Raw genomic sequence first — 57,671 nt, 5'->3', positions numbered from 1 at the left:
GCGACGGGAGCGTCACCGGACCGGGAAGGTCCGACAGAGAACGAGGCGTCTGCCCTGAGGCCCGGCAGAAGTGCCGGGGACCAGGAACGGTAACAGCCGACCCCTGAGGGGCTGCCATCCCGGCGCGAGCCCGATGGCGTCGCTGACCTCCGCCGCCCCCTCGAGACCCCGCTGCGCGGACGCCCGCTCAGGCACACGTCGCGGTGCTCAGGACGGTGAAACCGGCGACGACGACGTCCTCGAAGTCCTCGAAGTCGTCGAAGTCGTCCATGCCCTCGTCCACGCCGCCGCGTCCGCTCGCACCGCTGGGCGTCCACCACACGTGGAGCAGGAGCATGAAGGCGGACACAGTGGTGTAGACGAGGTGCAGGAGCCAGATCGGGCCGGCCGGCAGGCTCAGGACGTAGACGGTGTAGACCGCGTTGCCGATGTTCGTCATGACCAGGTACCCGCGGCTGTACGACGACACGTCGCGGGTACGGACCGCCTGCACCACCATGGGCAGGTTGCTCCCCAGGAACATCAACGTGGAGATGACCCCGGCGAAGGTCACGGCGTTCATCGGTCAGGCCTCCGTCACGGAGCTCTGTGCGGTGACGTCCAGTCCGACGGTGTAGGCAGCCATCGAGACCGAGCCGGCCTGGTGGCCGTCGACGAGCAGCGACATGGGCTCCTCGCCGGCCATCCCGGCCACGTACAGCAGTGGCAGGTAGTGGTCGGGGGTCGGGTGGGCGTCGCCGAAGTCCGGGTGCGCGTCGAGCGCGGCCACCTCGGTGGGCGTCGTGCTCGTCAGCACCGAACGGGCGGCGTCGTCGAACCGCGACGCCCACGTGAAGGCGTCGTCGGGCCGGCTCTTGTCGACGGCTGCCAGGTTGTGCACGACGTTGCCGCTGCCGATGACCAGCACCCCGGAGTCGCGCAGCTCGTTGAGGCGGCGGCCCAGCTCGAGGTGGTAGTCGAACCCCTTGAACGCGTTGAGTGACAGCTGGACGACGGGGATCGTCGCGTCCGGGAAGGCGTGCACGAGGACCGACCACGTGCCGTGGTCGATGCCCCACGAGTCGATGTCGCACCCGACCCAGGTCGGGCTGGCCACGTCGGCGACGTGCTCGGCGAGCTCCGGGAGGCCGGGCGCCGGGTAGCTCACGTCGTAGAGCTCCTGGGGGAACCCGTAGAAGTCGTGGATGGTGCGCGGCCGCGGCATCGCGGTGACCGCGGTGGCGTTGGTGTACCAGTGCGCGGAGATCACCAGGATCGCGTGCGGACGGGGCACCGACCGACCGAACTCACGCCAGGCTTCGGTGTACCTGTTGGGCCGGATCGCGTGCATCGGGTTGCCGTGCCCGATGAAGGCCGCCGGCATCCGCCCCTCGGTCGTGGTGTCCACGGGAACGTCAGGAGCCGGCGAAGGCGATCAGCTGGAGCTGGACGTCGTCGGGGTCGCGGAAGTTCAGCGACCAGCCCCACCCGTGCTCGGTGACCGGGCTGTAGGTGACGCCCCGCGACTCGAGCTTGGCGACCCACTCGTCCAGCGTCTCGCGGTCGGCCACGGTGAAGCCGACGTGGTCGAGCCCGGTGCGGACGGGGTCGAACGCCTCGCCGGCGTTGGTCGGGTGTTCGTTCATGACGACGAACATCGACCAGTCCTCGGGGCCCAGGACGACGGCGTGGCCACCGTTGCCGCCGTGGTGCTCCTCGCGGGCGAGCTCCTTGAACCCGAACAGGTCGCTGTACCAGGAGACGCTCTCCTCGATGTCCGTGACGGTCAGCGCGACGTGGTGAAGGGTGGCGGTCATCTGGGATCTCCTGGTGCCTCGGTGGAGCCCTGGTGGCTCCGCGACACACCGACAGTGCCGTCCGACACGGCCCCGCCACATGGGGGAGGGCCGACATCTTCCTCGCGGGGGCGGCGTTCGATGTCGGTCTGCCCGGCATCGCGACGTACGCCGTGTGGTGACCGAGGTCAGTCGGCGGCAGTGTCGCGCGCGGCGAGCGCGACCAGCTCCGAGCGCGACCGGGTGCCGAGCCTGGCGCCGACGTTGGCCAGGTGTCGCTCGACCGTGCGCGACGACAGGAACACCCGGTCGGCGATCTCCTGGTTGGTCAGTCCCTCGCCGAGCAGGGCCAGCACCTCCGCCTCGCGGGCGGTCACTCCCGCGGTGGCCCACCGTGCCGGCAGGCCGGGCGTGGCCTGGCCCCGACGCGGCACCGGGATGGCCGCTCCCCGCATCAGGGCTCGCACGGCGTCGGCCCCCCGGGTGAGCCCGCGGCTCTCGAAGCCACCCAGGGCCTCGAGCAACCACCGACCCGGGTCACCCCAACCGTCGTCGACGGCGGCCGGGCCGGCGAGCCGGAACCCGTGGTGCAGCCACCCGTCGGCCATCTCGCGCAGCAGCGCCTCACCCTCGGTGAACTCCGCTTCCGCCTCTGCGGTGCGGCCGGCACGGCCCAGTGCCACCGCCCGGGCGAACCTCAGGTACCCGCGAGCCAGCTTGGTCATCGCGGCGTCGGCGGTGTCGGCGGCAGCGACGAGCGCGGCAGCCTCTCCGGCGCTGGTCGAGTCGTGCACCGAGAGCAGCACGCTGAGCCCGCGGGTGGGGTCCTGGGGCGTGGTGGGCAGGCGGGCGAACTCGTCGTTCGCGCGGGCGAAGAAGTCGCGCGTCGCGTCGAGGTCCTCCTCCACGAGCGCGGCCATGCCGAGGCCCGCCAGCACCATGACGTTCACCCCGGGGTCGTCGCCGACCGCAGCCCGGGCGGCCTCCGCGGACCGCTCGACCCCGTCGGCATGACCCAGCACCGCGTGCACCAGGAGCTCCGAGGCATGAGCGATCGCCAGCAGGACGGGCATGCCGAGGCGCTCGGACAGCTCGTCGCAGCGCCGCAGCCGCTCGAGGCTCTCGTCCATGCGGAACCGCAGGAGGTACCACTGCCCGTAGGCGAGCTCGAGGTGCGCGACGATGCCCCACGCCCCGCAGGCCAGCGCCTGGTCGTGGGCGCTGCGCAGCCGCTCGTCGCCGCCACCGGTCAGGGTGTCGAGCCAGGCGAGCTCGCTCGTGGCCCGAGTACGCCAGAGCGCGAGGCCGTGGGTCTCTGCGATCACGCGCGCCCGGTCGAACGCCTGCTCGCTCGCGGCGGCGTCGCTGAGGCGCCAGCACCGGCCGATCACCTCGAGCGCCTCACAGGCGAGCTCGTGGAGGCCCAGCTCCTCGGCCGTCGCGAGCGCGCGTTCGACCAGCGGCAGGGCCGTCCCCGGCCGTCCTTGCCCGAGCGCGGCGTGGGCGGCCACGGTGTCGACGCGTGCGCTCAGACCGTCGTCCGCCGCGGCGGTCGCGGACTCGCGCGCCCGGGCGAGGTGATCCTCGGCGACCTCCCAGACACACGCCGTGACGGCGGCGCGGGCGACGCCGAGGTGGGCGTTGGCGCGCCGTGTCGCCGGGCCGTCGATGATGCGGAGCTGGTCGGCGACCCGGGAGCCGACGACGATCGCCTGGTCGGTCTTCCCGGCCAGCGCGAGCGCCTCGGCCGCCACCTCGTCGATGTCGGCCACGAGGGCGGCGTCGGACGTCGCCGCGCGGGCGCGGTCGAGGATCTGCTCCGCGGAGCCGAGCGCCCCAGTGGCGAGCGACCGGCGTCCGAGCTCCAGCAGCAGGCCGGCGGCGCGCTCGCGCTGGCCGGATCCCTCGGCCAGCCGGGCCGCGACCTCGCACCACTGACCGGGCAGCCCCGGGTGGGACGCCTCCACGACGTCGAGGACCGCAGCGCAGACGAGTGCGCGCTCGGCCGGCAGCAGGTCGTCGAGCACCGCGTCCCGCGTCAAGGCGTGCCGGAAGCGGAACTGGGCACCGGGTTCGGCCACGAGCAGCTGGGCGTCCACCCCGGCCCTCAGCGCGGTCATCACCTCGAGGTCCGGGACCTGCGCGGCGGCAGGGAGCAGCGTCCAGTCGAAACGCCGTCCCAGGACCGCGGCCACTCGCAGCACGCGAGCCGGTTCGGGACCGAGCCCGCGCAGCCGGCCGCGCACGTTCTCGACGAAGCTCACCGGCAGCAGGGGTCCGGCGTCGGTGTCGAACGACCACCCGTGCCCGTCCCACGCCAAGACACCGGCCCCGACCGCGCCGGCGAGGACCTCCTCCACCATGAACGGCAGTCCGTCGGACCAGGTGCGCACGTACTCCAGCAACCCGTCCGGCACCCCGTCCGGCACGCTGACCGAGTCCAGGCACGCGGCGGTCATCCGGCCGAGGTCGTCGGCTGCCAGCGCGTCGAGCTCCAGGACCGTCGCCGTACGGGCCGCCTTCAGTCCTTGCGTCAGCCGGAGCGCGGGGCTCGCCTCCTCCGACCTGACGGTGGCGACGCACAGCACCGGCTGGGTGCGGAGCACGTCGGCGAAGTACTCCAGCACCTCGAGCGTCTCCTGGTCCGCCCAGTGCATGTCCTCGAGCACCAGGAGGGCCCCGGCCTCGCCGGCCGCGGCGGTGAGCAGCCGGACCATGCCCTCGGCGAGCACCACGAGCGGCTCGTGCGTCGCCTCGCCCGCAGTCCGCCACTCGGGCAGCAGCCGGCCGAGCGCCGGCCGGAACGGCGCGAGCTCCGGGAGGCTGGGCAGGCCCTGCCGCCGGAAGTGGCTCAGGAACGCCTCCGAGAACGGCCGGAAGGGGATCGGTACGTCGGCCTGGACGGCCCGGCCGAAGAGCACCTGCATGCCCGACTCGCGGGCACCGGCGACCAGCTCGCTCACCAGCCGGGACTTGCCGACTCCTGCCTCCCCGCTGACGAGGAGCACGCCTCCCGAGCCGCGCCGGGCGTCGGCCAGCGCCGCGCGTGCAATGTCGAGCGGCTGATCGCGCCCGATCAGCTCGCGGCACAGCAGCGCCCGCACCGCTGCAGTATCACCCGCGCCGCGAGACCTTGGGTAGCGTCGCGTCCCGGGGTCGACCTCAGTAGACGTGCAGCCTGGCCAGGAGCCTGTCGGTGTCGTCGACCACCTGGAGCAGGTCCTTGTTGTGCTTGATCATCTGGCTGCGCATGTAGACGCGCAGCCACTGCTGGTACATGAAGGTCTCGTACCGCTCGTTGACGAGCGACATCGGCAGCGCCCTGTTGGCCAGGTGGCCGGCCAGGAAGAAGGCGCACTCGAAGCCGAGCGAGATCGACTGGAAGTACGGCGACCCGATGGCCGAGTCGCCCAGGAGGAACACCGGCGTACGGGCGAGCGGGTGGTCGAGCCCCGACTCGCTCCATCGGCGGGTCGTGTTGTGCCAGGCGTGGTAGACGTCGAGCGGGATCCGGGTGATGTCGAGATCGCCGATCAGCTCCCCGTTGGTCTCGCGCTTCACCTGGTCGATGAAGTTGTCCATGGAGGCCGCGACGCCGGGGAAGTGCTCGCGCAGCCAGGCGCCGTCGAACCGCGACGGCATCGCCTCGAACTCCTCCTTGCTGATGCTCACGATGCCGGTGACGTGCGTGACGCCGTTGTCGTAGCAGGTGCGGTGCACGGCCGGGATGAACTTGTAGCCCGTGCTGTCGACGTTCTTGTAGTACTTGCAGTACTCGTTGCACTCGTAGTGCTCGCCGTACAGGAAGGTGATCACCAGCGAGTACTCGAGGTGGAACTGCTGGGTGTTGCGACCGGGCGCGTCGAGGTCGGCGCCCGGGAGCAGCAGGTCGCGCATCAACGACCGGGTGCCGGTGCAGTCGACGAGGATGTCGTCGGGCTCCAGCATCTCCAGCGCCTCGTCGGGGGTCACCGTGTGTGACTTGCGGTCGACGGTCCCGGTGTCGCGGGACTCGATCAGCTCGGTCAGCCGGCTCTCGACGTCGTTGAGGCGGACGAACCCGCGCGACCACTCCTCCAGGAGGGCGCGCAGGTCGGGCGCGACCGTACGCCGGTAGGCCAGCCGGGCCTCGAGCTCCACCGGGTCGTAGAGCGCCTCGACGTCCTGCCCGTCGACCGGGTCCTCCCGGTAGCTCTCGATCGAGTCGGCGACGAGGTACTTGGCCAGCGAGACCATCCGGGTCCGGGTGTACTCCGACCGCCGTTCGTAGAGGCGGATCTCCTGACCCTCCGCCTCCTGCAGGAGTGCGGCCAGGAAGAGTCCGACCGGCCCGGCACCGACGATGTGGATCCGACCTTGGGGTCGCAACTCGGTAACGGCTGGCATGGTCGAGGTGAGCGTCATTGCGTGATCCTCAGCTTCGGGAATGTGCCGGTGTCGACCCGACAACGATCCGTCGGGAGGGACGGCACCACATGGGGGAGGACCGACAGGTTCGCCACACAGCACCGACGAGGAAGGTGTCGGTCCTGCCCCATGTGGTCGGGCTGCGTCGCGCGGCAGCGTCGTCGCACGACAGCCACCCGAGACAGGAGACGACCATGTGGGACACCGTCGACACGACCAGGGGTACCGCCCACACGGACCTGGACTGAGGCCTCTTGGCAGAGATGGTCGGGGCCAATGGCCCTAGGCGACGCTGCGGACGGTTGAGGAGCCTGGTCTGGAACCGTGAACGGCCGGCTCCGCGCCGCTTGGGAGGACTGATGCGACCACGTCAGCTCGCGCTGTGGCCGTTGCTTCTCGCCGTGCTGACGGTCCCGCAGGCGTCGCCGTCGAGCTCGGCGGCGACCGTCGAGTCGTGTTTCGGCCAGGTGCCGACGGTCGTGGGGACGCCCGGGAAACCGCTGATCGGCACCGAGCTGCCGGACGTCGTGGTCACGAACGGATCCGACGGTGTCGACACCCGTGGCGGGGACGATCTCGTCTGCGTCTCGGGCCTGGTGCGCGGTCAGTACCTCACCGGTAGCGGGGACGACCGGATCGACTCCACGCTGGCGCAGTTCGACGCTGCCTCCCTGTGGATCGAGCCGGGCCCAGGCATGGACGAGGTGTCGGGGACAACTGCCGGCCACATGTACGTGATCAGTGCCGACACCGACGCGGACGTGATCGCCACCGGTAGCGCGTCGGACGACGTCTACGCCGACAGGCAGGACACGGTCAGCCTCGGCGCCGGGTTCGACTTCCTGAATGTCGATCTCGACGGGGAGGTCGTCGGCGGCAGCTACGACGGCGGCACCGGGGCGGACGAGCTGACCGTGAAGCTGCAGCTCCCGGACGGGCATCCAGCCTGGACCATCGACAACGTCTCGCAGCGAATCCTGCGTGACGACACGGTGATCGCCGGCGTCCGCAGCTTCTCGTTGTTCAGAGCCACGGCCTCGGGACCCCTCACGTTCGTCGGCTCGGACGGCGCCGAGAGGTTGAGCACGTTCGGGGTCAACGAGAATCGTGTCCCGAAGTGGCCCCTCCACGTGTCCATGAACGGGGGCCAGGACACCGTGGTCTTCAACGGTGGCGCTCCAGGAGCCGTGTTCGACGGAGGTGAAGGGACCGACTGGTTCGTCTACCGCAGGTCGTACAGGGAGAGCTACCCCTACCGCCTCACCTTCGATCTCGCGAGCGGACTCCTGCGCGACAGGCAGGGCACCTCCGAGGTGACGCGGCAAGCGGTCGGGTTCGAGAACGTCCGCTCCGAGGAGATCGGGAAGGTGACGATCAAGGGAACCAGTGGCCCCAACGTTCTCCAGTCCCGATGGGGGTGGAAGGCGACGGATCGCTCCGTCTTCGCGGGCCGGGCGGGGGACGACGTCCTGGTCGGTAGCGACGGGTACGACGAGCTGATCGGAGGGTCTGGTCAGGACGTCGTGAGAGGTGGAGCAGGTGTCGACCGGTGCGAGGGCGAGACGCGCATCGGCTGCGAGCGCTGAGAAGTGGCGCAGGTCAGCGTTCCGACCCGAGGCGCCCCGGTCGTGCGAGCAGCTGCCTCGCGAGTGCGTCGGTGAGCCACCGCACGTACTTCTCGTCGCTCCATCCGTAGCGCTGCAGGGTCAGGTAGGTCCCGGACGAGGTCAGCATCAGGAGCAGGTCGGTGGCATCGTCGCCGGCCATGCCGGCGCGCAGCCCGAACCGCTCGTCGAGCAGGCCCACGACCTGAGCCAGACCCTCGCGGCGCAGGCGCTCGCCGTGTGCGACGACGGCGGCCGCGTCGGGCTCGTGCGGCGCTGACTCCGCGACCTCCTTGATGGCTGCGGAGCGTCCGAGGATCGCGGTGTTGCCACGGACGAAGGCGTCGAGAGCCTTGCGGCCGGAGCGTGCGGCGAGGAAGTCGGCGAAGAAAGGCTGCTGCATGGGCGGGAGCTGTTCCGGCCCGAGCACGGCGAAGTCGAAGCAGGCCTGGAGCAGCTCGGCCTTGGTGTGGAAGGTGAAGTACACCGTCTGGACGGCTACATCGGCGCGCTCGGCGATGTCGCTCATCCGTGCACCGACGTACCCGGCTTCAGTGAACACCTCGATCGCAGCGCGGATCATCCGCTCCCTGGTCGCCGCCGCCCGCTCTCGTCGGGTCCGCTTCGGGGGCTTGACAGTCCTCGCCACGGCCCTCAAATTAGCAGGAGTCGATCACTAGTGAGGCTCACTAGTGAATCAGTACGGAGTCACCATGACCGCTCACATCTCTGCTGCCCAAGTGTCCGACCCGTGGGAGATGGCTCTGATCCACAGCCTCATCCGGCGCGGGTTCGAACAGGCCGAGGCTGCGGTGCTGAGACCGGGTGCGGCGACGCGCACGGACGCGGTGTCGGAGTACGTCGGCTTCCACCTCGACGGACTTCACGCCCACCATGCGACCGAGGACGAGTTCATCTGGCCGGCGCTGCACGCACGGGCCACCATGTCGGGAGCCCTCATCCGCCGCATGGAAGAGCAGCACTCCGGCCTCCACGACGCGCTCGACGAGACCCAGCGACAGCTGACGGCGTGGGCGGCCGCACCCACCACCGACACGTCGACAGCACTCGCGAGCGCCCTCAGCACCGTGACCGAGCGGCTGATGGAGCACCTCACCGAGGAGGAACGTGACGTCGTGCCGCTGATCGCCGCCCACATCACCCAGGCCGAGTGGGACCACGCCGGGAAGGCCGCCTTCAGCAAGTTCACGCCCACGCAACGCTTCATCGCCATGGGCGAGATGCTCGCCACCGCGGACCCCACGCAGTCCGCCCTGATGCTCGCCGGGATACCCGGACCGATCAAGGTCGTCTGGCGGCTGGTCGGCCGACGCCGCTACGAGCGCCTCATGTCCGCCCTCTGGGGCGAGTCACCGCAGACGAGCAGCATCCACCAGGAGAGCACCTCGACGCCCCGATCCCGGACAGCAGCGTGGGTGACCTGGGCGTACGGCGCCATGTTCGGCGTCCCGGCTGTGCCGGTCGCCGTCTTCCTCGCCGAGAACGGCAGACTTCCCTCGCTCTGGGGGCTGTTCGACATGTACGGCGGTCCCTGGTCCTCCAGCTTCCCTGACGACCGTGTGGTCACCCTCCTCGTGGCGTACGCCGGCCTGGTGCTGGCTGCGGTCTACTCGGGGTGGCTGCTGTGGCAGAGCCGCAAGGCCGGCGCGGTCCTGAACCTGGCTCTCCTGCCGCTCGAGGCGGTCTTCTGGATCGGTTTCGCACTCCCCGTCCCCTGGCTGTTCGCGGTCGCACGAGTCGCACTGGTAGCCCGGGCCTGGCCGGAGCTCTCCGGATCGAACCGTCAGCAGGCTGTCGCCGCGCCGGGTGGGAACCGCCCGTCGACGTGAGCCGTGAGGTGTCGGGGTCACGGCGCCAGGTCGTCGAGGGGCACGCGGGAGACATGTGGTGCCGGGAGCGGGCTTTCGTACCACAGGTAGTCGCCGGCGACGACCGTGCTGATGACCGCGGTGCCATCGGGAAGCCCGAGAACCCGATCGGGTCTCCAGTCGTGGTGGGCGTCGAGGTGCACGACGTACTGGTCGAACGCGACCCAGATCTCGCCGTCCACCTCCACCGGATCCGAGACCATGGCGACCTGGTCGCCCACGAGGTCGGCCGGCTCGCGGAGGGGGACTCGCGTGATCATCGTGCCTCGGTCGGGATCGACGAGCACCAGCGAGTCGTAGCCGGGGTCGTCGGTGCGGTTGCCGACCCACGACCAGAGGCCGGCTGAGGTGGCCTTCAGGCCGGCAGCGTCCTCAGCGCCCAGTGACACCTCGCGCAGCACGTTCCCGGTATGTCCGTCGACCGCGTAGACGGTCGGATCGCCGATCGAGATCATCCACAGGGTGTCGCCCACCCAGGCCAGCTCGCCCGCTCCGATCACGTCATCGACGCCGGCGTGCCCCAGCTGGATCCTCTGGGTCACGCGCAGGTCGTCAGGGTCCAGCCTCAGCAGTGTGCTCGTCCTGTGGTTGGTCAGCCACAGCACGTCGCGGGTGGCGGCCACCCCGAGCGGCCAGCGCGCCGCGCCTCGGCTCACTTCTCGCGGTTGGCCGGACAGGTCGTACTTGGCGATCGACTGAGCTTGGAAACCGGCGCGGTACATGGTGTCGTCGCCGACGAACGCGAGGTAGGCGCCGGGCAGCCGGTCCACGACGTGCGCATCTGCGTCATTCACGTCGAGCCACGCGAGGCCCTCGGGGGCTCCCAGCCAGACCCGGTCGGCGCTGGGGCCGACGGCGAGTAGCCCTGGGAACGGCAGGTCGAGATCCTCGACATCGTCCAGGGGCTCGACCGGCAGGCCCAGGTACTGCTCGGCGACCATCGGCGTGTCCGTCGACGGCGAGAAGTGCCCACCCTGGGAGTCGCACGCGGCGAGCGCGAGGGCGACCGTCCAGGCAGCAACCAGGGCCAGCGCGTTGCGGTGTGTCGTGCTCATGTTCGCCAGACGCCGCGCCGGCGCTCCAGGCTTCGCTGGTTCGCCGGCCTCTTGTCCGGCCGAGCTACTCCGTGCTACCGGGCGCACGCTGCCACGCCGCGCCACCTTCAGCTCCTGAGACAGTGCCGACCACGTCGCCGGTGGTCGCGTCCACGAGCGAGATGGTCCCGTCGGCTCCGTTTCCGTTGCCCTGGTAGAGCTCGACGGTGGATCCGTCCGGAGACCACACGGGCGGCGCCAGACCGCCGGCCACGTGCGGGAAACGGTGCAGCATCCGGGGGCGCTGCCCCGGGGCCGCGACCCACAGCTCGCTGCGCACCGTCGGGTACGTGTGGCCGATCGACGCGACGTAGACGAACCTGTCGCCGCTCGGCGACCAACGGACGAACAGGCCGGCCACGTGGCGGGGCTGTACCTGTGCTGGCGGCGACATCGAGAAGTCGACGACCGAGAAGAACGTGTCGTCCGTGGTCACGACGGCATAGCGGCCGTCGGGGGACCAGGCGGCGTCGGTCGCACCCGTGTACCGCGCCAGGGTCGAAGCGTTCCCTGACGACAGGTCCACCGCCTCGATGGCGCCGTGGTCGACGTACGTGAGCCGTCCGTCCGGCAGGAATGCGAGGCCGAACGCCCCACACGTGCACACCAGGTCTCCAGGGCCGCCGTCGCGCGGAACGACGTACAGCTCGCGCGTCGTCGAGAACGCGATCGACCGCGAGTCGCGTGACCAAGCCAAGCGGTACGGAAGCCCGTCGGAGCACCCGGTTCCGTCAGGACACTGGAAGACCCGTCGGGCGTCCGCACCGCCCGCGGACATCACCAGCACGCTCACCTGCGTGCTCTCGAGGCAGCACGCGGGACCCGTGAGGACCGCCAAGGTGCGGCCGTCGGGCGACCATGCGAGCTCGGCGGGGAAGCACGGCACGCCGCACAGGTCCCTGAGGCGTGGGCCGTCCACCCACACGGTCGTCGACCCGTTCGTGTCGCGTCCCCGGATCGAACCGTCGGTGCCGACGTACGCCATCGACGGCGCGGACCTCGGCTCGGGCGGCAGCACCGGCTCGATGGGGCGCGGAGTCACCAGCTTGACGCCCAGGACGACCGCCAGGACGGCGGCGACCGTCGCCGCGGTGAACAGCGCGGAGTTCAGCGCGCGACGACGGCGTACCGCCCCGAGCAACCGGACGCTCGCGGGAGCCGCGTCCGGGGCCTCGGCGGCGCGCCTGTGCAGGCTCTCGCGGAGGGCGTTCTCGAGATCACTCATGGAACGCCTCCTGGGCTCGCAGGGCGACCAGACCCCGGTTCACCAACGACTTCACGGTGCGCAGCGAGCAGCCCATCGCGGCCGCCGTCTGCTTCTCGGACAGGTCCTCGTAGTAGCGCAGCACCAGCGCCACCCGCTGTCGCGGCGGGAGCTGTTCGAGTCGGGACCACAGCTCGTCGTCGCGGTCGAGGTCGGGTCCGGACGTCAGGGCCGAGGCGCCGCTGTAGCGGCGCTCGCGGGAGAGGTACTGCCGCTCGACACGGCGCCGGCGGAAGGTGCCGTAGGACAGGTTCACGATGGTCTTCCGCAGGTACGTCGCGAACGCCTCCTCGCGACGGAGGTCGCCGAAGCGACCCATCACCTTGATGAACGCGTCCTGAACCAGGTCCTCCGCCAGCTCGCGCTCCCCGGTGAGCAGGAAGGCGAAGCGGAGCGCGCGCGGCGCATGCTCGGCGTACAGCGCGCTGTAGCGGTCGCCGCGATCGGCGCCCACCTCGTCCGTTGCGCCCACAGCAAACCCCTCTGGTCCGGCTGTCATGCTCTGGAGACGCGTACGTCCAGTATCAGGCTCCGCACTCGCCGCGGCGGAAACGCCGGCACCCTGGCGTCGCGATCGCCAGTGGTGGCTGCGGACACGTGCCGGTGCGCCGGACCTGCACACCGAGCGCCATGGTGACCATCAGCCCTTACTAGTCGAACGCCTCCACCGGCGGCGAGCAGCGGTTGCTGAACTGCTCCACGTCGGGAGCGGTGGACAGCCGGCGCCATGGCTCTGCCCGGAAGTTGAGAGGGGAGATCTCGCCGTCGACCGCGGTGAGGGTGAGCGTGTCGCGGTAGGCGCTGACGTCGAACACGAAGTACTCACCCGGCCGGTTCGTGGCGCCGTTGGGAGCGATGCCACCACCGTCCAGGAACGTCATCGCCATACGTCTGCCGTTGACCGCGAACGTGCCGTAGCCCCAGGTGCAGGACGTCTCGTTCTCCTGGGTGATCCCGAACTTCCCCCGGTCGAACACGAAGACCCAGTGGCCCCAGTTCTCGTCGAAGTACTCAGGGATCGCGGCGCTCCGGTCGGTGTCCATGGTCCACGCGCCGTCGATGACGGTCGGCTCTCCCGTGCTCGTGGCGCCGAACGCCGGTGTGCATGCGGCGACCTCGGCGGCGGGTTCGCCCAGATCGGCTTTGACCTCCTCGACCGCTTCGACCACCTCTCGGGTCGCCGCGTCGCGCGCCAGGTCGTCGTACACCGGCTGGACCGCGCGACGTAGCGCGCGCAGCTGGCCGGGGCTGGCCGTGTCGAAGACCGTGTTCCCCTTCCGGCACAGGTTGGCGGCGGCCTCCGCCTCGAACCCGCGCTCGGCCTCGGCCTTCCCGGGCACGGCGTTGGTCGCGGCAGTGCGCAGCAGCTCGCGCTCGTGGACGGTCAATCCGTCGTAGGCCTCGTCGTCGGCGAGGAGGACGATCGAGCGCGGCCACAGGTCGACGTTGGTCATCAGGTGGGAGCCGTCGGCGTCGAGCCGGCCGCTCTCGACGGCAGTCACCTGGTACTCGATCCCGTCGAGCCCGTCCAACGCGCCTGGGGCCGACATGTCGAGACGCATCCGACGCGGCGTCGCACCGAGAGCCCGCAGCGTGGCGTCGGCCACGTCCGACTGCTGGGTGCCCAGGGTGAGCCCCCGGAAGTCGTCGGGAGTGGCGAGGCTGTGGGTCAGTCCGAGTGGGTGACGCATCGGGCCGGGCAGGATGCCGAGCCCGACCAGACCCGCCGGCCGCACGCCTTCGAGGATCGTGTCGACCAGCGGCCCGCTGAGGACGCGTTCCTGGAGCGGGTAGCTGTCCAACAGGAAGGGGGCGCCCAGCGCGGCCAGGCCGGGCGCACCGAAGTCGTTGCCCGCTCTCGTGCCCACGACGGCAAGGTCGGCCTCACCGTCCTGCAGGCGCTTGACGACATCGGCCTCGTAGTCGGTGCTGTCGCTCGCGACGGGTACCAGACGGATGACGAGCTCGCCCTGGGACAGCCGCGACACCTCGTCGGTGAACTGGGTGACCTCACCGCGGCCGAAGGCGCTGAGCATCGTCAGCTCGTGGGCATGCGGCGCCGGAGCCCCGCCCACCCGCTCGCCGCCACCGATCGAGCAGCCGGACAGGCCGGTCAGCCCCACCAGGCCCGTCAGGGCGCCCGCGAGGAGCAGTGCCGGCGACCGTCTCATGCGGCGAACGTACGCCGGGTGGGCTGGCGCGAGCATCGGTCAACCACCCCGGTCGTGCGGGAGGACCCGGGGGTTGTCCCGGGGGTGGAGGGGTGCTGGCCTGCTTACGCCACGACATCGGCCGGCGGTTGGCTGCTGGGCAGTGACCACCGACCCGAAGGAGCCTTCGATGATCCACCTGAACAAGCTGACCCCGGCCCTGGCCGCCGCTGCGACGGTCGGCGTCCTGACGATCTCGCCCAGCCCCGTGGCTGCGCCGCCCTCGCCGCAGGACCTCAACCCGGCGCCTCCGGACCTCTACACCTGCAAGCCGCTGGGCGCGGGGACCATCTGCACCGGATCCATCCACGAGGTGAAGGTCGCCGAGCCGCAGACGGAGCTGGTGTGCGGCACCGGGGCCGACGCGTTCGTGATCCACGACAACGGTGTGGAGGACGCCGACTTCACGCGGTGGTACGACGCCGACGGCAACCTCGTGCGGCGGGTGAAGCACGAGGTGTGGACACACGCCTACTGGAGCAACCCGCTGACCGGGAAGGCGGTGGAGTACACCCAGCGCCAGAAGACCACCACCGAGCTGACGCTGCCGGGCGACCTCGACTCGGCCGTCGAGACCGTGGTCGGCGAGAACGTGTACACCGACCCGGCCACCCACAAGAAGGTCATGCACAGCGTCGGCCGCACCGTGTTCGGGCCGGACGGCCTGGTGTCCGAGTCGGGACAGCAGCCGTTCATCGACGCCTTCGAGAACGGCGACATGTCGGTGTTCGACCCCATCTGCGCCGCGCTGTCGTAGTCCGGCGGACTCCTCACCGTGGAACGATGCTGACGTGGCCTGGACCGTGCTCATCGTCGATGACCACGCAGGTTTCCGAGCGAGCGCACGGGCGCTGCTCGAGGCCGACGGGTTCCACGTCGTCGGGGAGGCCGACGACGGACCCTCGGCGCTCGAGCAGGCCCGGCGCCTGCACCCGCAGGTCGTGCTGCTCGACGTCCAGCTGCCGGGCATGGACGGCTTCGCGGTGGCCGACGAGCTCGCCGCGCAGTCGTCGGCTCCCACCGTCGTGCTCATCTCGAGCCGGGGGCGTGGCACTTTCCGCGGGAGGCTGGCCACGACGTCCGCCCGCGGCTTCATCACCAAGGCGGAGTTCTCGGGGGAGTGCCTGAGCCAGGTGCTGTCGTGACCCTCGCGGAGGGCGTGGGCGACGTCGCCACAGGGGTGGCGCTGGTCACCGCCGGGGTGCTCACGTGGACGAGGGCGCGGCACAGCAGGACAGGGCCGCTGCTGGTGCTGACCGGTGTCACGTGGCTGGCCGGGGATGTCGTCGGCCTGCTCGCCCTGGCCCACCGTGGCCCGCTCGTCCACGTCCTGCTCACCTACCCGACCGGGCGCACCAAGTCGCGGCTCGTCGGGCTCATCGTGATAGCGGCGTACGCCGACGGGCTGGCGCCCGCGGTGGCCCGCGAGCCGTGGACCACCATCGCCCTGATGGCCGCGGTGGCCGGGGTGGCCACCGCGCGGCGGAGGAGCGCCCAGGGAGTCCGGCGCCGCACCCTGCTCGTGCCCGTGGTGGGAGCGATCCTGGTCGGAGTGCCTCTCGCCCTCGCGGCGGCCGGCCGCCTTGTGGGGACTGACACCGGCGCCCTCGCCACGTGGACCTACGAGGCAGCGCTCGTGGTCACGACCGCCGCGCTCGCCGCCGACCTGGTGTCGGGCCGCGCGATCCGTGCGGCGGCGACGGGTCTCGTCGTCGACCTCGCCGCCTGGCAGGAACCCCGTGCGCTGCGGGATGCCCTGTCGCTGACCGTGGGGGATCCCCGCCTCGCGATCGCCTACCGCGTGGACGAGGGCTGGGTCGACGAGGCCGGCCAGCCGGTCCTGCTCCCGGTGGCCGGCGAAGGCCGGACGGTCACCGTCGTGGAGGACGGCGGCGCACCCGTGGCGGCGCTGGTGCACGACCCGGCCGCGTTGCGCGACGGCATGCTGGCGCAGTCGGTCGGCGCAGCGGTGCGGCTGGTGCTCGCCAACGTGCGGCTCCAGGCCGAGGACGCCGCCAGCGCCCGCGAGGTCGCGGCATCGCGACGGCGCCTCGTCGAGGCCGGCGACGAGCAGCGCCGGCGTCTGCGTGACCAGCTCCGCGTCGGGGCCGAGCGGCGGCTCGCCGAGGTGTCGAGCGAGCTGGCCGCGGTGGCCGCCGTCCGTGACGGCAGCGTTCGGGAGGGCATCACTGAGCTCGCCGGCTCCCTCGACGCCGCGTGCGCCGACCTCACTCGGTTCGCCCAGGGCGTCCATCCGAGGACGCTCACCGAGCACGGTCTGGCGGCGGCTCTCGGCGAGCTGGCCGGCCAGGCCGGCTTCCCGGTCCGCGTGGCTGCCCCGCCCGGCCGCTTCCCGGTGCCGCACGAGGCGGCGGCGTACTTCATCTGCTCCGAGGCCCTCGCCAACGTGGGCAAGTACGCCGACGCGTCGGGTGTCTCGATCGAGGTGGTGCACGCGGATCAGCACCTCGTCGTGCGGGTGCGCGACGACGGTCGCGGCGGGGCCGAACCCGCCCGCGGCTCCGGCCTCCGGGGACTGATGGACCGGGTGGAGGCGCTCGGCGGCCGCCTCTCGGTCGCGAGCCCGGCCGCAGCCGGCACGCTCCTCGTGGCCGAGATGCCCCTGGCGCCGGAGCCGACGTGAAGCCGATACACGTCCGGCGCAGTCCTTGGACGGCGGTGACCGCCCTCGCCGTCGTGGGCGTGGCCACCGTGGCGATCGTCGGACGAGAGCCAGGGCTGTCGTTGGCCGGTCCGAGCCGCGCGGTCCTCGCGGTCGAGGTGCTCGCCGCCGTGCTGCTGACGGCGGCCGCCGTCGCGACCTGGCGCGCGGGCGAGGCCTTCCCCGTGCTGCTCGCCGCGACGGCGCTGGCCTGGCTCGTCAGCGAGTGGAACTCTCCGGCCGCGGGAGCCGGCTTCACCCCGGGCCTCCTGCTGTACGCCGCGTGGCCGGCGCTCCTGGCCGCGACGGCCCTGCGTGGCCTCCACGAGCAGCGGTTCGACCGGCCGGCTTCCGGCCTGCTGGCCGTCGCCTTCCTGAGCAGCGTGGGTGTCCTCGGCGTCGCGTCGGCGCTGGTGTTCGACCCCGCCGGCCAGGGTTGTGCAGCCTGTCCGGCCAACCTCGTGCTCGTCGCCGACGCCCCGGATCTCTGGGTCTCGCTGGGCCGGGCCGGACTCGTCCTGACCGCGGGGTGGACGGTGGCGTTCGCGCTGCTCGCCCTTGCTCGGACCGTGCTCGCCTCGCCCGCGCGGCGTCGCTGGTCCGCGCCCGTGCTGCTGCCGGCCGTGGCCGCCGTCTTGCTGTGGGGTGCCGGCGCCGTGCACGGGATCAGGCGCGGCTTCGTCTCCAACGACCCCACCGACCGAGATCTCCGACTCGCCGAGGCCGTTGCACTCGCGCTGGTCGCCGTCGGGGTGGCGCTCGCCCGGCTGCGCGCCCGTCGTACGCGTGCCGCCCTCGCGCAGCTCGTGCTCGACATCGGGGCCGCGCCCGCACCGGGGGAGGTACGTGCATGGCTGGCGACGGCTCTGGGCGACCCCACGATCGCCTTGCTCTACCGGCTCGAGGGTGGCGAGTGGGTCGACGCCGACGGCCGCGAGACCACTCCCACGGCACCTCCTGACCGCGAGGCGACGCGGGTGCGCGTCGCGGCGCAGGACGTGTTCGCGGTCGTCCACCGCCGCGGGCTGCTCGACGACCCCACGCTGCTCTCCGAGCTGGTGACGACCGCGAGCCTGGCGCTCGAGCACGACCGGCTGCACGCGGCGTGCCAGGCCCGGCTGCACCAGCTGCGCGCCTCGCGGGCCCGTATCGTCGCCGAGGCCGACTCGCGCCGCCGCGAGCTCGAGCGCGACCTCCACGACGGAGCCCAGCAGCGGCTGGTCGCGGTCGCCCTGGCGATCCGACTCGCTCGGCGCACGATCGCCCCGGGCGACGCCGAGCTGGAGGCCCGTCTGGCCGACGCGGAGGAGGGTGTGCGGTCCGCGGTCGTGGCGCTCCGTGACGTCGCCCACGGACTCTTCCCGGCCGTGCTCGCCGAGGAGGGCCTGGCGGCCGCGCTTGAAGAGCTCTCCGAGCAGGAGCCGCGGCTGGTGCCGCGTGCGCTGCCCGCGGGTCGGTTTCCCAGCGAGGTCGAGTCGGCGGCGTACTTCGCCACCCTCGAGTCGCTGCTGGAGGCCGGCCATGACGTCACGGTCGACGCGGTCGCCGGGCAAGGCCTGCTGACGCTGACGATCGGGGCGGGCGAGCAGAGCGCGAGCACCATGGTGCAGATCCAGGACCGGGTGGGAGCCGTCGGTGGCACCGCTACGTTGTGCGCTGGCCTGCTGAGAGTGGAGATGCCGTGCGCCTCGTGATCGCCGACGACGAAGCCCTGTTGCGCGAGGGGCTCGCGCGCGTGCTGGAGGACGCGGGCTTCGACGTGGTCGGACGGTGCGGAGACGCCGACGCCCTCGTGCGCATGGTCGACGCGCACCGGCCGGACGTGGCGATCGTGGACATCCGGATGCCACCCGGCAACGAGGACGACGGCCTCGTCGCCGCTCAGGAGATCCGGCGCCGCTACCCGGACGTCGGCGTGCTCGTGCTCTCGCACTACCTCGACTCGCGATACGCGGCCCGGCTGCTCGAGGAGGTGCCGGCCGGGGCTGGGTACCTCTTGAAGGACAGGGTCTCGGAGGTCGCCGTCGTGTCCGACGCCCTGCGGCGGATCGCCGACGGCGACTGCGTGATCGACCCCACGATCGTCTCCCGGCTGGTGGCCCGCAAGCGTGCCCGCGGTCCGCTCGACGTGCTGACCGAGCGCGAGCGCGAGGTGCTCGCACTGGTCGCCGAGGGCCGCTCCAACGGGGCGATCGGCGAGCAGCTGTTCTTGTCGCGCAAGACCGTCGACGCCCACGTCTCGCAGATCTTCACCAAGCTCGGCCTGATCGAGTCGCCCGAGGCCAACCGGCGGGTACTGGCCGTGCTCACCTTCCTCCGTTCGGGCTGACGGGGTGTCGTTTCCGCGGTAGGAGCGTTGGGGTCCACGGGTCCCTGATCCGTAGGACGAACTGCCCTACGAGGAGCGTCGTCGTCTCCCTAGCGTGGGGTCACACAGGGGCGGTGCCGAAGGGACACCCCGGTTCCCTGAACGTGGCTGCCTCGTCCTTGCGGGCAGTGGTACGGCCCCGAACGAGAAGGCCACTTCACCTATCTCGACTTCGGGAGCGGGTGTGAGCACCGGAAGGGGAGTGTCATGAGAGACCGCGCTGTCACGAGGATGGCCGCCTTGGGTGCGGTCGTCGGGTTCGCAGGTCTGGCCGTCTTCCAGCTGCTCCTGGCGGCGGGAGCACCGCTCGGCAAGGCGGCCTGGGGCGGAGCCAACGAGGGTCGACTTCCCCCGGGACTCCGCGTCGGCAGCGCCGTCTCGATCGTCGTGTACGCCGTCGCGGCCGCCGTCATCATCCGACGCGCTGGCTTCAGGCTGAACTGGCCCTCGCGCACCACTGCACGAATCGGAACGTGGGTGCTGGTCGTGCTGATGACAGCTGGCACGTCGGCGAACGTGTTGTCCCAGAGTCCATGGGAACGGTTCCTGCTCGGACCGGTCACCTTGGTGCTGGCGGGTCTCTGCCTGGTGGTTGCCCTCAGCGACACCGAAGGCGAGCTGCGCGCTGGGTCCCGTGGCGGCGAGCAACTGAGCAGAACGTCCTCTGCGGGAGTGCCGTCTGTCTCTGGGCACCGATGGCATGGCGGAGCAGAGTGATGGTGACGGAGGAGATCCGTTGCTGTTCCTCTGGATCGCTGTACCCGCGTTCTTTGCGCAGAACCTGGGGCAGGTGAAGCGGTCGTGTCCTGAGGATCGGAGACCGGTGGTGTTGCAGTTCGACGGTGTGCACAAACGCTTCGGCTCGCTCAGCGCGCTGGACGGGTGCACGTTCGAGGCTCGGCCCGGGAGACTGACGGGCTTCCTTGGCCCCAACGGCGCCGGCAAGACAACCGCGATGCGCGCGGTGTTCGGACTGCTGCAGCTCGACGAGGGGTTGGTCACCTGGCGCGGCTCACCCATCGTCGAGGCCGACCGTGCCCGCTTCGGGTACATGCCTGAAGAACGGGGTCTGTACCCCCGGATGCGGGTACGGGAACAACTGGTCTACCTGGGGGAGCTCTGCGGGCGCACCAGCTCGGAGGTCAGCCGGGTGACCGACCTGTGGCTCGAGCGGCTGGGGATAGCGGAACGGGCGGCTGCTCGCGTGGACGAGCTGTCCCACGGCAACCAACAGCGGGTGCAACTACTTGCCGCCCTCGTCAACGAGCCGGACCTGCTCGTCCTCGATGAACCTTTCGCCGGGCTGGATCCCATCGCGATGGGATCCATGGCGGGGTTGCTCCAGGAGCTCGCGGCCACCGGGGTGACGGTCCTCTTCTCCAGCCACCAGCTCGATCTCGTCGAGGACCTCTGCCAGGACGTCGTCATCATCGACCACGGACGCGTGGTCCTTGCCGGCGAGCTGGAGGCTCTCCGTGCAGCGACGCCGCAGCGGATCGTCGACATCCACTATCGCGGACCGGCCCCGGCATGGGCCAGCGTGCCCCACGTGCGGGTGCTCGAGAGCACCCTCGGATCGGTCCGGCTCGAGGTCTCTCGCGACACCGAGATCGCGGCACTGGTCTCAGCGACGACGGCGGCAGAGGAGGTCACATCCTTCACCTACCAGCCGCCCACGCTGTCGGACCTGTTCACAGGGGCGGTCAGGACATGAACGCCGCGAACCAGGGATGGCTGGTCGCTCGCCGCGAGATGCGCGAACGGGCCCGGTCCCGGGGCTTCAGGATCAGCGTGCTGCTGATGCTGCTCGTCGTCGTCGCCATGGTCGTGCTCCCCGGCCTGCTCGACACGGCGCAGACCACGAAGAACGTCGGCATCACAGGTGCGACGTCACAGGTGGTCGAGCAAGCGCTCTCCGACGAGGGCGGCTCGGGCTACGCCGCGCTCCACCTACGCCGCTTCGACACCGCGGCCGCCGGCGAGAAGGCACTGCGAGATCAGGACATCGACGTCCTCGTCGTCGGAGAGCGGCGCCTGGAATGGCGCGAGAAGGCGGATCCCGAGCTGCAGGCGCTGATCACCGGTGCCATCCAGGTCTCGACCGTCCTGGAACGGGCCGCGGCGGCGGGGATGGATCCGAACACCGCGGCACAGCTCCTCGCACCCGTTCCCGTCGAGAGTGTCTCGATCGGCGCGGTGCCCGGCCGCAGCGCAGACGACGCGGCGGCGGCGGCTTTGATGACGGTCGCCCTTCTCGCCGCCATCGTCATCTACGGCAACCTCGTGCTGACCGGCGTCGTCGAGGAGAAGTCCAGTCGCGTCGTCGAGGTCCTCCTGGCTCGGGTGCCGGCCAAGTCGCTGCTGGGCGGCAAGGTGGTCGGCATCGGCTTGCTCGGGTTCGCCCAGCTCGCAGTCACCGCGCTGGCGGCGCTGATCACCTCGATGTTCGTCGACTCCGCCGACCTGCCGGCCGTGAGTGCAGGAGTCCTGGCATGGGTGCTCGTGTGGTTCGTCCTCGGCTACGCCCTGTACGCGATGATCTACGGAGCATTGGGGTCTCTCGCCTCACGCACCGAGGACGCCCAAGCAGTAGCCGGCCCGGTGGGCTACGTCCTGGTCGCCGGGTACTGGCTGTCGTTCATGGCGCTGAGCGCGGACCCGGACGGGATGTGGGCTCGGTTGCTGTCCGTCTTCCCGGCCACCGCACCACTGGCCATGCCCGGGCGGATCGCGCTCGGTGCCACGGCATGGTGGGAGTCACCCATCGCCGTGGTGCTCACGCTCGCCGCCATCGCCGGACTCGTCAGCTTCGCGGGCCGCGTCTACCAGAACGCGGTCCTCCGCACAGGTGCGGTCATTCGCCTTCGCGACGCCTGGCACAAGCACACCGAGGAGCCTCAACCACCCCTTACTCCACCACTCGCACCACCAACCCAGAAGGTGACCAACATGCTGACACTCCAGAGGAAGTCGTCGAGGTGGCCGCTCGTGCTGAGCACAGCAGGCGTCCTGGTCGCAGTCGTGATCCTCACGGTGACCAGCGACGTTGTCGCGAGCCTGATCGCCTTGCTGGTCACCTTCGTCGCCGTCCGCGCTCTCGTCCAGCACCAGCAACGCGGCCATGAAACGCCTCGAGCGCCTCGCTCGGGATGACCACGAGCCGCGAGGCGAGGCAGTGCATCTGCGGGACAAGAGCCCCGTCGCCAGGTGGCCTTTGGCCCTGTTCGCCGCGGGCGCGGCAGCGGTTCTCTGAACGGTGGAGACGTATGGCCTCCAGCGCGCGGACATGAAGGGGAGTGGTCGCCGTGAGCGCCGCGATCTCGGTCTCGGGGCTGGTGAAGGACTTCGGGTCCAGGACGCGGGCCCTCGACCATCTCGACCTCGAGGTGATGACGGGTGAGGTGCACGGCTTCCTCGGGCCGAACGGTGCCGGCAAGACAACGACCATCCGTGTGCTGCTGGGGTTGCTGCGTGCCGACGAGGGTCAGGTCGACCTTCTCGGCGGTGACCCGTGGCGTGACGCGGTGGCGTTGCACAGGCGTCTGGCCTACGTGCCCGGTGAGGTGAACCTGTGGCCCAACCTCACCGGTGGTGAGGTGATCGACCTGCTCGGCGACCTCCGCGGAGGCAGCGACCCCTCCCGCCGCGAGGAGCTTCTCGAGCGCTTCCAGCTCGACCCGACCAAGAAGATCCGCGCCTACTCCAAGGGCAACCGGCAGAAGGTGGCCCTGGTGGCGGCGTTCTGCTCCGACGTGGAGCTCTACCTGCTGGACGAACCGACCTCTGGTCTCGACCCGCTGATGGAGGCCGTCTTCCAGGAGGTCGTCCAGGAGCTCCGCGCGAGCGGCCGCAGCATCCTGCTCTCCAGCCACATCCTCTCCGAGGTCGAGGCTCTGTGCGACCGGGTCACGATCATCCGGGCGGGCCGGGCCGCCGAGAGCGGCACGTTCGACGAGCTGCGCCACCTCACCCGTACGTCGGTGGTGGTCGACACCGCGAAGCCGCTGGAGCCGGTGACGGGCTGGTCCGGAGTTCACGACGCCCGGGTGCAGGACGGGCACGCGGAGTTCAGCGTCGACCCCGGCGAGCTCAACCACGTGCTCGAGCACCTGGTCGAGCTCGAGGTTCGGTCCATGGTCACCTCGCCGCCCACGCTGGAGGAGCTGTTCCTGCGCCACTACGACGACGACGTCACCGGGTCTGGTGCCGGTGTGGCTGCCGAGGTGGTGCCGACGCCATGAGCGGCTTCACCGGCACGATGCGGCTGGTCCGCCTCGCCCTGCGGCGCGACCGCATCACCCTGCCCGCATGGATTCTCGGCATGACGACGTTCCTGGCCGCCACGACCGCGCTGTTCGCGGACGGCTATACCAAGCACCCCCAGCTCCTGGTACCGGACACCCGGGTGGTCGTGGAGAACCCGGGGATGCGAGTCCTGGGCCTGGTGACGGGGCGGACCATCGGCGGGTACACCCTGCACCGGGACGCGCTCACGCTGGCAGTGCTCGCCGCCCTCATGAGTGTCTTCGCCGTCGTGCGACACACCCGTCAGGCCGAGGAGCTCGGGCGCGAGGAGATCCTCGGTGCCGGCGTCGTCGGTCGCTACGCCTCGTTGACGGCCTCCGTCATCGTCGCGCTCGCCGCCAACGTCGTCCTGGCAGCGCTGCTGGGACTCGGGATGATCGTCACCGGACAGCCCATCTCGGGCTCGCTGGTAGCCGGCGTGTCGATCGCCATCGTGGGGGTGGCGTTCACCGGCGTGGCCGCCGTGACCTCACAGCTGGCGTCGACCACGCGCGGTGCGAGCGGCCTCGCCGCCGCTGCGCTGGGAGGCTCGTTCCTCCTCGCCGCACTCGGCAACATGCTCGGCACGGTCGACGCCGCCGCGCTGCGGGTGACCAGCGCATGGCCGGCCTGGCTCTCGCCGATCGGCTGGGGACAGCAGATGCGGCCGTTCGCTGACAACCTGTGGTGGCCCGCCGGCCTGTCCCTGGTCTCTCTCGGACTGCTGTCGTGGGCAGCGGTCCTCCTGGTCGGCAGGCGCGACGTCGGTCGCGGCCTGCTGCCCGAGCGCCGGGGGGACGCGCATGCACGGCCGAGCTTGCTGAGCCCGACCGGCCTCGTGTGGCGGCTGCAACGCGGAGCACTGCTGGGCTGGGCGATCGGGCTGTTCGGCTTCGGGCTGGTCTTCGGAGCGCTGAGCGAGCAGATCAGGGGGCTCGAGGGAGACGCGACCGAGTGGTATGCCACGTTCGGCGGCGACGTGGACCTCCTCGGGGCCTACTGGGCCTCGATGCTGCAGATCGCCGGCACGGCTGTGGCCGCCTACGTCGTCACCTTCCTGCTCCGACTCCACCACGACGAGGCACAAGGCACGCTGGAGCCGGTGCTCGGAACCGCTGTCTCCCGGCTCAGGTGGCTGGCTGCCTACGCCGTCAACGCCCTGGTCGGTGCCACGCTGCTGATCCTGCTCTTCGCCGTGGCCGTGACCATCACCGGCGGGCTGGTCCTCGGAGACCCTGCCCCCCTGCTCCTCGACCTCGTCGGCGCCGCGCTGGTCCAGCTCCCCGCCATCGGCGTCCTGGGGGGTGCCGTGCTCGTCCTCGTGATGCTGGCGCCGCGATGGTCGGTCGGCATGTCCTGGACGCTGGTGGTGCTCACCATCATCCTGGGGCCGATGTTCGGACCCTCCCTGGGCCTGCCGACGTGGCTGCTCGACGTGTCGCCGTTCACCCACGTGCCCAACGCCCCGGCCGTCCCCATCAGCATGGGCCCCGTGCTCGGCCTGGTCGCGGCCTGCACGCTGCTCGCCGCCGCCGGAGCGCTGGCCCTGCACCACAGGAACCTCGCCCTGCCTGCCTGAAGCGCGCGAAGCGCCAGCGACGGCCCGTCCGCCGTCATTCCGCCTCAGCGCTCGGTCAGGCCTTCTCGCACGATCGGATGATCTCGGCCCGGCAGGTGTCGAGGCCCTGGCGTCCCCGCCGCCGTGTTCCTGATGAAGCCGGACGGCACCGATCGGCGTTGCCTGGTCGACACCGCGGGCCCCGACAGCTACCCCGCGTGGTCGCCCGACGGTCGCTGGCTGGCGTTCATCGGCGGCGCCGTCCAGGACGAGAACGACGTGTACATAGGGTCGCTCTTGTAGATGCATCCGCCGTCGACGTCGGACTGGAGGACGAGGGAGCGGCTGTCGGGGGAGTACGCAGCCCCCGAGCCGAAGTCTTCCCGCCCTCCGCGCAGGAAGCGCCGGTGGGTCCCGTCCACACGCACGGTCCAGAGTCCGGTGCGTCCTTCGTTGGCGCCGAAGAGCAGGGTCGTGGAGTCCCGGGTCCAGTCGTGAAGCTCGGGATGACCTACGTCACCCGATCCGGTGACCACAACCGCGTCGGCCGAGCCGTCGCGCGACATCACATGGATCGTGGAGGGACCGTCCACGCCGTCCTCGGCCGTGTAGCCGATCCGGGCGCCATCAGGTGACCAGACGGGCGTGCTCTCGATGGCCTCCGAGTCCGTCAGCTGCGTGAGTCGGGTGCCGTCGGCCCGCACGAGGCGGGTCGCCCACGGACGCCTACGTGATGGCCGCCGACGGCAGCCAGGTCCACACCATCGCCGACGGATCCGACGTGGCATCGGTGCACTGGCAACCCGCGACAACCCACGGAGGATCTTGACCATGGGACCGTGCTCGGCCGACGGTCCGAGTTGCCCGAGCCCGTCTCCCTTTGACTGCTGCTCGGCAGCGCCAGACGTGGGTCATGTCGTTCCTCTACATCGGGACCTTCGGCTCGTTCATCGGCTACTCGGCCGCGATGCCCCTGCTGATCAAGCTGAACTTCTCGGCGTGGACGTCGCCTCGTTCGGTGACACGTTTGCTCGCCCACCTCCGGGGCCGTGACCTCACGGGTCTGCGCATCGTGGTCCAGGAGCACGGACAGTCGCTGTCGATGGTCGCCCACGCCCTGCGCCGCCAAGGAGCCGACGTCACCACCGTCACCGTGTACCGGGTGGCCAGCGCCGACGACCCCGGACCGATGTTCAAGCTCATCGACCTGATCGCGGATCGCGAGCTCGACGCCGTCACGTTCACCTCGGCTCCCGCCGTGGCCGCGCTCATGGAGGCTGCGGCCTCCACGGGGCGGCGCGACGAGGTCGTCATCGCCTTCCAGTCCGACGCCGTCGCTGCCTGCGTCGGCCCGGTGACCGCGGCGGCGTTCGAGATGTGGGGCGTACCGACGATGTTCCCCGAACGTTCGCGACTCCTCGCCATGGTCAAGCAGCTGGAGACCGAGCTCCCCTCCCGCCGCAACGGCCTCACCCTCGAGCTCGTCGGCGGCCACCAGCTCCTCATGCACGGCGAGGACGTGCTCCTCGACGGTCTCGAGGTCAAGCTCTCCGCGGCCCCCGCAGCGGTCCTCCAGGCGCTGGTCACCAACCCCGGGTCCGTCGTCTCCCGCAAGAACCTGCTCGCCGCCCTCCCCAGCGGTCAGGCCGGCAGCGAGCACGCGGTCGAGATGGCCGTCGCCCGACTGCGCGCCGCCATCGGCACCCGGGCCGTGCAGACCGTCGTCAAGCGCGGCTACCGGCTCAGCGTCGTCAGCTGATCGGACGTCTGGGATGACGGCGGACGGTGTACGCCGGACAAGTCACGTCAGGCTGCGGGGTCGGGTCTGCAAAAGCGCTCGCTCGGCCGACGAGCGGGCGCACGTTTGAGATGGCACAGGGAAGCTGCCGGCGATCGCGCGGTGGCCGAGTACCGGCCGCCGTTGCCCTACCGCGAGTGGTCAGAGGTCGTTGCCGGCGTAGGACTGGTTGAAGCTCTTGTTGGCCAGCGGGAAGTCCGGGACGATCGTGCCGGCCAGGGCGACCGGTAGCGCCGGCCAGTTGAAGTAGGACGGGTCGACCACCTTGACCCGGCTGAGGCGACCGCCGGAGGCGATCTCGACGCGGTGGGCGATGGTGCCGCGCCAGCCCTCGACCAGGCCGAGACCGGTTCCGGCCCCACGGGCTGTCGTCCGGGATCCGGAGCCGGGGTTGCCGGCGAGTGTGTGCACGATGCTGGCGACCAGACGTGCGGACACCTGCACCTCACGGGCCCGCACGAGGTAGCGCGCGAGGACGTCGCCGCCGGGCTCGAGGACGACGTCGAGTGCATCGAGATCGACGCCGGGGTGGTCGCGCCGCGCGTCCTGGTCCAGGCCGGAGGCGCGGGCGACGTAGCCGAGGGTGCCGAGCTCGTGTGCGGCTTGGGTGGGGAGGACGGCGGTGCCGGTGAAGCGGTCGAGGACGGTGGAGTTGGACAGGCTGATCTCGACGAGCTCCGCGACGTCGCGAGCGAGGGCGGTGACCAGGTCGGGATCGGGCAGCTCGATCAGCCGGGCGCCGCCGATGCTGATCCCGCCCCGGATGAGGCGGTGCCCCGTGGTGCGTCGGTTGAGGCGGAGCAGGGTCTCCCGGATCCGCTGCGCGTGCGTGTGGGCGATGCCGTAGCCGACGTCGTTGGCGAGGGCGCCGAGGTCGGCGACGTGGTTGTGCATGCGCTCCAGCTCGAGCAGGAGGGCGCGGACGAGCCGATCGGTGGTGGGCACGTCGATCCCGAGGGCGGCTTCGACGGCCGTCGCGTACGCGGTGGCGTGACCGACGGCGGTGTCGCCGCTGATCCGTTCGGCGAGTGCGATGCCGTCATGGATGTCGCGGCCTTCGAACAGCTTCTCGGCCCCGCGGTGCACGAACCAGAGCCGGGCCTTCATCCGGAGGATGGTCTCGCCCACGACCGAGAAGCGGAAGTGGCCGGGTTCGATGAGCCCGGCGTGCACTGGCCCGACCGGGATCTCGTACACGCCTTGCCCCTCGACCTGCAGGAACGGGAACGACCCCACGTCCGGCTCGAAGGGTGGTGGAGCGCCGGCGTCACGCCGCATCGGGTACCACCCGCGCGGCCAGTGGGCGTGCCGGACCAGCCGGGCCGGAAGCGGGTGGCCTTCGGGGACGATGCCGTAGAGGTCGTGCAGCTCACGCTCGAAGCGACCGGTGGCATAGTCCAGGGCGGCCAGGCTAGGGATCACCGGGTTGCCCTTGGGTACGCCGAGGACGAGCTCGACCCGGCGGTCGTCGACGGGCCGGACCAGGACGTAGACCACGCGCAACCGTTCGTCGTCCTCGTGGCCGGCGACCAGCGCCATCCGGTAGCCGTCGGTCAGCCGCGCGGCCACCAGGTCCGGGAGCTGGGCGGCGGAGACCTCGGAACGCTCGGTCATGGCGTGCTCGGTCATGGCGCGCTCAGCACGGCGGCGGCGTCGGTGAGCAACGTGGCGAACGGGCCGGCTGCGAACCCCGCGACGGCCGTGACAGCGAGCGCGACAGCGAGGGGGAGCACGATGCCGGGCACGGTCCGGTCGGGGCTGCCGACGTCGTCCGACCTGTGCCCGAGGAACATCGGCGCCAGACGCCGTACGAGCGCGACGAAGGCCGCCATCAGCAGGGCCACCATGGCCGCCATCACCCAGCCCATGCCTCGCTGGAAACCCGCGACGACGATGCCCACCTCGGAGAAGAACAGGCTGAACGGCGGCAGCCCGAGCAGCGCCATGACGGCGGCCAGCAGCGGTATGGCGATCCCCGGGCGCCGGTGCAGCAGGTGCCGGAGATCGGATATCCGGGTGGTGCCCTCGGTCTCGAGGACCCAGCCCGAGCCGACGAACGCGGTCGCCTTGGCCAGGCCGTGGCCGAGCACGTGCAGCAGCGCAGCCGCGATGGCCAGCGAACCCCCGACCGAGGCGGCCAGCGCGAGCACACCGACGTGTTCGACGCTGGAGTAGGCCAGCAGTCGCTTGAGGTCGCGCTGGGAGATCATCAGCAGCGTCGCCACGGCCAGCGAGAGGAGACCGGCGGTGGCGAGCAGGCTCCTCATCATGGTCGTACCGATCACGGGCGCGGCGACGGCCTGGATGCGCAAGATCGCGTAGAACGCCACCGACAGCAGGACCCCCGACATCAGGCCCGACACCGGGGCCGGTGCCTGGCTGTGCGCGTCCGGGAGCCAGCTGTGCATCGGTGCCAGGCCGGTCTTGGTGGCGAACCCGAGGATCGCGAGCGCGGCGGCCAACCGCACCAGCGACGGGTCGAGGGCCGGATGTGTCCCGTTCAGTGTCGACCAGGAGAGGGTGGCAACGCCGGCGGAGCGGGTGGCCGCATAGAGCAGCACGATCCCGAGGAACGCGATTGCCACGCCGACCGAGCCGAGGACGACGTACTTCCACGCGGCTTCCAGTGCATGGCGCGAGCCGTGGTGACCGACCAGGAACGCCGTCGCCACCGTGGTCGCCTCGACGGCGACCCACAGCACACCCAGGTTGTCGGCCAGCACGGCCACGGACATGGCCCCGAGGAACAGCAGCACCAGGGCGGGGTACGACGGGGAAGGTACGGGCCGCGACCGGCGCGGGGCGTCGGCCAAGGTGGCGGTGAGGCCGACTGCGCCGATCGAGGTGAGCATGAAGGCGGACAGCGAATCCGCTCGTAGCTGTCCTCCGAGCGTCGTGACGGCGGCACCGTGGCCTCCGAGGTGGGCGACCACCAGGGTCAGGCCGGATCCGAGCGCGACGACTGAGCCGGCGACTCCGGCGTAGCACAGGAGCACGTCGGGACCTCGGCCGCGGAGGCCGGCGACGGTCAGGGCCACGAGCAGGCAACAGCCGGGAGTGAGGAGGAGAACGGCACCCATCAGTCGCGCAGCTCCGTGAGGTCGTCGAGGTCGGCGCCACCGAACTCCGCCCGGATGCGACTGGTCAGCACCTGCAGGATCAAGACCACGAGCAGCACGTCGAGCGAGACGCCGAGCTCCACCACGAGCGGCACGCCCCCGGCGGTGAGGAACGCGATCGTCCCGATGCCGTTGTCGAGCAGCAGGAAGCCGATCAGCTGCGAGACCGCGTGGCGGCGGGTGCTCAACACGAGGAAGCCGAACAAGGTCACCGCCATACCGACCGGGACGGCCGCGACAGGCGGCGTCGACCCGAGCGCCTGGACCGGTCGGCTGACCAGGTAGGCCAGCATCATGAGGAGCGCCACCAGGATCAGCGATGCCGTCGTGTTGATCAACGGGGTCTCCTCGCGGAGGTCGCCGTTGTCGGTGACCGTCGCCCGGGTCAGCACCCGGGGCAGGACGATCCCCTTGAGGGCGAGCACCAGCACGGCGACGATCATGAGCTGGCCGTCGCCCTCGTGGATGCCCAGGACCGCGACCAGGACACCCAGCCCCCATCCCTGGGCAGCCAGCAGGCGGATCTGGCCGTGCAGGGATCGCCGCCAGACGATGAGGACCGCGCACAGCAGCAGGACCGCGGCGCACAGGCCGACGAGCTGGGCGTACATGGACTCGGACATCGACTACCCCGGTGCCACCAGGTAGGACGCCGTGACGGCGAGGAACGCGAGGACGAACGAGCCGGCGAGCAGCTCTGGCACGCGGAACAGCCTGACCTTGGCGACGAACACCTCGACGGTGGCCAGCAGCGTCGCCGCGACGGTGAGCTTGACGCTCAGCGCCAGCGCCGCCAGCAGCAGCCCTGGAGCGGACACCTCGGTGACCACCCCCCAGGGCGCGAGCAGGGTGGCCAGCAGCCCGAGCAGCGCGCCGAGCCGGAGCCACGAGCCGAGCTCGAGCCAGGCCAGGTCACGACCTGAGCTCTCCAGGACCATCGCCTCGTGCACCATCGTCAGCTCGAGGTGGGTCGCGGGGTTGTCGACGGGCAGCCGGCCGGTCTCGGCGACGACAGCGATGGCGAGCGCCAACAGAGCGAGCAGGCTGACGGGCGAGAAGACCGAGGTCGGGTCCTCCAGTCGCGCGGCCACGATCCGCGACAGCACGGACGAGCCCACCGGGATGGACAGCGCGTACACCGCCAGCAGCACGGTCGGTTCGACCAGTGCCGCGATGGTCATGTGCCGGCTGGACCCCATGCCGCCGAACGCCGTACCGGCGTCGAGCCCGACCAGGGCGACCGCGACCGTGCCCAGCAGCAGCACGGACACCACCACGAACAGGTCGTCCGGCATCCGGTCGAAGGTGACCGTTCCGAGGAGGGGCATCAAGGCGCACACGACCAGGCTCGAGGCCATCAGCACCAGCGGCCCGGCCACCGAGAGCCAGCTGGTGCCCTTCGCCCGGATCGGCTCCTTGGCCAGCAGCTTGCGCACGTCGCGGAAGGGCTGCCCGAGGCCGCCGCCGACCCGACCCTCCAGCCGCGCCCGAACCGTGCGCATCAGCCCGATCACCAGGGGGGACAGGACGACGAGGACGACGACCTGGCTCAGTGCCACGGTGAGTGCCGGGAGATTGACGCCGGCCTCGCTGCCGCTCACAGGGTCACCACCAGGAGCACGGCCACGAGGGCGAGGAACGAGTAGCCGAGGTAGCGGTGGATGCTGCCGTTCTGAAGTCGGCGGCCGGCCGTGCCGGCGCGGTCGACCAGCCGCAGGCCGGGGTGGTACAGGCGGGTCTCCATCAGGTCGACCACCTGCTGGCGGAACTGGACGCGCTCCACCAGGTAGCGGGACTCGGCGGCGTGGGTGATCACGACGTCGCGTTCGGGGCGCAGGGCGTCGTCGAAGACGCGGGCCAGCGGTTCGGCGTACGACGTGGCGGTGTACTGCATCCGCGGATCTGCCCGAACCCCGCCGCATCCCCAGCTGAGCTCGACGGGTCGTCGCTGCCGGCGGCCCGCGGCCGAGACCGCACCCACCACAGCCAGCGCCAGGGCACCGGCGACCAGGAGTGCGAGGGGTTCGAGCGACGCGCCCACCCCGGAGAGGTCGACACCGGTCAGGGTGGCGGAACCCGGCTCCACCCCTGCGGCCGACGATGCGGCGCGGGTGAGGGCGCCGGGTGCCACCCCGAGGGCCACCACGGCGACCGCCGCGCTGATCATGGCGGTCTGCATGCTGCCGCTCGACTCGACGGCTGCGGCCGCTCCGTCGGATCGAGGCCGGGCGAGGAACGCGATGCCGTAGGCCTTGACGAACGTCAGCAGCGCCAACCCGGCCGTCAGCGCCACGACGGTCACTGCGATCGGCATGATGACGGCCACCAGCCGGTCCTCCGGCCGCGCGCCGTGGATGACGGCCTGAAGCAGCGCCCACTCGGCCACGAACCCTGCCGTGACCGGCAACGCCGCAGCCCCGAGCGCACCGACGCCGAACGCCAGGCCGGTGACCGGCAACCGCGCCCCCAGCCCGCCCATCCGGTCGAGGTCGCGCTCCCCGCTGGCGTGGACCACCGACCCGGTCGCGAGGAACAGCGCGGCCTTGAACGCCGCGTGACTCGCCACCAGCAACAGGCAGGCCACGATCGCCGCATCGGCCGCCGGCGTGACCTGGTGGGCGCGCAGCATCAGGCCGGTACCGGCAGCCAGGAACATCAGCCCGATGTTCTCCGTGGTCGAGTACGCGAGGAGCCGCTTGAGGTCCGTGGCCACCGACGCCTGCAGGATGCCGTAGACCGCCGACACGGCCCCGGCGCCGAGCAAGGCCGTCCCCCACCAGGACGGCCCGCCGGGCAGCAGCCGCAGGGTGACCAGGAGCACGCCGTACACGCCCATCTTGACCATCGCCGCGCTCATGACGGCCGATACCTGGCTCGGCGCTGCGGGATGCGCCCTCGGCAGCCACACGTGGACGGGGACGACTCCCGCCTTGGTCGCGAAGCCGGCGGCCAGCAGCACGAACGCCACAGAAGCGGACGGAGAGCCCGGGTCGACCCGGCTGAGTGAAGCCCAGTCGGTCCCACCTCCTGTGCCGGCCAGGACCGCGAAACCCAGCAGCAGGAGAACGAAGCTGAGGTGGGTCATCGCGGCGTACCACGAGGCCGCGGAGCGGACCTCGGCGCGGGCCGCGTGCTCGGCCAGCACCAGCACCGTGGAGGCGACAGCCATCACCTCCCACGCCACGAGGAACGAGACAGCATCGCCGGCCGCCGGCACCATCTGCAGCGCACCCAGGAAGACCGGGAACGCCGCGCAGAAGGTCCGCGACGTCGAGGGGCCGTGGCCGGCACCGATCCCGTAGAGGGCGGCGACGAGGCCCACGCCGCCTGCGACGAGCATGAAGAATCCGCCCAGCGGCGTCGCCTGGAGCGCGACGTGGCCCAGGGGGAGCGAGGTCGGCAGCTCGACGACCCCTTCCCGCCCGGCCAGCGCGGCAGCACCCGTCGCCGCGCCCGCAGCGCCGAGGAGGACCGAGACCGACCCGGAGGCGCGCGATCGGACAGCTGGGGGGACGGTGACCGCCACCACGACCCCGACGAGCACCAACCCCAGCTGTCCCAGGATCCCCAGCTCGACCCCGGTGACCGGCCCGATCACCGGCCCGGTCACCGACCGGTCACCCGTCGCAACGCCTCGACCACTGCCTCTGGGCCTGGTGGGCAGCCCGGCACCTCGAGGTCGACGTCGACGACCTCGTGGACGGCCCCGGCGACGCCGTAGCCTGCCGAGAACATGCCGCAGTTGCTCGCGCAGTCGCCGACGGCGACCACCAGGCGAGGCCGCGGGGTGGCCTCGACGGTGCGAAGCAGCGGCTCGCGCATGTTGTGGGTGACCACACCCGTCACCAGCACGACGTCGGCGTGCCGCGGCGAGGCGACCAGGCGAGCGCCATAACGCTCCACGTCGTAGACCGGACCGAAGGCGGCACCGATCTCGATCTCGCAGCCGTTGCACGATCCCGCGTCGACGTGTCGCACCTGCACGCTTCCGGTGAGCTCTCGCGGGAGGTCGGGCAGCGGGTCGGGCGCGGCCGGTGCGGACTCGGCGATCCTGCCCACCCGACGGATGAGCCGCAGCACGCGGAACACGCTCATCTCAACGGGCCTGCCGACGCTGTGACCCGGACGGTTGCGGAGGGGTCAGCTCGGGTTCCAGGTCCGCGAGCTGGGCCGCCAGGCCCAGGAGAATGCGCCGCGCTGCCAGAAGCAGGTCGCGTACTTCGGGCGCGCTGATCGAGTACACGACCTCGCCGTCGCGGCGGCGCGAGACGACCATCGACGAGCGCCGCAGGACCGACAGCTGCTGGGACAGGTTGCTCGGCTCGATCGTGATCTCGTCGAGGAGTTCGTGCACGGCATGGTCGCGCTCGCTCAGCAGCTCCAGGATCCGGATCCGGGCGGGATGTCCCAGTGTGCGGAAGAACTCCGCCTTGGCCTGGTACAACGGGACACTCACGACGCACCACCCCCCGTGGTCCGCGGGGAACGGGCTGCGGCCTCGTCCAGCGCCGCCTTGACCCGACGATGGGCGTCCCGGACCAGCCGCTCGTCATCGGCTGTCCCGACGACCTCGACACCCGCCGCCCCAGTCACGTCCGCCCTACCGACGACGTGGTCACGGACAGCCTCATGGAGGAGTCCGGTCCGGTCCAACACGCCGGCTGTCTCCGTTGCATCCACCCTGGTTCTCCCTTGGTCATCGCGGAGGCTAGTACAACAATTGAACACCTTTGCAAGTGATCACGTAGTCTCGGCCCGTGGAACAGCAGAGCCCCGCCGAAGCGTCCCCGTCTGCATCACCCGCCGAAGGGATGTCCATCACCAAGGTCCAGCAATGGGTGCTGTCGGTGCTCGCCTTCACGGTGATCGAGCACTTCGCCGCCGGCCTGGCCATCGCGGGGATCTTCGCCAACGACCAGGACGCGCGCGTCGGCCTCAACATCCTGGCCGGCATCACCGGAACGTTCGCGGTAGCAGCATTCCGGGCGCTCCATGCCAAGCCGATCCTCAGTCTCTGGCTCCTGGCCGGACCCCTGCCGGGCCTCATCGGAGCCTGGCTGACGTTCCGCTAGTACCAGGACCCGGGTATGAAGCGCGGGTCCGTGGTGTCGCGGAGCAGTTCCCTGCGCAGCGTCCGTGCGAAGTTGCGCGTCGTCATCCGGACCGAGTCTGGCCTGACATCCTGTGAGGAGTCTCTCTCAGCCCAAGATGGACTCACGGTCAGATCATTCAAGGTCCTTCGGGGCTACTCCTGGCCCGTCGGCCTCCAGCGCGTAGGCAACGGCCTGGTCGGCCGTCATCGCGCGTCCCTGGTCAGTCGCCCTGGCCCAGGCCTCGGCCCCGAGCGCCGCTTGAACGGCGGATCGACACCGCTCTACGGGCACGGCGTCCGCTGGCGCGAGCGGCAGCCCGATGCTGATCCACCGTCCGTCCGCGGCACCGAGGAGCCGGGCCGATCGCTCGTACCGGCCGAGCCGGAGGGCCTCGGCGGCGCAGACGACCAGTGCCTCGGCGAGGTGGTCCTCGTCCTCGGCCTCGCGGAAGAACCGGACGGCTTCGCGCAGTCGCGGTGCCGCCTCCTCGAGGTCGCCCTCGGCGACGGCCGCGGTGGCAATGCCGAGCGATCCGATGACAGCCCCCCACTCCTCTCCGAGGGCGGTGTCGAGCTCGTACGACCTCTCGAACAGGCGACGCGCGGTCGCGAAGTCCCCGTCGTCCATCGCCAGTTGCGCCAGGTTGAATGTCGTCACCGAGACGCCGTCATCGTCTCCCAGCTCGGTGCGGATCCGTAGCGCCTCCTCGAACAGCTCCCGCGCTCGCGTGGTCGAGTCCACGGTGCGCGAGGCCGATCCCAGACTGTTGAGTGCCCGGGCCAGACCGGCACGGTCCCCGACCTGCCGGAACAGCTCGATGGCCTCCTCCAGGACGGCGGCGGCCCCATGCTTGTCCGCCTGTTGGTCGAGGAGGACTCCGAGCCGTTGCGCGACGTTGGCCCGAAGGCCCACGGAGATGTCCCCGAGAGCGTGCACGCGCCGCAACCACGCGACGCCCTCGACCGCCCGGCCGTGGGTGTACCAGTGGTGGCTGAGGCCGATCGCGAGCGCGGCGCCCACGTCGGCCTGTGGTGGCTCGGCCTGGAGCGCCCACTCCAGCGCCGCGAGCAGGTTGGGCAGCTCGATGTCGAGGCGTCGGCGCCAGGTGGCCCGGTCGGCACCGTGCACGCCGGCGTCGACGTCGGCGCCCAGCTCGGCGAAGAACGCCGCGTGCCTGCGGCTGGCCTCTGCCAGCTCACCGGCCAGTCGAGCCCGCTCCAGAGCGAACTCGCGGATGGTCTCCAGCATCGAAAAGCGTTGGGTGTCGTGATCGTGCCCCAGCAGGCTCTGGTCGAGCAGGATCTCCACGCCGGGCAGCGGCTCCGCATCGCCGCCCGAGACGGCCTTGAGCGCGTCGAGGTCGATGCCACCGACGAACACCGCGGCGCGACGCAGCAGCGCGGCGGCGGCGGTGGGCAGCATGTCGTAACTCCACGCGATGGTGTCCCGGATGGTCTGCTGCCTCGCCGGGAGGTCGCGGCGACCTCCACTCAGCAGTCCGAGCCGGCTGTCCAACTGGCCGCGGACCTGCTCGACGGTGAGGAGCTTCACGCGCGCCGCGGCGAGTTCGATGGCCAGAGGCAGGTGGTCCAGCCGTGCGCAGATCTCCCGGACGTCGTTGGCACTGGTCGCGGTCAGACGGAAGGTCGGCTGCGTCGCGCGGGCCCGCTCAAGGAAGAGCTCCACCGACGCGTCGGGTTGCAGAAGCTGGAGGGCGTACTCGTGCTCGGCGGCGATGTGGAGCGGGCCCCGACTCGTCACGATCGCCTTCACCCGCCGGGCGCCGGCCAGCAGGGTCGCCAGGTCTCCGGCCGCCGACACGACGTGCTCGAAATTGTCAAGGACCAGCAGGACCGCTCGGTCTCTCAGCTGACCGACCACGTTCTCGATCCCCGGAACACCTGGCGCGCTGGGCAAGTCGACGGCCAATGAGATGACGTCGCCGACCTGCGCCGGGTACGTGGCCGTGGTGAGGTCAACGAAGACCAGTCCGTTGCGGAACGCGTCACCCAGGCGCTCCGCCACGGCGACGGCCAGCCGCGTCTTGCCGCTGCCACCGGTTCCGGTGATCGTCACCAGCCGCACGTCGTCGCGTCTGAGCAGCGCCTCCACGGCCGCGACGTCGGCCTCACGGCCGACGAGCGGGGTGACGGCCGCCGGCAGGTTCGTGGGCGTCTCGAGACTGTTCAGGGGCGGGAACTGCCCGGGCAGGCCATCGATCTGTAACTGGTAGATCCACTCCGGCTGGGCCAGGTCCTTGAGCCGGTGCTCGCCGAGATCCACGACCGTCACCCCCTCGAGCGGCTCCGCGACAGTCCGGGTCGCCTGGGAGAGCAGCACCTGGCCACCGTGCCCCGCCGAGGCGATGCGGGCGGCGCGGTGAACGTCAAGACCGACGTAGTCGCCATCGATCGGGGTCGGTTCGCCGGTGTGCAGTCCCATCCGCACCCGGACGGGCTCACCTCCCGGCCAGGTCTGGGCGGCCAGGAGCCGCTGGGCGGCCACGGCCGCGGCCACCGCTTGGGTCGCATCCTGGAAGACGACGAAGAAGGAGTCCCCCTCGGTGCGCTGCTCGTACCCGCCGTGGTGAGCGAACGCCTCCCGCAGCACACGCCCGTGCAGCGCGAACGCCTCGAGGGCGGCGTCGGCGGGAAGCGTGCGCAGCAGCCTGGTCGACCCCTCGATGTCGGTGAACATCAAGGTGACGACTCCCGCGGGCTGGTCAGGCGACATGGTCGGCTCGGTCGCCCGAGGTGAATGGGTGACTCGAGGTCACGGCTTCCTCGACTCGTCCGGTCGCCCCAGCGTGGGCGAGCTGACGGGCAGCGTCACCCGGAGCGTCGTGCGCCCTGAAACGGAGTCCAGCGCGAGATCGCCGCCGTGCTCCACGACGACGATGCGGTAGCTGACCTGTAAGCCGAGGCCGGTGCCCTGACCCGGTGGCTTGGTGGTGAAGAACGCGTCGAAGACACGCTCCTTCAGCTCGTCGGGGATGCCCGGTCCGTTGTCCTCGACCTCCACCACGACGCTCTCGCCGGCGCGGTGGGCGCGCAACGTCACGACGGGGTCCTCGACCTCCGCCACCGCGTCGCAGGCGTTGTGCACCAGGTTCGTCCACACCTGGTTCAGCTCGCCGCCGAGGGCGGTGATGAGCGGGAGGTTCGCGTCGTACTCCCGGACGAGGCGGATCCCCCCGGTGGCCTGCCCCAACAGCACCAGGGTGTCCTCGAGGCCCCTGACGACGTCGACCTCTTGGACTGGCGCTCGGTCAAGGTACGAGTGGGAGCGCATCGCCTGCACGACGTCGGAAACCCGGCGAGACGCCTCGGCGACCTGTGCGGCTGACTGGCGCACCGCCGCCGTGCGGACCAGGAACCGCACCGCGGTGGCCAGGTCCGGGCCTGGGAGCAGGCGGGCGAGGTCGGGCTCGGCGACGCCCGCCTCGACCAGGGTCGGGGCGAGCTGCCAGCCGTCCTCGACGCCGTGGTTCTCCAGCCACTCCTCGACGGCCGCTTCCAGGTCACTGGTCTCCAGGGCGGTTCGCTCTGGGCGCTCCCGCTCGGCGAGCTCCGCAAACAGGTCGACGGCCTCGGTGCCGGTCCCGCGCGCGGCCATCGTGGCCAGGTCGGCGATGTCGACGATGAGCTGGTCGGCGGCGCGCTGGGCGGCGGCGGCGGGATTGTTCAGCTCGTGTGCGACGCCGGCCGTCATCACCCCGAGGACCAGCATGCGTTCCTGGTGTCGGAGCCGGTCGTTGGTCTCGCGGATGCGACGCGAGAGGGGTACGAGGATCGAGCGTGCCGCGGAGGGGCTGGTGTCCAGAAGGTCCTCGAGGGCGGCCTGGGGGATCGACACCAACTCGGTGGCGGTCCTGGCTCGCGCGGTCGCGCCACGGGGACCCTTGTCCAGCAGCGCCATCTCGCCGATTACGTCGTCGGCAGTGCGCAAGGCGATCAGCACCTCGCGCCGCTCTGTGGTCTTGATGATCTCTAGCTCTCCCGAGGAGATCACGAAGGCACGGTCGCCCGGGTCGCCCTCGCGGAAGAGTACTTCCCCGGGTTCCAAGCTGACGTCGCTCGCCTCGTTGCAGATCCTGCTCAGGTCATCATCGGAGAGCTCGGCGAAGAGCGCCACCTGCCGGAATCTCTCGAACTTCATCGCCTCACACCGTTGCGACGTACTCGTGCATGAAGGTCACGCACGTGGCGCCCTGACCTACGGCCGACGCGAGCGGCCGACTACGCTGGGCCATCCGTCTCAGGGCGCACGCGCAACCGACGGCACGAGAGCAACCCGGGAGAACATGTTTGGCGTCCCGCCCGGCCGTGAGGCGGTCCCTGACGCTGGGATTCACCGGAAAGCCTCCTCGTTGAACGACAAGATCCTCGCACCCCAAACAGGACTCGGCCACCGAGACACTCGTCGACCGCACGCCGTCGCCCACGCGCTCAGCACGACCCCGAGCAGCACGACCCCGAAGCCCGAGAGCAATGCTGGGGGCCGATCATCGACACGACGCCGATCAGCTGATCCCATCCGCGATGCCGGTCACTCATTTCCTGACCCACAGCACCGGCACGACTCGACGAGATGGCCTCAGCCGTTCTTGGGGTGACCGAACCACTCACGATGATGGTTCGGCGTGCGAACGCTCCCGGAGGCGATGTCGAGCCAACCGGTCGACGAGATCGAGGGAAAGTCACCATTGATCTCCGCTTCGAGATGAGCGAAGAGCAAGGAGTCGCTTCAGGGTGCGTCACCGCGACGTAACGATTCGGGGCTGCGCGCCCAGGAATCGGCGAGGACCATGGGGCATGGACCGTTCGGTACTCCCGGATCCTCGTGACGCGCTTCGACCCCGTCTTCGACATCTGTGCGCGTAACGGCGGTGTTGCCGTGGTGGCTGCATCAGGCCGAGCTTGCGTTCGGGAGCGGCCTCGTGTGAAAGGAAACTGAGATGGACGTGAACACGCTCTACCACCGCACAGTGGAGTTCTTCGCCGATCGGGTCAACACCGTGCGCGGCGATCAGTGGGCGGACCCGACCCCGTGCACCGAGTGGACCGTGCGCGACCTCGTCAACCACGTCACCTATGAGAACCTCTGGACGGTCCCGCTCATGGAGGGCGCCGCCATCGAGGCGGTCGGTGACCGGTTCGACGGGGACGTGCTCGGGACCGACCCGATCGGCTCAGCGTTGGCGGCTGCCCGCGAGGCCATCAAGGCAGTGACCACCCAGCTGCCACTCGGCGGCAGCGTGCAGCTGTCCTTCGGGGAGACGCCGAAGGAGGAGTACGCCATGCAGCTGGCCGCCGACAATCTGGTCCACGGCTGGGACGTAGCGGTGGCCATCGGCGCCGACACCAGGATGGACCCCCACCTCGTGCACGCGATCACCCGCTGGTTCGACAACCAGGAGGAGGCCTATCGCGACGCCGGCGCCGTCTCCACGCGACGTGAGCTCACCGGCGACGCCCAGCACGACCTACTAGCGCGCTTCGGACGCGACGCGGGGTGGGGGCCCCACCACCGGACACTCGTACGATTCAACAGCGCCTTCCGCGACGGCGACCTCGGCGCCGCGCTTGCCTTGGTCACCGACGACTTCGTCGTCGAAACCACCTCGCCCGCGCCCGACGGGCAGAGAATCGAAGGGCGCGACGCAGTCCGGACGGCCTTCACCGAGGTCATGCGCACGCCCGGGATGATCTTCACCGAGGAGGAGTCCTTCGTGTCCGGCGACCGCGCAGTCGTCCGCTGGCGCTACGCCTGGGCGGGCTCGGACCCTGGCCACGTCCGCGGTGTCGACGTCATCCGGTTCCGCGACGACCTGGTCTGCGAGAAGCTCTCCTACGTCAAAGGCTGACCGATCGCAGTTGCACTGTTCGAGAGAGCCGCTCGGACCACTTGATCTGCGGACGTTTCGGTACAGCAGTCCGGCACGAGCGGCGCCATCCCTGACGCCGCCGAGGTCGAGAATCTCATGCTGAGGTGGGGAAGGCGTTTGTAGAAGACCACGGGCCTCGAGCCCATCGACGTGCAGGTGTGACCCCGTGCCTCGGCCATCCCAAGAAAGCTCGTGCAGCGGTCCGAGCACCGGTTCCCGTGACCGGCGGATCGACACGCACGAAAGGGCCTCTGACTGCGAAACTCTGGCGCCCCCGACAGGATTCGAACCTGTGACCCGCGGATTAGAAGGCCGCCGCTCTATCCAGCTGAGCTACGGGGGCTGGGCGGTGCCCATTGTGGCCGATGGGTCGTCCACCACCCACCTGGGACGCGCCACAGCCGGACCCGTCAACGGGTCCGGCTGTGGTTCGTGTGAGGAGGAGTCAGTGGGCGAGGCGACCGTGCAGCACGGGCTCGGCGTGCCGGGGCAGGTGGAAGCGGATGCCTGGGGTGCGGACCAGAGCGATGCCGATGGCGACCACGCCGGTCAGGACGGCGAGGGCGACGAGGGCGAAGAGGACCGAGACGGTGGTGGTGTCGATGATGGTCATGGCGTGTGCCCCTTCGGGTCGTGGGCCCGGTGGACCCGATGCCAGGGACACTCCTCCGCTCGCGTTGCGTACACCGTTCGCCGGCGGACACAACGCAGGAACGTGGGCGTGGAAGGCCGAGCGGGAGCCGGCGAAGTTGCCCAGAGTTGCCTGGACCGACTAGTCAGGACGTCCGGTTCTGCGCTTGCGGCCCGGACGGCCCGCCGGGTGGTCTACGGTCCCTGTCCAGGGGGCGCTCTTGGCGTCGTCGCGGCCTCGCTGGGGGGCAAGAGCCGCGCCAGTACCTCGCCACCCACATCCGGCGAGGTACTGCCCGGCTCACCCCCTCGTGTGGCTGGGACGATGACCGCGTGACCGACGGACCGGTACGGGTGGCGGTGCTCGACGACTACCAGGGCGTGGCGCCGGAGCTCGCCGACTGGGCCTCGCTCGACGCCGAGGTGGAGTTCCATCGCGAGCACCTCGCCGGTGACGCGCTCGTCGACGCGCTGGCCGGGGTCGAGGTCGTGGTCACCATGCGCGAGCGGGCGGCGTTCCCTCGCGAGGTCCTCGACCGGCTCCGCGACGTACGCCTGATCGTCTCGACCGGCGCGGCCAACGCCGCCATCGACGTGGCCGCGGCGGGGGAGTGCGGGATCGCGCTCGCGTACGGCACCTCGGGTCCGTCCCGCGCGACCACGGAGCTGACGTGGGGACTGATCCTGGCGGCGCAGCGGCACCTGGCGGTCGAGGACCATGGCATGCGCGAAGGTGCCTGGCAGACGACGGTCGGCATCGAGCTCGACGGCACGCGGCTCGGGCTCGTCGGGCTCGGCCGGCTCGGCTCGGCCATGGTGCCGTTCGCCCGGGCGTTCGGGATGGACGTCGTCGCGTGGAGCGCGAACCTCACGCCGGAGGACGCGGCGGAGCGCGGCGCGACGTACCTCCCCCTCGACGAGCTGCTGGCCACCTCCGACGTGGTGTCGATCCACCTCAAGCTCGGCGACCGGTCACGCGGTCTCCTCGGTGCCGCCGAGCTCGCGCGCATGAAGCCCGGCGCGCTGCTGGTGAACACGTCCCGCGGGCCGATCGTCGACGAGGCCGCGCTGGTCGAGGCCGTTCGCGAGGGGCGGATCCGCGCGGCGCTCGACGTGTACGACGAGGAGCCGCTGCCCGGCGGCTCCCCGCTGCGCTCACTGTCGGGCGCGACGCTGACGCCGCACCTCGGGTACGTCACCCGCGAGCAGCTGCGACGCTTCCACGAGGAGTCGGTCGGGCTGGTCCGGGCCTACCTGAAGACCTAGGAGTCGCTCGAGAACGCCGCGTCGAAGGCGGCCTCCGGAGCGTCGAAGGCGAGGTTCCGCACGAACTCGAGTGCCTCCGGGGCCCCACGGAGCCGGTCCATGCCGGCGTCCTCCCACTCGACCGAGATGGGCCCGTCGTACCCGATGGTGTTGAGCATCCGGAAGCAGCGCTCCCACGGGACGTCGCCGTGACCCGTCGAGACGAAGTCCCAGCCGCGGCGTGGGTCCGCCCACGCGAGGTGCGAGCCCAGGCGGCCGTTGCGGCCGCCGCCGACCTGGAGCTTCGTGTCCTTGCAGTCGACGTGGTAGATCCGGTCCTTGAAGTCCCAGAGGAACGAGACCGGGTCGAGGTCCTGCCAGACGAAGTGCGAGGGGTCCCAGTTGAGCCCGAAGGCCGGCCGGTGGCCGATCGCCTCCATCGCCCGGACGGTCGTCCAGTAGTCGTAGGCGATCTCGGAGGGGTGTACCTCGTGGGCGAACCGGACGCCCTCGGAGTCGAAGACGTCGAGGATCGGGTTCCAGCGGTCGGCGAAGTCCTCGTAGCCGGCGTCGACCATCGCCTGGGTCGCCGGCGGGAACATCGCGACGTACTTCCAGATCGAGGAGCCGGTGAAGCCGACGACCGTGTCGACGCCGAGCTTGCGCGCGGCGCGGGCGGTCATCTTCATCTCCTCGGCCGCGCGCTGCCGGACGCCCTCGGCGTCGCCGTCGCCCCAGATGCGGCTGGGCAGGATGCCCTGGTGCCGCTCGTCGATCGGGTCGTCGCAGACGGCCTGGCCCTTGAGGTGGTTGGAGATGGCCCAGACCTTGAGGTTGTGCTTCTCCAGGAGTGCCAGCTTGTCCTTGACGTAGGAGTCGTCCTCGACCGCGGCCCACGGGTCGAAGTGGTCGCCCCAGCAGGCGATCTCGAGGCCGTCGTACCCCCACTCCGAGGCCAGCCGGCACATCTCCGCGAACGGCAGGTCGGCCCACTGGCCGGTGAACAGCGTGATCGGGCGGGTCATCGAAGGCTCCTCAGGCGGGGACGGGTACGGCGGTCGGTTGCCACGCGCCGGTCTCGGCGCTGTGCTCGACGGCCGCCAGCACACTCTGCACCTGGAGGCCGTCGGCGAACGACGGAAGGGGCTGCTCGCCCTTGCTGATCGCGGTCACCAGGTCGACGACCTGGTGGGTGAAGCCGTGCTCGTAGCCGAGGCCGTGGCCGGGCGGCCACCAGGCGCCGACGTACGGGTGCGTCGGCTCCGTCACCAGGATGCGGCGGAAGCCGGCGGTCTCGGCGGCCTCCTGGGCGTCGTAGAGGTGGAGGACGTTCATGTCCTCGAAGTCGAAGGCCAGGCTGCCGAGCGAGCCGTTGACCTCGATCCGGATGGCGTTCTTGCGGCCGGTCGCGAAGCGGGTCGCCTCGAAGACGCCGACCGCACCGCCGCCGAACCGGGCCAGGAACACCGCGGCGTCGTCGACGGTCACGTGACCGGTGGGGCCGCCGTCCTGCGACGTACCTCCCAGCAGGGCGCCGGACGAGGGGGAGGGGAGCGGGCGCTCGTGGACGAAGGTCTCGAGGAGGCCGCTGACACGGGCGATGTGGTCGCCGGTGATGTGCTGGGTGAGGTCGACGATGTGCGCGCCGATGTCGCCGAGCGCGCCGGAGCCCGCCTTGTCCTTCTCGAGCCGCCACGACATGGGGGCGGCGGGGTCGGCGATCCAGTCCTGGAGGTACTGCGCCCGCACGTGGCGGATCTCTCCGATCCGGCCCTCGTCGACCAGCTGCTTGGCCAGCGCGATGGCGGGCACGCGGCGGTAGGTGAAGCCGACCATCGCGAGCACGCCGTTCGCGGCCGCCCGCTCGGCGGCCTCGGTCATCGCCTGGGCCTCGGCCACGGTGTTGGCCAGCGGCTTCTCGCAGAGCACGTGCTTGCCCGCGTCGAGCGCCGCGATGGCGATCTCGGCATGGGAGTCGCCGGGGGTGCAGACGTCGACCAGGTCGATGTCGTCACGGGTGAGCAGGCGGGTCCAGTCGGTCTCGGTGGACTCCCAGCCGAGCCGGGCCGCGGCCTCCGCGACGCGGCCCGGGTCACGACCGCAGAGAGCCCGCATCCGCGGCGTCAGCGGCAGGTCGAAGAAGCGCGGCGCCGAACGCCACGCCTGCGAGTGGGCCGCACCCATGAAGGCGTGACCGACCAGGCCCACCCCCAGCTCGGGAGCGTTCGTGTCCATGGCACGTCCTTACGTCGAGGTACGTCGGTGGGGAGGACCGGCCGGGCCGTTCGCAGTGCGACCCGGCCGGTCCTTCTCGGGGTGTGGTGGGTCAAGACTCGAAGCAGAGGTCGCTGTACTCGTCGACGTTGTCGGCGGTCACGACCGGTGCGTTCAGCACGATGCGCTTCGGGACCTCGACCTGCACGAGGTCCGAGAGACCCTTGTCCTGGGCGATCAGACGAGCCAGCTTGATGCCGTCCGCGGCCTGGGTCGGCGGGTAGATGACGGTGGCCGCCATCGAGCCGTCGCGGATCCAGTCCATCGCGTTGCAGGAACCAGCACCGCCGATGAAGGTCATCTCGTCACGGCCGGCGTTGTCCAGCGCGGCCTTGACGCCGACGCCCTGGTCGTCGTCGTGGTTCCAGAGGATGTCGATCTTCGGCGCCGCCTGCAGCAGGTTGGAGGCCTGCTCCTCGCCGGACTCCACCGTGAACTCCGCGGCGACGCGGTTGTCGACGGTCTGGCCGCACGCCTTGAGGGCGTCCTTGAAGCCCTTCGAGCGGTCCTGGGTCAGGGGCAGCGCGTCGATGCCGGCGATCTCGGCGATGACCGGGTCCTCGATGCCCTTCTCGTCGATCACCTGGCACGCGTAGGTGCCTGCGGAGACGCCCATGCCGTAGTTGTCACCGAGGATCGTGGCCCGCGCGGCGAACGGCGAGGAGAACTCACGGTCCACGTTGATGACCGGGATGCCCGCGTCCATCGCCTCGATGGCGATGTCGGTGAGCGCGGCGCCGTCGGTGGGCAGCAGGACGATGGCGTCGACCTTGTCGTTGATGAAGGTCTCCACCTGACTGATCTGCTGGCTGGGGTCGTTGGTGCCCTCGGCCGTCTTCAGCTCGATGTCGTCGTACTTCTCGGCCTCCGCGAGCGCCGAGCTGTTGATCGCGGCCAGCCAGCCATGGTCCGCGGCCGGGCCGGAGAAGCCGATGGTGACGGTGTCACCGGGGTCGTCGTTGGCCGACACCGCCTTGGTGTCTCCTCCGCCGCCGTCTCCCGACGCCTCGGAGTCCGGGCTGTTGCTCGTGCAACCGGTCAGCACCAGCAGGGCCGCGACGGCTACGCCGGACACCAGCCGGAACGGGTGCTTGATGGGTCGTGACATGGATGTGCTCCTCGATGTGGTGGAGGCCCGAGCGGCTTCTCTTGCTGGGTGGTGCCTGTGACGTGGTGCCCTACGAACTACCGGTGTTGCTGCGCGCCGCGAGTCGCTGCTGGAGCAGGACGGCGGCGACGATGATGAGTCCCTTGGCCACGGCTTGGACCGAGCTGGACAGGTCGTTCTGCACGAAGACGTTCTGGAGCGTGGTGAAGATCAGCACGCCGAGAACCGTGCCGACGATCGTGCCGCGACCGCCGGAGAGCAGCGTGCCGCCGATGACGACCGCCGCGATGGCGTCGAGCTCGTAGAGCGTGCCGTGGGTCGAGGACCCGGTCGTCGTGCGGGCCACGAGCATGACCGCGGCGATGCCGCAGCACAGGCCGACGATCGCGTAGAGCGCGACGGTGTGGCGGCGTACGTCGATGCCGGCGAGGCGCGCGGCCTCCGGGTTGCCGCCGACCGCGAAGGTGCGGCGCCCGAAGGTCGTGCGGTTGAGCACGACCCAACCGACGACCGCGACGAGCGCGAAGATGATGACGAGGACCGGGATGCCGATGACGTCGGCGCGGAAGAACTTCGTGAAGTCGGTGACGTGGACGATCTGGGTGCGCCGCTCGGAGATGATCTCCGCCAGGCCGCGGGCACTGGCCAGCATCGCGAGGGTCGCGATGAACGGGACGACCTTGCCGTAGGACACGAGGAGCCCGTTGACCAGACCGCAGCCGGTGCCGACGGCGAGGGCGGCCAGCACGATCACCGACCAGTGGTAGTCCTCGGCCATCGTCTGGGTGGCCAGCGTGGTCGACCAGACCGAGGACAGGGCCACGATGGCGCCGACCGACAGGTCGATGCCGCCGCCGGTGATCACGAACGTCATCCCGACGGAGACGACGCCGATGACGGAGGCGAGCCGCAGGATCGTCAGCGCGTTGTCGACGCTGGCGAACTGCTCCCCGGCGGTCCAGATGCCGACGCCGCACAGGATCAGGAGCGCGACGACGAGACCGAGGTTGCGGCCGACGGACGAGCCCAGCACCTGCTGGGCGAGCCCGGAGCCCTGGGGCGTGCCGCTGCCGGCCAGCGGCGCCTGGGCCGGTGGCTCGGCGCCCTCGTGGGCGGGCGCGGTGCGTTCCTGTGTCACGCGGCACTTCCTTCCATCACCAGGTCCAGGACCTTGTGCTCGTCGATGTCCTCGGCCGGACCCTCGTGGACGACGAGGCCCTCACGAACGACCAGGACGCGGTCGGCGAGGCCGAGCACCTCCTCGACCTCGCTGGACACGACGACGACGGCTACCCCGCGCGTGGCGAGGGATCGGATCAGGGCGTAGATCTCGCTGCGGGCGCCGACGTCGACGCCGCGGGTGGGCTCGTCGAGCAGCAGGACGCGGCAGTCGCGCAGCAGCCACCGGGCCAGCACGACCTTCTGCTGGTTGCCGCCGGACAGGTTGCGGACGGGGCGGTCGACTCCGGTGGGGCGTACGTCGAGCGACTCGGCGAGCTCGCGGGCCTGGGCGCGCTCGGCACCACGGTCCAGGAAGCCTGCGCGGGAGAAGCGACTCATCGAGGAGACCGTGATGTTGCGGTAGACCGCCTGGTCGAGCAGCAGTCCCTGGCTCTTGCGCTCCTCCGGCGCGAGGCCGATGCCGGCGCGGACGGCGGCCTGCACCGAGCCGGCGCGCAGCCGCTTGCCGTCGACGGTGACCGTGCCGGTCGACGCCTTGCGGGCGCCGTACACGGTCTCGAGGATCTCCGAGCGGCCGGCGCCCACGAGCCCGGCGAGGCCGACGATCTCGCCGGCACGGACCTGGAAGGACACGTCGGCGAACTTCTTCGTCAGGCCGAGGCCGTCGACCTCGAGGACGACCTTGCTGTCAGTGGCGGCTGCGGGTCCCTCGGGGAAGACGTACTCGATCTCGCGGCCGGTCATCAGCCGGATGAGGTCGGCGGTGGCGGTGCCGCGTGCCGGGAGGTCGGTGGCGACGGTGCGGCCGTCCTTGAGGACGGTGACCCGGTCGCCGATCTGGCGGATCTCCTCCAGGCGATGGGAGATGTAGACGACCGCGACGCCTTCGGCGGTGAGGTCGCGGATCACCTGGAAGAGGGTCTGCACCTCCTGCTGGTCGAGCGCGGCCGAGGGCTCGTCCATCACGATCAGCCGGGTGTCGTGGCTGAGGGCCCGTGCCATGGAGACGATCTGCTGACCGGACGCGGGGAGGGTACCCACCTCGCGGTCGACCCGGATCTCGCCGTGGCCGAGCCGCTTGAGCAGGGCGCGGGCGGCCGCCCGGGTCTCGGAACGCTTGAGCAGGCCGCCGCGCGACTTCTCGTGCCCGAGGAAGATGTTCTCCGCGACGCTCAGGCCGGCGACCAGGTCGAGCTCCTGGTAGATCGTGGAGATGCCGCGGGCGATCGCGGCGTTCGGGTTGGCGAGGGTGACCTGCTCGCCGCGCCACTCGATGGTGCCCTCGTCGGGGCGGTGGGCTCCGGCGAGCACCTTGATGAGCGTGGACTTGCCCGCGCCGTTCTGGCCCAGCAGGCAGTGCACCTCACCGGCGCGGACGTCCAGGTCGACGCCGTCGAGTGCGCGGACGCCGGGGAACGTCTTGACGATCCCGCGCATGTGCAGCAGCAGCTCCTGCTGCTCGCGTGCCTGCTCGGCCACGTGGCTCCTCGTTCCCTGGGACGCGGCGTGACGACCGTCACTACCGCTTGGGCGAGGAATCTATGGCGCTAATCGCAAGTGCGCAATACTCAAACGAAAGTTTGTTGCGAAAGGTTAGGCCACGGCGTAGACCGCGTCGCTGATGAGGCGGGCGGAGCCGATCACCCCGGAGTCGCCCCCGAGCTCGCTGAGCACGACGGGGAGGTTGCCGGTCGCCAGCGGCAGCGACTGGCGGTAGATCGAGCTGCGGATCTCGGCCAGCAACGAGTGGCCGAGGCCGGCCACGCCGCCGCCGATGACGATGAGGCCGGGGTTGAAGAACGAGACCAGGTTGGCCAGCACCGAGCCCACGCGACGGCCGCCCTCCCGGGTCAGCGCCAGGGCCTCGGCGTCGCCGCGCGTGAGCGCGCGTCCGACGCTCTCGGCGGTCAGCGCGCCGTCCTCCTCGAGCAGCTCGGCCAGCACCGGCGAGCGGCCGCCCTGGGCGGCGGCGGTCGCGTCGCGCGCCAGCGCCGCGCCGCCGAAGAACGCCTCGAGGCAGCCGTGGTTGCCGCACGCGCAGACGGGTCCGTTGGCGTCGATGCGGATGTGGCCGATGTCCCCGGCGCACCCGTCGGCGCCGCGGTAGAGGTGTCCGCCGACGACGATGCCGCACCCGATGCCGGTGCCGATCTTGACGAACAGGAAGTCCGAGGCGGACCGGGCGACGCCCGTGTGCTGCTCGCCGAGCGCCATCACGTTCACGTCGTTGTCGAGGAGGACCGGCGTACCGAGCTCGCGGGAGAGGGCGTCGCGCACGGGGTACCCGTCCCAGCCCGGCATGATCGGCGGCGACACCGGTACGCCGCCCTGGAAGTCCACCGGTCCGGGCACGCCGATGCCCACGCCGGCGGGCTTCTCGACCCCCTCGGCCGCGAGGAGCTTGCGGGTCGTGTCCAGCGCCTCGGCGAGCACCGCCTCCGGGCCGCGGCGGATCTCGATCGGTGAGCTGTCGCGGGCCAGCACCTGGAGCCGGCCGTCGGTTACCGCCACCCGCATCGAGGTGGCGCCCAGCTCGATGCCGACGAACCGCAGACCGGGGTCCAGGTCGACCAGCGTCGACCGGCGACCGCCTCGTGAGGCCGCCGGGCCGCCGTCGACGGCGAGTCCGAGCTCGACGAGCCGGCCGGCCTCGGCCGCCACGGTCGTGCGCGACACGCCCAGCCGGCCGGCCAGGTCGATGCGCGAGAGCGGACCCTCGTCGCGGACGTAGGTCAGGATCTTCGACTGCGTCGGCGTCTCGGCCCGGCCGGACAGGAAGTGCGCCATGGCCGCATGCTCCCACGGTGGCCTCGCGTCGGGCAGGTGCTCGGTCATGGTGCCTTTCAGTCCGCGACCGCCGACTTTCGGTGGTTGGTGCGCAGAGAATCGCACAACTCGTGCGAAAGATCTGCCCGGGATCGCACGCGCATGGCTTGGGGTCCGGCGTACCGCGGTGAGGGCGCCTCGCCGTACGGGGTGCTCTCACTCCGGCCTGCTGAACGGGCGCGATCGCGCGGAAATGGCAGGTTTCCGAGCCGGGAATCTGCAATTCCGGCGCGATCGCGCGATTTCCGGCACCCGACCGCGGACCCGCCGCACCTCTCACGGCTGCCGTGTCGCCCGCGTACCCCGGGTCGACCGACCGAGAGCTGAGCACCGTCGGCACCGCCTGGTTGTCAGGCACGACTTCTGAAATCTCTTGCCGAAAGATCTTCACATCCGGACGAAATTGGTGCCGTTCGGCGACCCCGCAACGACATCGACCTCCGGACGTTCTTCCGCAAGGACGGCGCCAAGAGGTGCCACCACGCCCACGACGAGCAGGACACCGCACCGGGCGGCGGCGCGGACCCCCCGCCGACCCCCGCCGACCCCCCCCCGCCGACCCGTCACATCGTTATGCATCTGCGGTCAGGGATCCTCGACCGGGCCACCGGGCCTGCTTAGGCTGACCCTCCAACGAGAGGGGCACGGGGAATGACGACTCGGGGGACGGCGCTGCGCGCCGCCACGGTGCTGGCGGTCGCACTGGGAGGGCTCGCGGTGGCCGCGGCGCCCGCGACCGCCGACCACAGCGTGCTGGAGCTGGTCTCGACGGGAGCGGCGGGCGGGGACGGACCCGTGCCGACGATGTTCGAGGCCGGTACGCCGGACGGCAACCACGCCTTCTTCACCACCGACGAGTCCCTCGTCGCCGCTGACACGGACGGCGGGCAGACGGACATCTACGACCACACGGCGGGCACGACCCGCCTGGTCACCGTCGGACTGCCGGTCCTCGGCGGGTCCCCCTTCTTCCAGAACGTCACCGTGTCCGCGGACGGCAGCCGGGTGTTCTGGGAGGCCAGTACCCAGCTGGTGCCGGCGGACCAGGACGCCCAGTACGACGTGTACACCGAGATCGGCGACCAGCCCGTGCTCGTCACGACGGGCGCGGGGGACACCGCCCTGGACGGTGCCCAGGTCTGGGCGGTCTCGGCCGACGGCTCGCGCGCTGTCGTCTCGTCGATGGAGGCGCTCACCGGCGACGACACCGACGCCACCGGCGACCTGTACCTCTGGCAGAACGGCACGCTGACCCGTCTCACCCTCGGACCGACCGGCGGCAACGGCGCCCACCAGTCGTACTTCGCGGGCGCGTCGGACGATGCGTCCGTCGTGGTGTTCCAGACCGACGAGCAGCTGGTCGCGGCGGACACCGACAACGGCGACGACCTGTACCGGCGCGCGGGCGGCCAGACCACGCTGGTGAGCACGGGACCCACCGGCGGCACGGTCGACGACCCGGCCGAGCCCCTGGCGACGTCGCCCGACGGCAGTCGTGTGGTGTTCTCCACCACCGACCGCCTGACCACCGCCGACACCGACGCCGCCTCCGACGTCTACCTCTGGGCCAACGGTGTGACCACGTTGCTGAGCGCCGGGACCGCCGACGTCGCCGCGTTCTTCACCGACGCCAACCGTGACCTGACGACCGTCGGCCTCAGCACCGACGAGGCGCTGCTGCCACAGGACTCCGACAGCGAGGAGGACCTGTACGCCTGGCGCAACGGCACGCTCGTCCTGCTGACCACGGCCCCCGGCCACCAGGCCAACCTGGACACGCGGTCCGTCTCCGACGACGGCACCCGCATCGTCATGACGGCCTTCTCGGCGCTGACCGGCGAGCCCAACGACGCCGCCGACGACCTCTACCTCTGGAACAACGGCCAGACGACGCTGCTCACCCCCGGTACGTCGACCGACGACGCGCGCTTCCGGGCGGCGTCGTCCGACGGCTCGCGCATCGTGTTCGCGACCCAGGAGGCCCTGCTGGGCAGCGACACCGACGCGAGCGACGACCTCTACGAGGTGAGCCCCACGGGGATGTCACAGCTGACGACGGGCAACGGCGCATCGGGCGCCTTCTTCGAGGCGGCCGGCAACGACGGCGGGCGGGTCTACTGGTCGACCGAGGAGCCGGTCGTCCCCGCCGACACCGACGCGGCCGACGACATCTACCTGAGCAGGGTGGCGGTGCCCAAGAACCTCACCCCGCCGACGATCACCGGCTCACCCGGCGTCGGGCAGACGGTGACCTGCACGCCCGGCACCTGGAAGGACGCCGAGAGCTTCGCCTACCGCTGGAACCGCGACGGCGCGCCGGTCCCGGGCGCGACGGGCTCGACGTACCTCGTCCCGGCCGGCGACGCGAGCCACGTGCTGACGTGCACCGTGACCGCGACCGGCGACGGCGGATCGGCCTCGGCGACGAGCGCCCCCGTGACGGTGCCGGTCCCGACCGGACCGCTGCCCGGCGCGTGCGCCAACGCCGGGGTCGGCACGGCGGGCGCGGACACGCTGCGCGGGACGCCGTACGGCGACCTGCTCTACGGGCTGGCCGGGCGTGACCGCCTCGTCGGGCTCGCCGGCGTCGACTGCCTGGTCGGCGGCCCCGGCCGGGACCGGCTGGTCGGCGGCACGGGCAAGGACAAGCTCGACGGCGGCAAGGCGGCGGACCGGCTCTACGGCGGACCCGGGCGCGACCGGCTGCGCGGCAGTGCCGGGGCGGACGTCCTGAACGGCGGGCTGGGTCGCGACCGGCTGGTCGGCGGGCTCGGTGACGACGTGCTCCGGGCCCGCGACGGCCGGGCCGACCGGGTGCGGTGCGGGCGTGGCGACGACGTCGCCGTCGCCGACCGCCGGGACCGGGTCAGCGGCTGCGAGGTCGTCCGCCGGGGCTAGCAGCTCGGCCCACCAGCTGGGCCTAGTAGGTGGGCAGCGGATCCGCGCTCACCGGGGTGATCTCGGTCGTGCAGACCTTCATGCCCGGGAGCAGGAACTTGTTGAGCATCGCGAAGTCGTCGGCCTCCACGATCATGTAGATCGTGTGCTCCATGAACGCGCCGTAGACACCGTGCACGGTGACCTCGCCGACCGTCGCGTCGTGGAACTTGCGTGAACCGCCGCTGCCGTAGGGGCAGTCCTCCGGCGCGTGGACCTGCGTGATGTGGAAGAGCATGGACCGAGAGTGTCACTGCCCCGCGTCGCCCGGAACCCCCTGCGCCGCGTCCCTCGCCGTCCGCCACCGCTGGTACCCGACCTGGACGGCGGTGAACAGCAACGCGCCGGCGACCGCCACGACCAGTGCCGTCCCGGTGTCCGGCAGCACGGTCGCACCGGCCAGGCCGATCGCGGCGTACAGCACCGACCACAGCAGCGTCGACATCACGGCCACCGCGGCGAAGCGCCGCCAGCGGTACCCCGCGACCGCGGCGACGAAGAGCACGGGCAGCCGGCCGGCGGGAACCAGCCGCGAGATCACCAGCGTGCGCAGCTCGTGGTGGGCGATGCCCAGGCGCACCTGGCCGAGCCGGGACAGGTCGTCGCGTCGCAGCCAGCGCATCCGCAACGCCAACGGCTCGCCGGCCGACCGCAGGGCGCCGTAGGTGACCACGTCCCCGGCGTACGCACCCAGCGCACCGACCAGCACCACCGGCACCATCGCCCAGGGCTGGTGGTCCGCGGCGATGACCGCGGCGGCGCTGACCGCGGGTCCGGTCGGCAGGACCGGCAGCACCGAGCCGACGGCGACGAAGGTCCAGAGAACGAGGTACGCCGCGGGGTCGAGCTCGGTGATCGTCACGGCAGCAGCACCCGCTCGCCGTGCGCGGCGACGACCGGCTCCGGGTCACCCGGCCGTCCGAGCGCGGCGGCGAACCGCGCGCCCGGCGAGACGAACAGCTGCTGGTGGTTGCCCGGGGCGACCCGCTCGAGGCCCATCGGCCAGAAGGTGCCCCAGTGCACGGGGACCGCGTACGTCGCGCCCACCCGGCGCACGGCCTCGGCGCCGGACTCGGGGGAGAGGTGGGTGTCCGGCAGCGTCGGGCCCCAGCCGCCGACCGGCACCAGCGCGAGGTCGACCGCCGCCACCTCGGCCATGTCGTCGCGAGGGCCGGTGTCGCCGGGGTACCAGCAGGACCGCCCGGCCGCCTCGATGCGGAACCCCAGGGCCACGCCGTCGCCGCGCGCCCAAGGGTGCCGGTTGCCGGGGTGGCTGGCGGCTTGCACCTGCACGACGAGGCCGCGTACCTCGAGCTCGTCGCCGGGAGCGACCGTCCGCACGTCGGCCACTCCGGCCCGCGCCAGCAGCCGCTCGGCACCGCGCGGCCCGACGAGCGTGACGTCCGGGCCGAACCGGCGCAGCGAGGGTACGTGCAGGTGGTCGTGGTGCTGGTGCGAGACGACCACGACGTCCGCGTCGTACGCCGCGGCCGCCGGCGTCACGCCGCGGCGGCGCAGGTGGGCGAGGCGGTCGGTGAGCAGCGGGTCGACCGCCACGCGTACCCCGGCCATCTCCACGGTCAGCGACGAGTGGCCCCACCAGGTGACGGCGAGATCGCTCATGCGGTGGTCACCGGCGTCGGGCCCGCCGTGCTGTGGTGCCCGGACTCGCGCACGCCGAGCTCCTCCAGGCGGCGCACCAGCACGCGGTGCAGCCCGACCCCGGTCAGCGCGTCGGCGGGTACCTTCCAGCCCGCCGGGTGCAGCACGAACGCCGTGTTCTGCCAGCCGCCGAGCCCACCGTGCGAGCCCACCAGCTCCTCGAACGCCGCCACCTCGCCGAGCCCCTCGTCGTACGCGCCGAGCAGGATCACGTCGCCGACGTCTGCCCGGGCGGAAAGCGCGACCAGGTCGGACGCCGCGCGCCGACCGTATGCCGCGAGCGGGTCGCGCCCGTGCCCCGAGACCGCCAGGGGAGTGGCGCCGGGCCGCAGGTCGATCCGCCCACCCGGCGCCTCGACGGCGAGGTCGCCGTTGGTCAGCAGGGTGACGACGGCGCCGATGTGGTGGTGGGCGGCCAGGCCGTCGACCAGCTCGGGGTACCGCGCGTCGACCTCCTGGCGCGTCAGCCGGCCCTCGGTCCCGGTGACGTAGACGTGGGCGAGGCTGCCGGACACCGCCACGACGACGTCCGACGGCTCCTCGGCGGCACCGCGGCGGCGTACGTCGTCGTGGTCGGACCGCGTGGCGCTGCGGGCGGCCCGGCTCACCACGCCGCCCACGCCGCCGGCCCCGGCGGCCAGCAGGGTGGCCGGGATCCACGTCTCGTCGGACGTGTCGTTGGCGGGCGCCACGACGGCGTCGACGGTCAGGCCGTGGACGACCTCCTGGAGTGTCGTCCCGTCGAGCTGGTGGAAGGTCGCGCCCTGGGCCTGGCCGTGGTCGGACAGCACCACCAGCTCGTACCGGCGGCCGACGACCTTGACCAGCTGGTCGAAGAGGTTGAGCACGCGGTCAAGGTTCTCCAGCGTGCGCAGCGACTCGGGGCGGGTCGGCCCGGCGTGGTGCGCCACCTCGTCGTAGTCGACGAAGTCCACGAACACCACCGGCGTCCCCTCGGTCAGGTGCTCGGCGACGATCGAGACGTTGAGGTCGCGCAGCAGGACCGTGGTCACCCCGCGCAGCAGCAGGAACGTGCCTCCGCGGTGCACGCGCGGCTCCACCCCTCGCATCCGCTGCCGGCGGGCCTGGTGCCACTCGGCGATCATCTGGCCGACGAAGAGCGTGATCGACCGGGTGAACCCGACGCGGAGCGAGGCGTACGTCGCGGCCCCGCGGTCGCTCGCCGGCAGCCGGGCGTCGCTCAGGGTCAGCCGGCGCACGGGCGCGTCCCCGCTGAAGATGTTGGAGATGCTGGCGCCGCCGTCCCGGAGCAGCCCGTCCCCCGACGAGAGCCTCGCCTCGACCTCGGCGACGTCGGCCGGACGGCTCATGGTGAGCAGGCGGCCGCGCTGCTTGTCGTACCACCGGAAGCCGGGCACCGACCGGTCGTCCCCGTGCAGCAGGGCGGCCTGCGCGGCCGGGGTGGTCGCGGGCATGCCGGTGTGCCAGGCCCTGAGGGAGTGCGTGCCGGAGCGGATCCACCGCGACAGCGTCGGCATGCTGCCGGCGGCGATCGCCTGCCGGAGCACGGGTTCGCTGACCCCGTCGAGCTGGACCACGAGCAGGCCGGGCCCGGTGCTGCCGGCGCGGTCGGTGTGCCGCGCGGCCCGCCCCAGCAGCTGCCCGAGGAACACCTCGTCGCTGCTGGTGTCGAACAGCCAGTTCACGCACGCCGCCGCCACCGCCGCCGCCCAGGACGCGACGAACACGTCGCCGAAGCTGAACGGCCGCACCGACGGTACGAGCTGCAGGGCCAGCCAGAGGACCAGCACCTGGGCGAGCAGTCCGGCGACCAGCAGGCCGAGCACCCCGGTCAGGACGGTGAGCCGCGTGATCAGCGGCCGCAGCATCGCGCTCAGGGCCAGGGCGAGGACGGCCAGGCTGGCCACCGACTCGGCGCCGCGCTCGACCTGCACCCCCGGCAGGAACCACAGGCTCGCGGTCAGCGCCAGGAACGACGTGACGAACGCCCGCACCACGCCGCGCACCCACGACCACGTCGGTCGCCACAGCGCCAGCTGGGCCTTGCCCAGGCGCAGCCGCGTCCCGACGGAGTACGACGGCTGGCCCACTCCGGCAAGGGTACGGCGACGCTCACGCTCCGCCGCCGGTCCTCAGGGTCGAACCAGGGGTGTGTGGTGGTCGAGCCGCCGCGAGGGACGAGCGGCGTGTCGAGACCCGGTGCGCGTCACGGGGTCTCGACTCCGCTCGCTGGCGCTCGCGGGCTCGACCACCATGCTGTGGTCAGCCGCGGTGCTCGGCGAACCAGGGATACGTGGTGGTCGAGCGGCCGCGAGGGGCGAGCGGCGTGTCGAGTCCCGGTGGGCGTCATGGGGTCTCGACTCCGCTCGCTGGCGCTCGCGGGCTCGACCACCATGCTGTGGTCAGCCGCGGTGCTGGGCGAACCAGGGGTACGTGGTGGTCGAGCCGCTGCGAGGGACGAGCGGCGTGTCGAGTCCCGGTGTGCGTCACGGGGTCTCGACTCCGCTCGCTGGCGCTCGCGGGCTCGACCACCATGCTGTGGTCAGCCGCGGTGCTCGGCGAACCGGGGGTGTGTGGTGGTCGAGCCGCTGCGAGGGACGAGCGGCGTGTCGAGACCCGGTGCGCGTCACGGGGTCTCGACTCCGCTCGCTCGCGGGCTCGACCACCATGCTGTGGTCAGCCGCGGTGCTCGGCGAACCAGGGATACGTGGTGGTCGAGCCGCCGCGAGGGACGAGCGGCGTGTCGAGACCCGGTGGGCGTCACGGGGTCTCGACTCCGCTCGCTGGTGCTCGCGGGCTCGACCACCATGCTG

The 57,671-nt window shown here is 71.3% G+C and carries 48 protein-coding genes and 1 tRNA gene; 17 read left to right on the top strand and 32 right to left on the bottom strand.

Annotated features, from left to right (window positions below; all coding sequences use genetic code 11):
* Positions 1-187: 187 nt before the first annotated feature.
* From ISU07_RS15810 to ISU07_RS15790, 5 genes are all read right to left on the bottom strand, one after another.
* The gene (locus ISU07_RS15810) at positions 188-562 is read right to left on the bottom strand and encodes a hypothetical protein (protein ID WP_194707787.1); all 375 of its coding nucleotides are present in this window, start codon (positions 560-562) and stop codon (positions 188-190) included.
* A gap of 3 nt (positions 563-565) precedes the next feature.
* Positions 566-1,387: a 4,5-DOPA-extradiol-dioxygenase gene (gene ygiD, locus ISU07_RS15805; RefSeq protein WP_323742643.1), complete on the bottom strand. Its 822-nt coding sequence runs from the start codon at positions 1,385-1,387 to the stop codon at positions 566-568.
* A 7-nt stretch (positions 1,388-1,394) separates the two neighbouring features.
* A complete protein-coding gene (locus ISU07_RS15800) occupies positions 1,395-1,796 on the bottom strand; it encodes a VOC family protein (protein ID WP_194707786.1) in 402 nt (133 codons plus the stop codon).
* A gap of 167 nt (positions 1,797-1,963) precedes the next feature.
* The gene (locus tag ISU07_RS15795; RefSeq protein ID WP_194707785.1) at positions 1,964-4,879 is read right to left on the bottom strand and encodes a helix-turn-helix transcriptional regulator; all 2,916 of its coding nucleotides are present in this window, start codon (positions 4,877-4,879) and stop codon (positions 1,964-1,966) included.
* A 58-nt stretch (positions 4,880-4,937) separates the two neighbouring features.
* Positions 4,938-6,179, bottom strand: a complete 1,242-nt coding sequence (locus ISU07_RS15790) for an FAD-dependent monooxygenase family protein (RefSeq protein WP_194707784.1) — start codon at positions 6,177-6,179, stop codon at positions 4,938-4,940.
* Between the two features lie 362 nt (positions 6,180-6,541).
* Between ISU07_RS15790 and ISU07_RS15785 the strand changes: the two genes are divergently transcribed.
* The gene (locus ISU07_RS15785; RefSeq protein ID WP_194707783.1) at positions 6,542-7,768 is read left to right on the top strand and encodes a hypothetical protein; all 1,227 of its coding nucleotides are present in this window, start codon (positions 6,542-6,544) and stop codon (positions 7,766-7,768) included.
* 13 nt (positions 7,769-7,781) lie between these two features.
* Here the strand turns inward: ISU07_RS15785 and ISU07_RS15780 are convergent, their stop codons facing one another.
* Positions 7,782-8,435 carry a TetR/AcrR family transcriptional regulator gene (locus ISU07_RS15780; RefSeq protein ID WP_194707782.1) on the bottom strand — a complete coding sequence of 218 codons (654 nt, stop codon included), beginning with the start codon at positions 8,433-8,435 and terminating at the stop codon, positions 7,782-7,784.
* A 64-nt stretch (positions 8,436-8,499) separates the two neighbouring features.
* Between ISU07_RS15780 and ISU07_RS15775 the strand changes: the two genes are divergently transcribed.
* Positions 8,500-9,636 carry a hemerythrin domain-containing protein gene (locus ISU07_RS15775; RefSeq protein WP_194707781.1) on the top strand — a complete coding sequence of 379 codons (1,137 nt, stop codon included), beginning with the start codon at positions 8,500-8,502 and terminating at the stop codon, positions 9,634-9,636.
* Positions 9,637-9,653: 17 nt separating this feature from the next.
* Here the strand turns inward: ISU07_RS15775 and ISU07_RS15770 are convergent, their stop codons facing one another.
* The 4 genes from ISU07_RS15770 to ISU07_RS15755 form a co-directional block, all read right to left on the bottom strand.
* On the bottom strand, positions 9,654-10,730 hold the full coding sequence (locus ISU07_RS15770; protein WP_194707780.1) for an NHL repeat-containing protein: 1,077 nt from the start codon (positions 10,728-10,730) through the stop codon (positions 9,654-9,656).
* Between the two features lie 64 nt (positions 10,731-10,794).
* Positions 10,795-11,994: a WD40 repeat domain-containing protein gene (locus ISU07_RS15765; RefSeq protein ID WP_194707779.1), complete on the bottom strand. Its 1,200-nt coding sequence runs from the start codon at positions 11,992-11,994 to the stop codon at positions 10,795-10,797.
* Positions 11,987-12,505, bottom strand: coding sequence for an RNA polymerase sigma factor (locus ISU07_RS15760; protein WP_194707778.1), 519 nt, complete (start codon positions 12,503-12,505; stop codon positions 11,987-11,989). Before ISU07_RS15760 ends, ISU07_RS15765 begins: the two co-directional genes overlap by 8 nt.
* A 178-nt stretch (positions 12,506-12,683) precedes the next feature.
* Positions 12,684-14,204: a TRAP transporter substrate-binding protein gene (locus ISU07_RS15755; protein WP_194707777.1), complete on the bottom strand. Its 1,521-nt coding sequence runs from the start codon at positions 14,202-14,204 to the stop codon at positions 12,684-12,686.
* A gap of 169 nt (positions 14,205-14,373) precedes the next feature.
* On the opposite strand from ISU07_RS15755, the gene ISU07_RS15750 reads away from it, so the two are divergent.
* From ISU07_RS15750 to ISU07_RS15705, 10 genes are all read left to right on the top strand, one after another.
* Positions 14,374-15,000: a hypothetical protein gene (locus ISU07_RS15750; RefSeq protein ID WP_194707776.1), complete on the top strand. Its 627-nt coding sequence runs from the start codon at positions 14,374-14,376 to the stop codon at positions 14,998-15,000.
* A 34-nt stretch (positions 15,001-15,034) separates the two neighbouring features.
* Positions 15,035-15,388: a response regulator gene (locus tag ISU07_RS15745; protein WP_194707775.1), complete on the top strand. Its 354-nt coding sequence runs from the start codon at positions 15,035-15,037 to the stop codon at positions 15,386-15,388.
* Complete coding sequence (locus ISU07_RS15740) at positions 15,385-16,887, top strand: sensor histidine kinase (protein WP_194707774.1); 1,503 nt, start codon at positions 15,385-15,387, stop codon at positions 16,885-16,887. The genes ISU07_RS15745 and ISU07_RS15740 overlap by 4 nt, the downstream gene beginning before the upstream one ends.
* A 35-nt stretch (positions 16,888-16,922) precedes the next feature.
* A complete protein-coding gene (locus ISU07_RS24865; RefSeq protein ID WP_194707773.1) occupies positions 16,923-18,599 on the top strand; it encodes a histidine kinase in 1,677 nt (558 codons plus the stop codon).
* On the top strand, positions 18,587-19,234 hold the full coding sequence (locus tag ISU07_RS15730) for a response regulator transcription factor (RefSeq protein ID WP_194707772.1): 648 nt from the start codon (positions 18,587-18,589) through the stop codon (positions 19,232-19,234). Before ISU07_RS24865 ends, ISU07_RS15730 begins: the two co-directional genes overlap by 13 nt.
* A 279-nt stretch (positions 19,235-19,513) precedes the next feature.
* Positions 19,514-19,990, top strand: coding sequence for a hypothetical protein (locus ISU07_RS15725; protein ID WP_194707771.1), 477 nt, complete (start codon positions 19,514-19,516; stop codon positions 19,988-19,990).
* A gap of 106 nt (positions 19,991-20,096) precedes the next feature.
* Positions 20,097-20,987, top strand: a complete 891-nt coding sequence (locus ISU07_RS15720) for an ABC transporter ATP-binding protein (protein WP_323742642.1) — start codon at positions 20,097-20,099, stop codon at positions 20,985-20,987.
* Positions 20,984-22,426: an ABC transporter permease gene (locus ISU07_RS15715; RefSeq protein WP_194707769.1), complete on the top strand. Its 1,443-nt coding sequence runs from the start codon at positions 20,984-20,986 to the stop codon at positions 22,424-22,426. Before ISU07_RS15720 ends, ISU07_RS15715 begins: the two co-directional genes overlap by 4 nt.
* Positions 22,427-22,578: 152 nt before the next feature.
* Positions 22,579-23,514 carry an ABC transporter ATP-binding protein gene (locus tag ISU07_RS15710; protein WP_323742641.1) on the top strand — a complete coding sequence of 312 codons (936 nt, stop codon included), beginning with the start codon at positions 22,579-22,581 and terminating at the stop codon, positions 23,512-23,514.
* Positions 23,511-25,136 (top strand): ABC transporter permease, encoded by a 1,626-nt coding sequence (locus tag ISU07_RS15705; RefSeq protein WP_194707767.1) that lies wholly within the window; start codon positions 23,511-23,513, stop codon positions 25,134-25,136. Before ISU07_RS15710 ends, ISU07_RS15705 begins: the two co-directional genes overlap by 4 nt.
* 188 nt (positions 25,137-25,324) lie before the next feature.
* Here ISU07_RS15705 and ISU07_RS15700 read toward each other — a convergent pair whose 3' ends face one another.
* Positions 25,325-25,819 carry a TolB family protein gene (locus tag ISU07_RS15700; protein ID WP_194707766.1) on the bottom strand — a complete coding sequence of 165 codons (495 nt, stop codon included), beginning with the start codon at positions 25,817-25,819 and terminating at the stop codon, positions 25,325-25,327.
* A 209-nt stretch (positions 25,820-26,028) separates the two neighbouring features.
* Here ISU07_RS15700 and ISU07_RS15695 point away from each other — a divergent pair, with 209 nt between their 5' ends.
* Entirely contained in the window at positions 26,029-26,874 is an 846-nt protein-coding gene (locus tag ISU07_RS15695; protein WP_228522011.1) for a uroporphyrinogen-III synthase, read from the top strand.
* 180 nt (positions 26,875-27,054) lie between these two features.
* Here the strand turns inward: ISU07_RS15695 and ISU07_RS15690 are convergent, their stop codons facing one another.
* Genes ISU07_RS15690 through ISU07_RS15660 form a run of 7 tightly spaced genes read right to left on the bottom strand, consistent with a single transcriptional unit; the run spans position 27,055 to position 34,488 of the window.
* Complete coding sequence (locus ISU07_RS15690; protein ID WP_228522010.1) at positions 27,055-28,542, bottom strand: hydrogenase large subunit; 1,488 nt, start codon at positions 28,540-28,542, stop codon at positions 27,055-27,057.
* Entirely contained in the window at positions 28,539-29,993 is a 1,455-nt protein-coding gene (locus ISU07_RS15685) for a proton-conducting transporter transmembrane domain-containing protein (protein ID WP_194707765.1), read from the bottom strand. The genes ISU07_RS15690 and ISU07_RS15685 overlap by 4 nt, the downstream gene beginning before the upstream one ends.
* Positions 29,993-30,655, bottom strand: a complete 663-nt coding sequence (locus tag ISU07_RS15680; RefSeq protein ID WP_194707764.1) for a hypothetical protein — start codon at positions 30,653-30,655, stop codon at positions 29,993-29,995. The genes ISU07_RS15685 and ISU07_RS15680 overlap by 1 nt, the downstream gene beginning before the upstream one ends.
* Before the next feature lie 3 nt (positions 30,656-30,658).
* Positions 30,659-31,633: a respiratory chain complex I subunit 1 family protein gene (locus ISU07_RS15675; protein ID WP_323742640.1), complete on the bottom strand. Its 975-nt coding sequence runs from the start codon at positions 31,631-31,633 to the stop codon at positions 30,659-30,661.
* Positions 31,630-33,642: a proton-conducting transporter transmembrane domain-containing protein gene (locus ISU07_RS15670; protein ID WP_323742639.1), complete on the bottom strand. Its 2,013-nt coding sequence runs from the start codon at positions 33,640-33,642 to the stop codon at positions 31,630-31,632. Before ISU07_RS15670 ends, ISU07_RS15675 begins: the two co-directional genes overlap by 4 nt.
* Entirely contained in the window at positions 33,639-34,127 is a 489-nt protein-coding gene (locus ISU07_RS15665; protein WP_194707763.1) for an NADH-quinone oxidoreductase subunit B family protein, read from the bottom strand. Before ISU07_RS15665 ends, ISU07_RS15670 begins: the two co-directional genes overlap by 4 nt.
* A gap of 1 nt (position 34,128) precedes the next feature.
* On the bottom strand, positions 34,129-34,488 hold the full coding sequence (locus tag ISU07_RS15660; protein ID WP_194707762.1) for an ArsR/SmtB family transcription factor: 360 nt from the start codon (positions 34,486-34,488) through the stop codon (positions 34,129-34,131).
* A gap of 301 nt (positions 34,489-34,789) precedes the next feature.
* Between ISU07_RS15660 and ISU07_RS15655 the strand changes: the two genes are divergently transcribed.
* The gene (locus tag ISU07_RS15655; RefSeq protein WP_194707761.1) at positions 34,790-35,104 is read left to right on the top strand and encodes a hypothetical protein; all 315 of its coding nucleotides are present in this window, start codon (positions 34,790-34,792) and stop codon (positions 35,102-35,104) included.
* A 153-nt stretch (positions 35,105-35,257) separates the two neighbouring features.
* Here ISU07_RS15655 and ISU07_RS15650 read toward each other — a convergent pair whose 3' ends face one another.
* Both ISU07_RS15650 and ISU07_RS15645 read right to left on the bottom strand, forming a co-directional pair.
* Complete coding sequence (locus ISU07_RS15650) at positions 35,258-37,858, bottom strand: tetratricopeptide repeat protein (RefSeq protein WP_194707760.1); 2,601 nt, start codon at positions 37,856-37,858, stop codon at positions 35,258-35,260.
* 39 nt (positions 37,859-37,897) lie between these two features.
* Positions 37,898-39,283: a sensor histidine kinase gene (locus ISU07_RS15645; RefSeq protein WP_194707759.1), complete on the bottom strand. Its 1,386-nt coding sequence runs from the start codon at positions 39,281-39,283 to the stop codon at positions 37,898-37,900.
* A gap of 799 nt (positions 39,284-40,082) precedes the next feature.
* Here ISU07_RS15645 and ISU07_RS15640 point away from each other — a divergent pair.
* Complete coding sequence (locus ISU07_RS15640) at positions 40,083-40,991, top strand: TIGR03086 family metal-binding protein (RefSeq protein ID WP_194707758.1); 909 nt, start codon at positions 40,083-40,085, stop codon at positions 40,989-40,991.
* Positions 40,992-41,278: 287 nt separating this feature from the next.
* Here the strand turns inward: ISU07_RS15640 and ISU07_RS15635 are convergent.
* Positions 41,279-41,355: transfer RNA gene (locus ISU07_RS15635), tRNA-Arg, on the bottom strand.
* A 102-nt stretch (positions 41,356-41,457) separates the two neighbouring features.
* Entirely contained in the window at positions 41,458-41,625 is a 168-nt protein-coding gene (locus tag ISU07_RS15630) for a hypothetical protein (protein WP_194707757.1), read from the bottom strand.
* A 350-nt stretch (positions 41,626-41,975) separates the two neighbouring features.
* On the opposite strand from ISU07_RS15630, the gene ISU07_RS15625 reads away from it, so the two are divergent.
* Positions 41,976-42,908, top strand: coding sequence for a D-2-hydroxyacid dehydrogenase family protein (locus tag ISU07_RS15625; protein ID WP_323742638.1), 933 nt, complete (start codon positions 41,976-41,978; stop codon positions 42,906-42,908).
* Here ISU07_RS15625 and ISU07_RS15620 read toward each other — a convergent pair.
* From ISU07_RS15620 to ISU07_RS15595, 6 genes are all read right to left on the bottom strand, one after another.
* The gene (locus ISU07_RS15620; protein ID WP_194707755.1) at positions 42,905-43,912 is read right to left on the bottom strand and encodes a sugar phosphate isomerase/epimerase family protein; all 1,008 of its coding nucleotides are present in this window, start codon (positions 43,910-43,912) and stop codon (positions 42,905-42,907) included. The genes ISU07_RS15625 and ISU07_RS15620 overlap by 4 nt on opposite strands.
* Before the next feature lie 10 nt (positions 43,913-43,922).
* Entirely contained in the window at positions 43,923-45,122 is a 1,200-nt protein-coding gene (locus tag ISU07_RS15615) for a Gfo/Idh/MocA family protein (protein ID WP_194707754.1), read from the bottom strand.
* A gap of 91 nt (positions 45,123-45,213) precedes the next feature.
* The gene (locus ISU07_RS15610) at positions 45,214-46,269 is read right to left on the bottom strand and encodes a substrate-binding domain-containing protein (protein WP_194707753.1); all 1,056 of its coding nucleotides are present in this window, start codon (positions 46,267-46,269) and stop codon (positions 45,214-45,216) included.
* Between the two features lie 70 nt (positions 46,270-46,339).
* Positions 46,340-47,407 carry an ABC transporter permease gene (locus ISU07_RS15605; RefSeq protein ID WP_194707752.1) on the bottom strand — a complete coding sequence of 356 codons (1,068 nt, stop codon included), beginning with the start codon at positions 47,405-47,407 and terminating at the stop codon, positions 46,340-46,342.
* Entirely contained in the window at positions 47,404-48,930 is a 1,527-nt protein-coding gene (locus tag ISU07_RS15600) for a sugar ABC transporter ATP-binding protein (protein ID WP_323742637.1), read from the bottom strand. Before ISU07_RS15600 ends, ISU07_RS15605 begins: the two co-directional genes overlap by 4 nt.
* A 114-nt stretch (positions 48,931-49,044) precedes the next feature.
* Positions 49,045-50,238 carry an ROK family transcriptional regulator gene (locus ISU07_RS15595; RefSeq protein WP_194707751.1) on the bottom strand — a complete coding sequence of 398 codons (1,194 nt, stop codon included), beginning with the start codon at positions 50,236-50,238 and terminating at the stop codon, positions 49,045-49,047.
* A 690-nt stretch (positions 50,239-50,928) separates the two neighbouring features.
* Between ISU07_RS15595 and ISU07_RS15590 the strand changes: the two genes are divergently transcribed.
* Complete coding sequence (locus tag ISU07_RS15590; protein WP_194707750.1) at positions 50,929-53,175, top strand: hypothetical protein; 2,247 nt, start codon at positions 50,929-50,931, stop codon at positions 53,173-53,175.
* Between the two features lie 22 nt (positions 53,176-53,197).
* On the opposite strand, the gene ISU07_RS15585 is transcribed toward ISU07_RS15590, so the two are convergent.
* Genes ISU07_RS15585 through ISU07_RS15570 form a run of 4 tightly spaced genes read right to left on the bottom strand, consistent with a single transcriptional unit; the run spans position 53,198 to position 56,948 of the window.
* The gene (locus tag ISU07_RS15585) at positions 53,198-53,452 is read right to left on the bottom strand and encodes a DUF3303 family protein (RefSeq protein ID WP_194707749.1); all 255 of its coding nucleotides are present in this window, start codon (positions 53,450-53,452) and stop codon (positions 53,198-53,200) included.
* 12 nt (positions 53,453-53,464) lie between these two features.
* Positions 53,465-54,076, bottom strand: coding sequence for a DedA family protein (locus ISU07_RS15580; RefSeq protein WP_194707748.1), 612 nt, complete (start codon positions 54,074-54,076; stop codon positions 53,465-53,467).
* Complete coding sequence (locus ISU07_RS15575) at positions 54,073-54,837, bottom strand: MBL fold metallo-hydrolase (protein WP_194707747.1); 765 nt, start codon at positions 54,835-54,837, stop codon at positions 54,073-54,075. The genes ISU07_RS15580 and ISU07_RS15575 overlap by 4 nt, the downstream gene beginning before the upstream one ends.
* Positions 54,834-56,948, bottom strand: a complete 2,115-nt coding sequence (locus ISU07_RS15570; RefSeq protein ID WP_194707746.1) for an alkaline phosphatase family protein — start codon at positions 56,946-56,948, stop codon at positions 54,834-54,836. Before ISU07_RS15570 ends, ISU07_RS15575 begins: the two co-directional genes overlap by 4 nt.
* Positions 56,949-57,671 lie beyond the last annotated feature (723 nt).

Source organism: Nocardioides islandensis (genome assembly GCF_015352455.1).
Taxonomy (GTDB): Bacteria; Actinomycetota; Actinomycetes; order Propionibacteriales; family Nocardioidaceae; genus Nocardioides; species Nocardioides islandensis.
This window is presented reverse-complemented; position numbering and strand designations above follow the sequence as displayed.

Coding starts and splice junctions, on each gene's coding strand:
- ISU07_RS15775 (WP_194707781.1), top strand. CDS start 8,500: ATGACCGCTCACATCTCTGCTGCCCAAGTGTCCGACCCGTGGGAGATG.
- ISU07_RS15590 (WP_194707750.1), top strand. CDS start 50,929: ATGACGACTCGGGGGACGGCGCTGCGCGCCGCCACGGTGCTGGCGGTC.
- ISU07_RS15755 (WP_194707777.1), bottom strand. CDS start 14,204: ATGAGACGGTCGCCGGCACTGCTCCTCGCGGGCGCCCTGACGGGCCTG.
- ISU07_RS15630 (WP_194707757.1), bottom strand. CDS start 41,625: ATGACCATCATCGACACCACCACCGTCTCGGTCCTCTTCGCCCTCGTC.
- ISU07_RS15620 (WP_194707755.1), bottom strand. CDS start 43,912: ATGACCCGCCCGATCACGCTGTTCACCGGCCAGTGGGCCGACCTGCCG.
- ISU07_RS15810 (WP_194707787.1), bottom strand. CDS start 562: ATGAACGCCGTGACCTTCGCCGGGGTCATCTCCACGTTGATGTTCCTG.
- ISU07_RS15645 (WP_194707759.1), bottom strand. CDS start 39,283: ATGAAGTTCGAGAGATTCCGGCAGGTGGCGCTCTTCGCCGAGCTCTCC.
- ISU07_RS15585 (WP_194707749.1), bottom strand. CDS start 53,452: ATGCTCTTCCACATCACGCAGGTCCACGCGCCGGAGGACTGCCCCTAC.
- ISU07_RS15715 (WP_194707769.1), top strand. CDS start 20,984: ATGAACGCCGCGAACCAGGGATGGCTGGTCGCTCGCCGCGAGATGCGC.
- ISU07_RS15610 (WP_194707753.1), bottom strand. CDS start 46,269: ATGTCACGACCCATCAAGCACCCGTTCCGGCTGGTGTCCGGCGTAGCC.
- ISU07_RS15785 (WP_194707783.1), top strand. CDS start 6,542: ATGCGACCACGTCAGCTCGCGCTGTGGCCGTTGCTTCTCGCCGTGCTG.
- ISU07_RS15690 (WP_228522010.1), bottom strand. CDS start 28,542: ATGACCGAGCACGCCATGACCGAGCGTTCCGAGGTCTCCGCCGCCCAG.
- ISU07_RS15750 (WP_194707776.1), top strand. CDS start 14,374: ATGATCCACCTGAACAAGCTGACCCCGGCCCTGGCCGCCGCTGCGACG.
- ISU07_RS15575 (WP_194707747.1), bottom strand. CDS start 54,837: ATGAGCGATCTCGCCGTCACCTGGTGGGGCCACTCGTCGCTGACCGTG.
- ISU07_RS15615 (WP_194707754.1), bottom strand. CDS start 45,122: ATGGACACGAACGCTCCCGAGCTGGGGGTGGGCCTGGTCGGTCACGCC.
- ISU07_RS15695 (WP_228522011.1), top strand. CDS start 26,029: ATGTCGTTCCTCTACATCGGGACCTTCGGCTCGTTCATCGGCTACTCG.
- ISU07_RS15765 (WP_194707779.1), bottom strand. CDS start 11,994: ATGAGTGATCTCGAGAACGCCCTCCGCGAGAGCCTGCACAGGCGCGCC.
- ISU07_RS15595 (WP_194707751.1), bottom strand. CDS start 50,238: ATGGCGCACTTCCTGTCCGGCCGGGCCGAGACGCCGACGCAGTCGAAG.
- ISU07_RS15665 (WP_194707763.1), bottom strand. CDS start 34,127: ATGAGCGTGTTCCGCGTGCTGCGGCTCATCCGTCGGGTGGGCAGGATC.
- ISU07_RS15705 (WP_194707767.1), top strand. CDS start 23,511: ATGAGCGGCTTCACCGGCACGATGCGGCTGGTCCGCCTCGCCCTGCGG.
- ISU07_RS15770 (WP_194707780.1), bottom strand. CDS start 10,730: ATGAGCACGACACACCGCAACGCGCTGGCCCTGGTTGCTGCCTGGACG.
- ISU07_RS15685 (WP_194707765.1), bottom strand. CDS start 29,993: ATGGGTGCCGTTCTCCTCCTCACTCCCGGCTGTTGCCTGCTCGTGGCC.
- ISU07_RS15790 (WP_194707784.1), bottom strand. CDS start 6,179: ATGACGCTCACCTCGACCATGCCAGCCGTTACCGAGTTGCGACCCCAA.
- ISU07_RS15680 (WP_194707764.1), bottom strand. CDS start 30,655: ATGTCCGAGTCCATGTACGCCCAGCTCGTCGGCCTGTGCGCCGCGGTC.
- ISU07_RS15640 (WP_194707758.1), top strand. CDS start 40,083: ATGGACGTGAACACGCTCTACCACCGCACAGTGGAGTTCTTCGCCGAT.
- ISU07_RS15800 (WP_194707786.1), bottom strand. CDS start 1,796: ATGACCGCCACCCTTCACCACGTCGCGCTGACCGTCACGGACATCGAG.
- ISU07_RS15650 (WP_194707760.1), bottom strand. CDS start 37,858: ATGTCGCCTGACCAGCCCGCGGGAGTCGTCACCTTGATGTTCACCGAC.